The organism is Paracoccus sp. BR5-17, from assembly GCF_055693925.1.
On record NZ_JBVFUV010000003.1, the window covers coordinates 15,001 to 70,557 of the forward strand.

At 68.5% G+C, this 55,557-nt stretch carries 49 protein-coding genes and 6 pseudogenes (2 of these 55 cut by a window edge); 22 read left to right on the forward strand and 33 right to left on the reverse strand.

Features of this window, described 5'->3' with window-relative positions:
- The 3 genes and pseudogenes from rpsI to ACZ1HC_RS01195 form a co-directional block, all read right to left on the reverse strand.
- A pseudogene (rpsI, locus tag ACZ1HC_RS01185) lies at positions 1-88 on the reverse strand (30S ribosomal protein S9) (it extends 417 nt beyond the left edge of the window).
- 2 nt (positions 89-90) lie between these two features.
- Positions 91-555: a 50S ribosomal protein L13 gene (gene rplM / locus ACZ1HC_RS01190; RefSeq protein WP_472698391.1), complete on the reverse strand. Its 465-nt coding sequence runs from the start codon at positions 553-555 to the stop codon at positions 91-93.
- Positions 556-703: 148 nt separating this feature from the next.
- The gene (locus ACZ1HC_RS01195) at positions 704-1,129 is read right to left on the reverse strand and encodes a PaaI family thioesterase (protein ID WP_472698392.1); all 426 of its coding nucleotides are present in this window, start codon (positions 1,127-1,129) and stop codon (positions 704-706) included.
- A 60-nt stretch (positions 1,130-1,189) separates the two neighbouring features.
- Between ACZ1HC_RS01195 and ACZ1HC_RS01200 the strand changes: the two genes are divergently transcribed.
- Entirely contained in the window at positions 1,190-1,975 is a 786-nt protein-coding gene (locus ACZ1HC_RS01200; protein ID WP_472698393.1) for an enoyl-CoA hydratase, read from the forward strand.
- On the opposite strand, the gene murD is transcribed toward ACZ1HC_RS01200, so the two are convergent.
- The 9 genes and pseudogenes from murD to ACZ1HC_RS01245 form a co-directional block, all read right to left on the reverse strand.
- Positions 1,976-3,376 (reverse strand): UDP-N-acetylmuramoyl-L-alanine--D-glutamate ligase, encoded by a 1,401-nt coding sequence (gene murD, locus ACZ1HC_RS01205; RefSeq protein ID WP_472698394.1) that lies wholly within the window; start codon positions 3,374-3,376, stop codon positions 1,976-1,978.
- A gap of 112 nt (positions 3,377-3,488) precedes the next feature.
- Positions 3,489-4,571 (reverse strand): phospho-N-acetylmuramoyl-pentapeptide-transferase, encoded by a 1,083-nt coding sequence (gene mraY / locus ACZ1HC_RS01210; RefSeq protein WP_472698395.1) that lies wholly within the window; start codon positions 4,569-4,571, stop codon positions 3,489-3,491.
- A 3-nt stretch (positions 4,572-4,574) separates the two neighbouring features.
- Positions 4,575-5,957 carry a UDP-N-acetylmuramoyl-tripeptide--D-alanyl-D-alanine ligase gene (locus ACZ1HC_RS01215; RefSeq protein ID WP_472698396.1) on the reverse strand — a complete coding sequence of 461 codons (1,383 nt, stop codon included), beginning with the start codon at positions 5,955-5,957 and terminating at the stop codon, positions 4,575-4,577.
- Positions 5,954-7,453 (reverse strand): UDP-N-acetylmuramoyl-L-alanyl-D-glutamate--2,6-diaminopimelate ligase, encoded by a 1,500-nt coding sequence (locus ACZ1HC_RS01220; RefSeq protein ID WP_472698397.1) that lies wholly within the window; start codon positions 7,451-7,453, stop codon positions 5,954-5,956. The genes ACZ1HC_RS01215 and ACZ1HC_RS01220 overlap by 4 nt, the downstream gene beginning before the upstream one ends.
- Entirely contained in the window at positions 7,450-9,279 is a 1,830-nt protein-coding gene (locus tag ACZ1HC_RS01225) for a peptidoglycan D,D-transpeptidase FtsI family protein (RefSeq protein ID WP_472698398.1), read from the reverse strand. Before ACZ1HC_RS01225 ends, ACZ1HC_RS01220 begins: the two co-directional genes overlap by 4 nt.
- Before the next feature lie 5 nt (positions 9,280-9,284).
- A complete protein-coding gene (gene ftsL, locus ACZ1HC_RS01230) occupies positions 9,285-9,692 on the reverse strand; it encodes a cell division protein FtsL (RefSeq protein WP_472700746.1) in 408 nt (135 codons plus the stop codon).
- Positions 9,658-10,611: pseudogene (gene rsmH, locus ACZ1HC_RS01235) on the reverse strand (16S rRNA (cytosine(1402)-N(4))-methyltransferase RsmH); the annotation flags it as partial. The gene ftsL and the pseudogene rsmH, both read right to left, overlap by 35 nt.
- 3 nt (positions 10,612-10,614) lie before the next feature.
- On the reverse strand, positions 10,615-11,127 hold the full coding sequence (locus ACZ1HC_RS01240) for a division/cell wall cluster transcriptional repressor MraZ (RefSeq protein ID WP_472698399.1): 513 nt from the start codon (positions 11,125-11,127) through the stop codon (positions 10,615-10,617).
- Positions 11,128-11,743: 616 nt separating this feature from the next.
- Positions 11,744-12,835, reverse strand: a complete 1,092-nt coding sequence (locus tag ACZ1HC_RS01245; RefSeq protein WP_472698400.1) for an Mrp/NBP35 family ATP-binding protein — start codon at positions 12,833-12,835, stop codon at positions 11,744-11,746.
- Positions 12,836-13,161: 326 nt separating this feature from the next.
- Between ACZ1HC_RS01245 and ACZ1HC_RS01250 the strand changes: the two genes are divergently transcribed.
- The 6 genes and pseudogenes from ACZ1HC_RS01250 (at position 13,162) to ACZ1HC_RS01275 (ending at position 19,029) form a co-directional block, all read left to right on the forward strand.
- Complete coding sequence (locus ACZ1HC_RS01250) at positions 13,162-13,383, forward strand: DUF1127 domain-containing protein (RefSeq protein ID WP_472698401.1); 222 nt, start codon at positions 13,162-13,164, stop codon at positions 13,381-13,383.
- 608 nt (positions 13,384-13,991) lie between these two features.
- Positions 13,992-14,770 (forward strand): annotated as a pseudogene (gene rlmJ / locus ACZ1HC_RS01255) (23S rRNA (adenine(2030)-N(6))-methyltransferase RlmJ).
- A 63-nt stretch (positions 14,771-14,833) separates the two neighbouring features.
- Positions 14,834-15,127 (forward strand): septum formation initiator family protein, encoded by a 294-nt coding sequence (locus tag ACZ1HC_RS01260; protein ID WP_472698402.1) that lies wholly within the window; start codon positions 14,834-14,836, stop codon positions 15,125-15,127.
- 96 nt (positions 15,128-15,223) lie between these two features.
- Positions 15,224-16,273, forward strand: coding sequence for a pyruvate dehydrogenase (acetyl-transferring) E1 component subunit alpha (pdhA, locus tag ACZ1HC_RS01265; RefSeq protein WP_472698403.1), 1,050 nt, complete (start codon positions 15,224-15,226; stop codon positions 16,271-16,273).
- Between the two features lie 15 nt (positions 16,274-16,288).
- Positions 16,289-17,685: pseudogene (locus ACZ1HC_RS01270) on the forward strand (pyruvate dehydrogenase complex E1 component subunit beta).
- Between the two features lie 12 nt (positions 17,686-17,697).
- On the forward strand, positions 17,698-19,029 hold the full coding sequence (locus ACZ1HC_RS01275) for a pyruvate dehydrogenase complex dihydrolipoamide acetyltransferase (RefSeq protein WP_472698404.1): 1,332 nt from the start codon (positions 17,698-17,700) through the stop codon (positions 19,027-19,029).
- A gap of 114 nt (positions 19,030-19,143) precedes the next feature.
- Here ACZ1HC_RS01275 and ACZ1HC_RS01280 read toward each other — a convergent pair whose 3' ends face one another.
- The 7 genes and pseudogenes from ACZ1HC_RS01280 to ACZ1HC_RS01310 all read right to left on the reverse strand — a co-directional run bounded on the left by ACZ1HC_RS01280 (position 19,144) and on the right by ACZ1HC_RS01310 (position 27,303).
- On the reverse strand, positions 19,144-19,662 hold the full coding sequence (locus tag ACZ1HC_RS01280; RefSeq protein ID WP_472698405.1) for a type 1 glutamine amidotransferase domain-containing protein: 519 nt from the start codon (positions 19,660-19,662) through the stop codon (positions 19,144-19,146).
- 55 nt (positions 19,663-19,717) lie between these two features.
- A pseudogene (locus ACZ1HC_RS01285) lies at positions 19,718-22,770 on the reverse strand (efflux RND transporter permease subunit).
- Positions 22,767-23,942, reverse strand: a complete 1,176-nt coding sequence (locus ACZ1HC_RS01290) for an efflux RND transporter periplasmic adaptor subunit (protein ID WP_472698406.1) — start codon at positions 23,940-23,942, stop codon at positions 22,767-22,769. Before ACZ1HC_RS01290 ends, ACZ1HC_RS01285 begins: the two are co-directional and overlap by 4 nt.
- 83 nt (positions 23,943-24,025) lie before the next feature.
- Positions 24,026-24,796 (reverse strand): division plane positioning ATPase MipZ, encoded by a 771-nt coding sequence (locus tag ACZ1HC_RS01295; RefSeq protein ID WP_472698407.1) that lies wholly within the window; start codon positions 24,794-24,796, stop codon positions 24,026-24,028.
- 121 nt (positions 24,797-24,917) lie between these two features.
- Positions 24,918-25,802: a DMT family transporter gene (locus tag ACZ1HC_RS01300; RefSeq protein ID WP_472700747.1), complete on the reverse strand. Its 885-nt coding sequence runs from the start codon at positions 25,800-25,802 to the stop codon at positions 24,918-24,920.
- A 32-nt stretch (positions 25,803-25,834) separates the two neighbouring features.
- Positions 25,835-26,404, reverse strand: coding sequence for a peroxidase-related enzyme (locus ACZ1HC_RS01305; RefSeq protein WP_472698408.1), 570 nt, complete (start codon positions 26,402-26,404; stop codon positions 25,835-25,837).
- 53 nt (positions 26,405-26,457) lie between these two features.
- Entirely contained in the window at positions 26,458-27,303 is an 846-nt protein-coding gene (locus ACZ1HC_RS01310) for a LysR family transcriptional regulator (protein WP_472698409.1), read from the reverse strand.
- A 99-nt stretch (positions 27,304-27,402) separates the two neighbouring features.
- Here ACZ1HC_RS01310 and ACZ1HC_RS01315 point away from each other — a divergent pair, with 99 nt between their 5' ends.
- The 7 genes from ACZ1HC_RS01315 (at position 27,403) to rpmE (ending at position 32,399) form a co-directional block, all read left to right on the forward strand.
- Entirely contained in the window at positions 27,403-27,990 is a 588-nt protein-coding gene (locus tag ACZ1HC_RS01315; RefSeq protein WP_472698410.1) for an FMN-dependent NADH-azoreductase, read from the forward strand.
- A 177-nt stretch (positions 27,991-28,167) separates the two neighbouring features.
- Complete coding sequence (gene ffh / locus ACZ1HC_RS01320) at positions 28,168-29,664, forward strand: signal recognition particle protein (protein ID WP_472698411.1); 1,497 nt, start codon at positions 28,168-28,170, stop codon at positions 29,662-29,664.
- Positions 29,664-29,972: a chorismate mutase gene (locus ACZ1HC_RS01325; RefSeq protein ID WP_472698412.1), complete on the forward strand. Its 309-nt coding sequence runs from the start codon at positions 29,664-29,666 to the stop codon at positions 29,970-29,972. Before ffh ends, ACZ1HC_RS01325 begins: the two co-directional genes overlap by 1 nt.
- A 43-nt stretch (positions 29,973-30,015) precedes the next feature.
- On the forward strand, positions 30,016-30,372 hold the full coding sequence (gene rpsP, locus ACZ1HC_RS01330; RefSeq protein WP_207100987.1) for a 30S ribosomal protein S16: 357 nt from the start codon (positions 30,016-30,018) through the stop codon (positions 30,370-30,372).
- Positions 30,373-30,418: 46 nt separating this feature from the next.
- Entirely contained in the window at positions 30,419-31,786 is a 1,368-nt protein-coding gene (gene trmD / locus ACZ1HC_RS01335; protein ID WP_472698413.1) for a tRNA (guanosine(37)-N1)-methyltransferase TrmD, read from the forward strand.
- Positions 31,783-32,166, forward strand: coding sequence for a 50S ribosomal protein L19 (gene rplS, locus ACZ1HC_RS01340; RefSeq protein WP_472698414.1), 384 nt, complete (start codon positions 31,783-31,785; stop codon positions 32,164-32,166). The genes trmD and rplS overlap by 4 nt, the downstream gene beginning before the upstream one ends.
- Positions 32,167-32,177: 11 nt before the next feature.
- A complete protein-coding gene (rpmE, locus tag ACZ1HC_RS01345; RefSeq protein ID WP_472698415.1) occupies positions 32,178-32,399 on the forward strand; it encodes a 50S ribosomal protein L31 in 222 nt (73 codons plus the stop codon).
- Positions 32,400-32,543: 144 nt separating this feature from the next.
- Here rpmE and ACZ1HC_RS01350 read toward each other — a convergent pair whose 3' ends face one another.
- On the reverse strand, positions 32,544-34,502 hold the full coding sequence (locus ACZ1HC_RS01350) for a methylmalonyl-CoA mutase family protein (protein WP_472698416.1): 1,959 nt from the start codon (positions 34,500-34,502) through the stop codon (positions 32,544-32,546).
- 153 nt (positions 34,503-34,655) lie between these two features.
- Here ACZ1HC_RS01350 and ACZ1HC_RS01355 point away from each other — a divergent pair, with 153 nt between their 5' ends.
- Complete coding sequence (locus tag ACZ1HC_RS01355; protein WP_472698417.1) at positions 34,656-35,690, forward strand: acyltransferase family protein; 1,035 nt, start codon at positions 34,656-34,658, stop codon at positions 35,688-35,690.
- A 94-nt stretch (positions 35,691-35,784) separates the two neighbouring features.
- Positions 35,785-37,074: a crotonyl-CoA carboxylase/reductase gene (gene ccrA, locus ACZ1HC_RS01360; RefSeq protein ID WP_472698418.1), complete on the forward strand. Its 1,290-nt coding sequence runs from the start codon at positions 35,785-35,787 to the stop codon at positions 37,072-37,074.
- 6 nt (positions 37,075-37,080) lie between these two features.
- Here the strand turns inward: ccrA and ACZ1HC_RS01365 are convergent, their stop codons facing one another.
- Entirely contained in the window at positions 37,081-37,287 is a 207-nt protein-coding gene (locus ACZ1HC_RS01365) for a hypothetical protein (protein WP_472698419.1), read from the reverse strand.
- A gap of 89 nt (positions 37,288-37,376) precedes the next feature.
- Here ACZ1HC_RS01365 and ACZ1HC_RS01370 point away from each other — a divergent pair, with 89 nt between their 5' ends.
- Positions 37,377-38,903 (forward strand): ATP-dependent DNA helicase, encoded by a 1,527-nt coding sequence (locus ACZ1HC_RS01370; RefSeq protein ID WP_472698420.1) that lies wholly within the window; start codon positions 37,377-37,379, stop codon positions 38,901-38,903.
- A gap of 7 nt (positions 38,904-38,910) precedes the next feature.
- Here ACZ1HC_RS01370 and ACZ1HC_RS01375 read toward each other — a convergent pair whose 3' ends face one another.
- Together ACZ1HC_RS01375 and ACZ1HC_RS01380 are read right to left on the reverse strand one after the other, a co-directional pair.
- Complete coding sequence (locus tag ACZ1HC_RS01375; protein WP_472698421.1) at positions 38,911-39,699, reverse strand: EcsC family protein; 789 nt, start codon at positions 39,697-39,699, stop codon at positions 38,911-38,913.
- A 115-nt stretch (positions 39,700-39,814) separates the two neighbouring features.
- A pseudogene (locus ACZ1HC_RS01380) lies at positions 39,815-40,292 on the reverse strand (GNAT family N-acetyltransferase); the annotation flags it as partial.
- Positions 40,293-40,414: 122 nt separating this feature from the next.
- Between ACZ1HC_RS01380 and ACZ1HC_RS01385 the strand changes: the two are divergent.
- Together ACZ1HC_RS01385 and ACZ1HC_RS01390 are read left to right on the forward strand one after the other, a co-directional pair.
- Positions 40,415-41,017, forward strand: a complete 603-nt coding sequence (locus tag ACZ1HC_RS01385) for a flavin reductase family protein (RefSeq protein WP_472698422.1) — start codon at positions 40,415-40,417, stop codon at positions 41,015-41,017.
- The gene (locus ACZ1HC_RS01390; protein ID WP_472698423.1) at positions 41,014-41,547 is read left to right on the forward strand and encodes an adenine phosphoribosyltransferase; all 534 of its coding nucleotides are present in this window, start codon (positions 41,014-41,016) and stop codon (positions 41,545-41,547) included. Before ACZ1HC_RS01385 ends, ACZ1HC_RS01390 begins: the two co-directional genes overlap by 4 nt.
- Positions 41,548-41,550: 3 nt before the next feature.
- Here ACZ1HC_RS01390 and ACZ1HC_RS01395 read toward each other — a convergent pair whose 3' ends face one another.
- From ACZ1HC_RS01395 to coxB, 10 genes are all read right to left on the reverse strand, one after another.
- The gene (locus ACZ1HC_RS01395; RefSeq protein ID WP_472698424.1) at positions 41,551-42,948 is read right to left on the reverse strand and encodes an FAD-binding oxidoreductase; all 1,398 of its coding nucleotides are present in this window, start codon (positions 42,946-42,948) and stop codon (positions 41,551-41,553) included.
- A gap of 8 nt (positions 42,949-42,956) precedes the next feature.
- Positions 42,957-43,538: a GNAT family N-acetyltransferase gene (locus ACZ1HC_RS01400; protein WP_472698425.1), complete on the reverse strand. Its 582-nt coding sequence runs from the start codon at positions 43,536-43,538 to the stop codon at positions 42,957-42,959.
- Positions 43,538-44,746, reverse strand: a complete 1,209-nt coding sequence (locus ACZ1HC_RS01405; protein WP_472700748.1) for a M16 family metallopeptidase — start codon at positions 44,744-44,746, stop codon at positions 43,538-43,540. Before ACZ1HC_RS01405 ends, ACZ1HC_RS01400 begins: the two co-directional genes overlap by 1 nt.
- Positions 44,747-44,808: 62 nt before the next feature.
- Positions 44,809-46,185 carry a threonine synthase gene (thrC, locus tag ACZ1HC_RS01410; protein WP_472698426.1) on the reverse strand — a complete coding sequence of 459 codons (1,377 nt, stop codon included), beginning with the start codon at positions 46,183-46,185 and terminating at the stop codon, positions 44,809-44,811.
- A gap of 10 nt (positions 46,186-46,195) precedes the next feature.
- A complete protein-coding gene (locus ACZ1HC_RS01415) occupies positions 46,196-46,867 on the reverse strand; it encodes an SURF1 family protein (RefSeq protein ID WP_472698427.1) in 672 nt (223 codons plus the stop codon).
- A gap of 73 nt (positions 46,868-46,940) precedes the next feature.
- Positions 46,941-47,771 (reverse strand): cytochrome c oxidase subunit 3, encoded by an 831-nt coding sequence (locus tag ACZ1HC_RS01420; RefSeq protein ID WP_472698428.1) that lies wholly within the window; start codon positions 47,769-47,771, stop codon positions 46,941-46,943.
- Between the two features lie 29 nt (positions 47,772-47,800).
- Positions 47,801-48,364 carry a cytochrome c oxidase assembly protein gene (locus tag ACZ1HC_RS01425; protein WP_472698429.1) on the reverse strand — a complete coding sequence of 188 codons (564 nt, stop codon included), beginning with the start codon at positions 48,362-48,364 and terminating at the stop codon, positions 47,801-47,803.
- Between the two features lie 5 nt (positions 48,365-48,369).
- On the reverse strand, positions 48,370-48,561 hold the full coding sequence (locus ACZ1HC_RS01430) for a hypothetical protein (protein ID WP_472698430.1): 192 nt from the start codon (positions 48,559-48,561) through the stop codon (positions 48,370-48,372).
- Complete coding sequence (gene cyoE / locus ACZ1HC_RS01435) at positions 48,561-49,478, reverse strand: heme o synthase (RefSeq protein WP_472700749.1); 918 nt, start codon at positions 49,476-49,478, stop codon at positions 48,561-48,563. Before cyoE ends, ACZ1HC_RS01430 begins: the two co-directional genes overlap by 1 nt.
- Positions 49,479-49,516: 38 nt before the next feature.
- Entirely contained in the window at positions 49,517-50,404 is an 888-nt protein-coding gene (coxB, locus tag ACZ1HC_RS01440) for a cytochrome c oxidase subunit II (protein WP_472698431.1), read from the reverse strand.
- A gap of 193 nt (positions 50,405-50,597) precedes the next feature.
- On the opposite strand from coxB, the gene tldD reads away from it, so the two are divergent.
- From tldD to topA, 3 genes are all read left to right on the forward strand, one after another.
- Entirely contained in the window at positions 50,598-52,019 is a 1,422-nt protein-coding gene (gene tldD / locus ACZ1HC_RS01445) for a metalloprotease TldD (RefSeq protein ID WP_472698432.1), read from the forward strand.
- 67 nt (positions 52,020-52,086) lie between these two features.
- Complete coding sequence (gene dprA / locus ACZ1HC_RS01450) at positions 52,087-53,208, forward strand: DNA-processing protein DprA (protein WP_472698433.1); 1,122 nt, start codon at positions 52,087-52,089, stop codon at positions 53,206-53,208.
- A 94-nt stretch (positions 53,209-53,302) separates the two neighbouring features.
- Positions 53,303-55,557 carry the 5' portion of a type I DNA topoisomerase gene (topA, locus tag ACZ1HC_RS01455; RefSeq protein WP_472698434.1) on the forward strand. It continues 193 nt past the right edge of the window, so the window shows 2,255 of its 2,448 coding nt (coding positions 1-2,255); the start codon lies at positions 53,303-53,305; its stop codon lies off the right edge, out of view.

Below are 55,557 nucleotides of genomic sequence, written 5' to 3' on the forward strand. Positions count from 1 at the left end.
CCTCGCGGCGGACGGGGGCTTCCGCCACGGCGGCAGTGCCCGACACGACGGATTTCAGATCGTCGAGGCTCTTGATGTCTTCGGCCATGGTCACGCGCTCCGGGTGTTCTTGGGGTTCAGGACCTTGACGTCCAGAACTTCGGGCTGCTGCGCTTCGTGCGGGTGTTCGGCACCGGCATAGACGCGCAGGTGGGTCATCTGCTGCTTGCCCAGCTTGTTGCGGCTGATCATGCGCTCGACGGCCTTGATGACCACGCGTTCGGGATGGGCGCCTTCCAGCACCTGGCGCGCGGTGCGGTGCTTGATGCCGCCCGGATGGCCGGTGTGCCAGTAGTATTTCTTGTCGTCGCGCTTGCTGCCGGTCATCTGCACCTTGTCGGCGTTGATGATGATGACATTGTCACCCATGTCCATGTGCGGGGTGAAGGTCGGCTTGTGCTTGCCGCGCAGGCGATTGGCGACGATCGTGGCGAGGCGGCCCAGAACGACGCCCTCGGCGTCGATCAGGATCCACTTCTTCTCGATCTCCGCCGGTTTCGCGGTATAGGTTTTCATCTTTCGTCCCTTCAGGGTCGTGCAAATCCGAGGTGCGCGTGTATCGGCCATCCGGCACCGGCCGTCAAGCGACGAAAGAGACTGTTTTTCTTGTGAAATCAGCGGACTGCCAAATAGGTACCATGATACCACGCACTAAGCCGCTGTTTCAGGGCCGCTTTGGCGGAATCGCGTAGGTCATCGAGGTCCGTGCCACCGGCTCGGGCGTTCCTTCGGAAAAGACCAGCGCCTCGGCCACGGCAAGGCTGCGCCCCACCTTGAGCAGCCGGCATTCCGCCAGCAGATCGCGGCCCGCCGCAGGCTTGCGCAGGAAGTCCAGCGAGGCGCTGGTCGTCACCGCCATCTCGACCGGGCCGATGCGCGACAGCAGCGCGCAATAGACGGCGCAATCGGCCAGGGCGAAGATGGTGGGTCCGCTGACGGTCCCGCCGGGCCGCAGATGCCGTTCGTCCACCAGCCAGCGCACCGTCGTGACGTCCTGCGCGACGCCTTCCACCCGGCAGTTTTCCGCGATCTGCGGAAAGATCCTGGCCAGGAACGCGTTCAGCGCCGGCCCGTCCATCACGATATCCAAGCTTTCCCCCTTGGCGACCCCGGCGTAGAGTTGCCCCAAACCCGAAGGGAGATCAAGACGATGAACGACCTCGTCCTGCGGCAGGATCGCGACCATATCGCCCGGCTGGAACTGAACAGCCCCGAAAACTTCAACGCCCTATCCCCGGCGATGATCGCGGCGCTGACCGCGCAGTTCGACGACATCGCCGCGGACGCGGGCATCCGGGTGATCGTGCTTGCGGCCCGCGGCAAGGCCTTCTGTGCGGGCCACGACCTGCGCCAGATGCAGGGCGCGCGCGTGCAGGCGGATGGCGGCAAGGCCGCCTTCGACGATCTGTTCGGCAGTTGCGCGCGGATGATGCAGATGATCCAGGACCTGCCCCAGCCCGTCATCGCCGAAGTTCAGGGGATCGCCACGGCGGCCGGATGCCAGCTTGTCGCCTCGTGCGACATGGCGGTGGCGGCGACGGGCGCGCGGTTCGGCGTGAACGGCGTGAACATCGGCCTGTTCTGTTCCACCCCAATGGTTGCGCTGACGCGGGCGGTGCCGCCAAAGGCCGCCTTCGAGATGCTGGTGACCGGCGATTTCATCGACGCCGACCGCGCCCTGCAGCTTGGCCTGGTCAACCGGATCGCCCCGCCCGAGGCGCTGACGCACACCGCCATGAGCCTGGCGGCCACCGTCGCCGCCAAGCTGCCCCAAGCGATCCGGCTGGGCAAGCGGGCCTTCCACGACCAGATGCGCCTGGGCCTGGCCGAGGCTTACGACCAGGCCGGCGCCGCGATGTGCCAGAACATCCTGCTGCCCGAAACCGCCGAGGGCATGGCGGCCTTTTTGGAAAAGCGTCCGCCGAACTGGGCGTGATCAGCCGGCCAGGGCCTTCACGAGCGCGGTAAAGTGGTCGCCGCGCCGTTCGAAGTTGGGATACTGGTCGAAGCTGGCGGCGGCGGGGGCCAGCAGCACGGTCTCGCCCGGCTCGGCCTCGGCCGCGGCGCGGGCGACGGCGGCTTCCATCGTCTCGGCGATCTCGTAGGGGGTCTGGCCGATCTCGAGCGCGAAGTCGCGGGCCGAATGACCGATCAGATAGGCCTTGGTCACGCGGCCCAGATGCGGCGCCAGGGCGGCGATGCCGCCCTCCTTGCCCAGGCCGCCGGCGATCCAACGGATGCGGTCGAAGGCCTGCAGGGCCTTGGCCGCCGCATCGACATTGGTGGCCTTGGAATCGTTGACATAGCGGACGCCGCCGATTTCGGCGACGGTCTGGCTGCGATGCGGCAGGCCGGCAAAGCTGTGGAAGGCCTGTTCGATCTCGCGCGGGGCAAGGCCCACGGCGCGGCAGGCGGCATAGGCTGCGCAGGCGTTCTGGTGATTGTGCGCGCCGGGCAGCCCCTGAACGCTGCGCAGGTCGATGGACGCGGCCTGCCGGCCCTTGCGGTATTCGCACAGGAACCCCTTGCGGGCGAAAACCGACCAGGCCGATCCGTCCAGCTTCTGCCCGGAAGACACGCGGATCACCCGGTCGTCGGCCGGCCCCATCGACAGCTGGTTGGCCAGATACAGCCCCTCGGTTTCATCGACGCCGATTACCGCCCGGTCCGGCCCGCCTTCGGCGAACAGCCGGCGCTTGGCGGCGAAATAGCCCCCGGGACCGCCGTGGCGGTCCAGGTGGTCGGGCGACAGGTTGGTGAAGACCGCCACGTCGGGCGTCAGCGCGCGGGCGAGTTCGGTCTGGTAGCTGGACAGTTCCAGCACCACGACCTCTCCGTCGGTGGCGGGTTCCAGCGACAGCACGCCCGTGCCGATGTTGCCGCCCATCTGCGTCGGCCGGCCCGATTCGCGCAGGATATGGTGGATCAGCGCGGTGGTGGTGGACTTGCCGTTCGATCCGGTCACGGCAATCACGCGGGGCGCACGGTCGAAGCCTTCCCAATCCTCGGTCGCATAGCTGCGGAAGAACAGGCCGATGTCGTTGTCCACCGGAATCCCCAGGGCATAGGCCTTGGCGATCACGGGATGCGGCCTGGGGTAGAGATGCGGGATGCCGGGACTGGTGATGAGCGCGCTGATGCCCGCCCAGGCGTCGTCGCGGGTCAGGTCGGCAATCGTCAGACCATCGGCTGCCGCGGCGGCGCGCGTGTCGTTGCCGTCGTCCCAGGCAACAACCTTTGCGCCGCCAGCGGCCAGTGCGGCAGCCGTGGCCTTGCCCGAACGACCAAGCCCCAGGACGGCAATGGTCTGTCCCTCGACGCCTTGAACCGGGATCATGGATTGCTCCTGTCAAAGCCGGGGGCTTCGCGCCGGTTGCCTGTCGGTCGGCGGACCGATGGCGGACTCGCTAGGCAACCCCCCGGGAGATATTGGAAGTCCAAAGCAGGCATCAGCGCAGCTTGAGGGTTGCAAGCCCGATCAGCGCCAGGATCAGCGCGATGATCCAGAAGCGGATGACGATCTGTGCTTCGCCCCAGCCCTTCTTTTCGAAGTGGTGGTGGATCGGCGCCATCAGGAAGACGCGGCGGCCGGTGCGCTTGAAATAGGCGACCTGGATGATGACCGACAGCGCCTCGACCACGAACAGACCGCCGACGACGGCCAGCACGATCTCGTGCTTGGTGACGACCGCGATGGCCCCCAGCGCGCCGCCCAGGGCAAGGCTGCCGGTGTCGCCCATGAAGACCGCGGCTGGGGGCGCGTTATACCACAGGAAGCCCAGGCCCCCGCCGATCAGGGCGGCCACGAAGATCAGGATCTCGCCGGTTCCGGGGACGTGGTGGACGCCCAGGTAGTCGGTGAAGTCCACGCGCCCCACAGTATAGGCGATCACGCCCAGGGTGCCGGCGGCGATCATCACCGGCATGATCGCCAGCCCGTCAAGCCCGTCGGTCAGATTCACGGCGTTGGCCGATCCCACGATCACCAGCATCCCGAAGGGGATGAAGAAGAGCCACAGATCGATCAGCGCATCCTTGAAGACCGGCAGCGCCAGTTGCCCCGTCAGGTCTGCCGGATGCAGCCACATCGCCCAGGCCGAGGCGACGAAGGCCAGCCCAAGCCCGAGCGCCATGCGGATCCGTCCCGACACGCCCTTGGTGTTGTGCTTGCTGACCTTAGCGTAATCGTCGGCAAAGCCGATCGCGGCATAGCCCGCCGTGACCAGCAGCACGATCCAGACATAGCCGTTGTCCAGCCGCGCCCAGAGAAGCGTCGAAAAGAACAGCGCCGACAGGATCAGGATGCCCCCCATCGTCGGCGTGCCCGCCTTGACGAAATGGCCTTCCGGGCCGTCGTCGCGGATCGGCTGGCCCTTCTTCTGCACCCGGCGCAGAAAGTTGATCAGGGGACGCCCGAAGATGAAGCCGAAGATCAGGGCCGTGAAGAAGGCCGCGCCTGCCCGGAAGGTGATGTAGCGGAACAGGTTGAAGAGGTCGCCCCCTTCGGAAAGGCCGCTCAGCCAATAGAGCATCGGTTATTCTTTCGCTTGTAAGGCAGGCGTCTGCGCCCTGCGGCGCAAGGCGTCAACCACGGTCGCAATCTTCGAGGACTTGGATCCCTTGACCAGCACGATGTCGCCGGGTGCCACCAGGTCGGCCACACGGTCGGCCAGGTCCGTCGCGCTATCCGCCCAGAGGCCGCGTTTCCCGGCGGGCAGCGCGTCATGAAGATGGCGCATCCGGGGGCCGGCGCTGTGGACCAGATCCACCCGGGCCATCGCGGGGTCGTGGGCCATGGCCCGGTGCATGGCGATCTCGTCCTGGCCCAGTTCCAGCATGTCGCCCAGGATGGCGACGCGGCGGCCGCCCTCGAGCCCCGCCAGCGTGGCAAGACCGGCCGAAAGCGAGGTGGGGTTGGCGTTGTAGGCGTCGTCGATCAGGCGGATGCCGGCCAGATCCTCGACCGCGCCGCGCCCCTTCGGGGGCAGCCAGTCGCCCAGGCGGCGGGCGGCCTGCTTCAGGTCGGCGCCTGCGGCGGCCAGCGCGGCCAGCACCCCCACGGCATTCATGGCGAAATGCACGCCGGTGGTCTGCAGCGTGAAATCGACGGTCTCGCCGCCGATCCGGGCGCGGCAGGCCAGGGCGCCGCCCTGGGGACGGGCATGGACCAGCTTGGCTTGGCCGTCCCGGCCGAACCCCATCACCAGGGCGCCGGCCGCGTCCGCGCAATCGCGCAGGATCGGCGTGACCGGCAGATCCTCGGGGAGGATGGCGTGGCCCAGGGGCTCCAGCCCCTCGAAGATCGAACCCTTCTCGCGGGCGATGCCTTCGATGGCGCCAAAGGCTTCCAGGTGGGCTGCGGCGACGGTGGTGATCATGGCGACATGCGGACGGGCCAGGCGCGACAGCGGCGCGATCTCGCCCGGGTGGTTCATGCCGATCTCGACGATGGCGAAGTCGGTGTCTCGCGCCATCCGGGCCAGCGTCAGCGGCACGCCCCAGTGGTTGTTGTAGCTGGCCTCGGCGGCGTGGATCCGGCCTTGCCCCGCCAGCGCCGCCCGGGCCATGTCCTTGGTCGAGGTCTTGCCGACCGAGCCGGTGATGGCGATGACCTTGCCCGTCATGCGCCCCCGGCCGGCCCTGCCCAGCCCTTCCAGGGCGGCCAGAACGTCCGCCACCACCAGCAGCGGCGCGTCGGCCGCCACGCCCTCGGGGATGCGGCCGACCAGGGCCGCCGCCGCGCCCTTGTCCAGGGCCTGCGCGACGAAGTCGTGGCCATCGCGCGCGTCGGTGAGCGCCACAAACAGATCGCCCGGCCGGATCGTGCGGGTGTCGATGGAAACCCCCGTCGCCACCCAGTCCCCCTGCGCCCGGCCGCCCGTCGCGGCGGCGGCTTCTTCGGCTGTCCACAGGCTCATATCTTGCCGTCCAGTGCTGCGACGGCGACGGATGCCTGTTCGGCATCGTCGAAGGGATAGACATCGGCACCGATGATCTGGCCGGTCTCGTGGCCCTTGCCGCAGATCAGCAGCGCATCGCCCGGCAGCAGCGCATCGACGCCCCGCAGGATCGCCTCGGCCCGGTCGGCGACCTCGGTGGCATCGGGGCCGGCGCCCTCCATGACCGCGGCGCGGATGGCCGCCGGATCCTCGGTCCGGGGGTTGTCGTCGGTGACGATCACCACGTCGGCGAACTGGCGCGCGGCCTCGCCCATCAGCGGGCGCTTGCCGCGGTCGCGGTCGCCGCCGGCGCCGATCACGCAGACGATGCGGCCCAGGACATGCGGGCGCAGCGACTGCAGGGCGGCGACGACCGCGCCCGGCTTGTGGGCGTAATCGACAAAGACGGTCGCGCCGTTTTCGCGCTGCGCGACAAGTTGCATCCGCCCGCGCACGGTGCGCAGTTCGGGAAGCGCGCGCAGGGCGGTCTCGGCGGAATCGCCGCTGGCCAGCACAAGCCCCATCGCCGCCAGCACGTTTTCGGCCTGGAAACCGCCGATCAGCGGCAGGCGGACCAGATGCGGCTGGCCCATCAGCGAGAAGCGCAGATCCTGCCCGGTCGCATCATAGCGCTGTCCCAGGATCCGCAGCATGGCGTTGTCGCCCCGCCCGACGGTGGTGACAGCGAGCCCGCGATCGGTGGCGATGTCCAGCATCTGCCGGCCGCGTTCGCCATCGACGTTGATGACGGCGGCCGCGCCGTCTTCCAGGATGCGGTTGAACAGCAAGGCCTTGGCGGCGAAATAGTCGTCGAAGCCCGCATGATAGTCCAGGTGATCCTGGCTGAAGTTGGTGAAGGCGCCGGCCTCGACCCGAACCCCGTCCAGACGGCGCTGATCAAGGCCGTGGCTGGACGCCTCCATCGCCGCGTGACTGACCCCTGCCTGCGCCGCCTCGGCCAGGATGCGGTGCAGGGTCAGGGGGTCGGGCGTGGTGTGGGCCAGCTTGGCCTGATAATCCCCCTCGACGCCCATGGTGCCCAGGCTGACCGCCCGGTGGCCCAGATGCTGCCAGATCTGGCGGGTGAAGCTGGCGACGCTGGTCTTGCCGGACGTTCCGGTGACGGCCACCACGTGATCGGGCTGCGATTCGAACCACAGCGCCGCCGCCCCGGCCAGGGCGGCGCGCGCATCCTCGGCCACGACCACGGCGCCGTCCCAGCCGGACAGCGCCTCGGCCGCCATCTCGGCCCCTGCCCGGTCGGTCAGGACGGCCGCTGCCTGCATCCGCAAGGCATAGGGGATGAACTCGGCGCCGTGCAGAGCCGATCCGGGCAGGGCGGCGAACAGATGGCCGGGCTTCACGGTGCGGCTGTCCAGCGACAACCCGGTGATGGCCGGGTCGCGCCCGTCCCTGGCCCGCAGCCCCAGCCGCGACAGCGTCTTCGTGCCTTGCCCCACAGTCCTACCCGTCATTGATTTGCGACGACCTTTAGCTCAGCTGCCGGTTGCGATTCAACACGGGGCGCGAAGCGGGGCTCGAAGACCGGCAGGTTTCCGTCGGTGGCGGGTTCCAGCCCGACCAGGGGCGCAAGCCGGCGGATCATGGCGCCCGCGACCGGGGCGGCGGTGGTGCCCGCGGTGCGCGTCTCGCCCCCCGGCCCGGTGGCCGAGGGTTCGTCCAGCGCCACGATCAGCACGTATTTCGGCGCGCTTGCCGGAAAAACCGAGGCGAAGTTGGCCACCACCTTGTTGTCGTAATACCCGCCCGAGGGACGCGGCTTGTCGGCGGTGCCGGTCTTGCCGGCGACCTCGTAACCCTCGACCTCGGCCTGCTTGGCGGTGCCCCGGGTGACGACCTGGCGCAGCATCTCGACCGCGCGGGCGGCGGCGCGCTCGGACAGGATCTGCTCGCCCTCGGGGCGGGTGCGGCCGTGGATCAGGGTGGGCGTCACCTTCCTGCCGCCGTTGGCAATGGTCGCATAAGCGGCGGCCAGATGCAGCGGGCTTGCCGCAAGGCCGTGGCCAAAGGACACCGTGGCGGCGGTCACGGCGGGCCAGCGGCTGGGCACCAGCGGCTTGCCGGTCGGGGCCTCGACCATCTCGATGGGCAGCGGCTCGAAGAAGCCCAGCTTGCGCAGGAACTCCTTCTGCCGCTCCACGCCCAGCATCTGCGCGATCCTGACCGTGCCGACGTTCGACGATTTCACGATCACGTCCGTCACCGACAGCTGCGGGCCATAGTTCGAGAAGTCGCTGATCCGGTACTTGCCGATCCGCATCGGCGTGGTGGTGTTGATGCCGGTGTTGGGATTGACGATCTGCAGGTCGATCGCCTGCGCGACCGGGAAGATCTTGAAGGTCGATCCCAGTTCGTACTGCCCCTGCACCGCGCGGTTGAACAGCGGGCTGTCCGAGGGATCGCCCTTCAGCAGCGGGCGCGGCCGCTCGTTCGGGTCGAAGTCGGGCAGGCTGGCCATCGCCAGGATCTCGCCCGTCTTGATCTCCATCAGGATGCCGGTGGCGCCCTTGGCGCTCATCACCTCCATGCCCGATGCCAGCACCTGCTCCATCGCCGACTGCACCGACAGGTCGATGGACAGTTGCAGCGGCGCGCCTTCGTTTGCCGGATCGCGCAGCCATCCGTCGAAGGCCTTCTCGACGCCCGCGACGCCCAGGACCTCGGCGCTGTCCACGCCCTCGTTGCCGAAGCCCGACCCGCCCAGGATATGGCTGGCGATGTGGCCGTTGGGATAGACGCGCATCTCGCGCGGGCCGAACAGCAGGCCCGGCTCGCCGATGTCGTGGACGGCCTGCATCTGTTCGGGCGACATCTTGCGCTTGATCCACATGAACTTGCGGCTGCCGGTGAAGTCGCGCGTCAGCTCGGCCGCGTCCAGATCGGGGAAGATGCGCGCCAGTTCGTTCGCCGCGCCCACCGGATCGACCATCTGGTGGGGATGGGCGTAAAGCGAATGGGTCAGGAGGTTGGTGGCCAGCACCCGCCCGTGCCGGTCGGTGATGTCGGCGCGCTGCGAGACGATCTGCGCCGACATGACCGCGCTTTGCGGTTCGATCGGGTCGCTGGAGGCCAGGGTGCCCATGCGGACCCCCACCACGCCGAAGGCCAGCACGAAGCAGCTTGCCATCAGCGCCAGCCGTCCCTCGGCCCGGCGGCGGGCGCGGTCCTGGATCGCCTCGTGGCGCAGGCGGCGGGCCTCGGCCTCGATCTCGTCGGGGTTCTGGCCGCTTTCGCGGGCGCGGAGGATTCTGGCCAGGGGGCGCAGGGGGATGCGGATCATGACAATCACTCCACGGGGGCGGCGTCGGCGCCGGGTTCAGGTTCGCCTTGCGCTTCGGCTTCGGGCAGAGGCGGCGCGGGCGGCTTGGGATAGTCGATGTTGCCCAGGCCCACCACCTGCCCGGCCTCGCGCGGGATCAGCTGCAGGCGGTCGAAGTTCAGGTCCACCAGTTCGCGCAGCCGCTCGGGGCGGTTCAGATAGGCCCATTCGGCCCGCAGCACGCCCAGATCCTCGCGCAGGCCGGCGATCTCGCGCTGGATCTGCTTCATCTCGCTTAACGAGGCCTGGGTGCGGTAATTCTCGCGATAGGCCCAGAAAGCCAGCGCCATCACCAGGAGGGTGCAGGCCAGATAGGTCAGCGGGCGCATCAGCGGCCCCTTTCGGAAGGCTGGGCATGGCCAGCGCCTGGGCATCGACCGGACCGGCGGGGGCGTCGGTCCGAACCGCCACCCGCAGCAGCGCCGACCGGGCGCGGGGGTTGCGGGCTTCCTCGTCAGGATCGGGGCCGATGGCGCGGCGGAAGGGCATGGTGAAAGCCGGCGGCGCGCTGTCCTGCGCCGGCGCATAGCGGCTGCCCCCGCCCGCGCTGTTCGACCGCGCCTGCATGAAGCGCTTGACGATCCGATCCTCGAGCGAATGGAAGCTGACCACGGCCAGCCTGCCGCCCGGCTTCAGGGCGCGTTCGGCGGCGGACAGGCCCTCGACAAGCTGGCGGAACTCGTCGTTGACCCAGATGCGAATGGCCTGGAAGCTGCGGGTGGCGGGGTGGCTCTGGCCCGGCTTGGGGCGCGGCAGGCAGGACGCGACAACCTCGGCCAGTTCCGCCGTGCGGGTCAGGGGACGCGCGGCGACGATGGCCCGCGCGATGCGGCGGGCGGCGCGCTCCTCGCCGTAATGATAAAGGACATCGGCGATCACGGCTTCCTTTGCGGTGTTCAGCAGATCGGCGGCCGATGGGCCTGCCTGCTCCATCCGCATGTCCAGCGGCCCGTCGCGCAGGAACGAGAAGCCGCGGTCCGCCTGATCCAGCTGCATCGAACTGACCCCCAGATCCAGCACCACGCCGTCCAGCGGCTCTGCGGCCAGCGAATCGAGATCCGAGAAGGTGCCGGCCACCAGCCGCAGCCGGTCGCCGTATCCGGCCGCCCAGGACGCGGCCATCTGGAAGACCAGGGGATCGCGGTCCAGGCCGATCACCCGGTCCGCCCCCGCCGCCAGCAGCCCGCGCGCATAGCCGCCCGCGCCGAAGGTGCCGTCCAGCCAGGTGCCGGTGACGGGACCGACCGCCCGCAGCAGCGGATCGAGAAGCACCGGGACATGGGGATCCGCCATGCCTCAGCCCTCGTCCGCCTGGTCGAGGAAGGACCGCGGGTCGAACTCGGCTCCGTGCTGGGCGGTGAAGTCCTCGAGCGCCGCGACATCCTTGGGCCGCGAATCGGGGTGATAGACCTGGATGTAGTCGCCACGCGATTCGAAGATCGTCTCGGTGCCGTCGGACAGGCCCAGCTTCTCGCGCAGCTTCTGGGGCAGGACCAGCCGGCCTTCCCTGTCGATCTCCAGATCGGTGGACTGGCCGTTCATCAGCATTTCCAGCCAGCGGCGCTGCGGGCTGCCGCGCGTCAGCCTGTCGATCTGCTGGTCGATCTCCTCGATGGCCTCGATGGTGTAAAGTTCGATCCAGTTCCACCAGTCTGGGCCATAGACCGCCACAAGCTGCGTGCGTCCGGTATTGGCGGTGGCAAAGGCGGGATCGCCGGCGTCGAATACGCGGCGCAGCCGGGCGGGGACGGACATCCGGCCCTTGCCATCGACCTTGACGGATTCAGTGCCTCTGAATTTCCGCGCCACCTTGGCCCTGCCTCACTGCCCAGCCCTTCAGCCCGCCTGAAAGAGAAAGGGCGGACCGGGCTGCTGCCACTGCCCGATCCGCCGCCCTCGTTCCCACGGTCTCTCCCCGTTTTTCGGGGTCCGTCCTTGTCAGGCGACACCTGGGGGAGGTGCTGCTCGCGCCTGCGGACGGCCTTATTGGAAAACGGACGCCTGTATGAAAGCCTGCTTCGCCTTTGGGGTCTTGGTCGCCCCTTTACTGCCCGTCTTCGTGATCCGGTTGTGACATGGGAATTCATGGGAAGCAATGGAATTCTGCGTCCACTGATGAAGCCAAAACGCGAACGGCGGATTGCCGCACCGGCCGGCAGGGGGCCGGCGAATCACGTGATGCCCCAAGCTGTTGCGGCACACGCCCAGATTTTCCCCAAGATCTCGGGGATTAACTTTTGACGTCTGCACATCACGCGGCAGGGCCTGCCGGTGCGGCTGCCGCAGGCTGTTGCCGGTTATCCACAGGAAAAGTATCGCTAGCGCACAAGCCTCTCACGGGGCCTCACGACGGCGTGAAAGGCGCTGTGGGCAGCAAGCCCAGCAAAACCTGGCATTCCCGCGTTTTCCCAGCCGAGAGACGGAATCAGGCCAGACCCTGCGCCACCAGGCGATCTGCCAGCTGGCCGTAGGCCTGGGCCGTCACACCACCTCCAAGGGCAGCGGGTTCCCCCGAATCACCCCCAAGGCGAGTAGCCAGTTCCAGCGGCAACTCTCCCAGGAAGGGAAGACCCAGCGCCCGCGCCTCGGCCGCGACGCCACCGTGGCCGAACAGATGCGCCTCGTGCCCGCAGTTCGGGCAGACATAGCTGGACATGTTCTCGACCAGACCCAGGATCGGGGTCTTGAGCTTGTTGAACATGTCGATGGCGCGCCGTGCGTCCAGAAGCGCCACGTCCTGCGGCGTGGACACGATGATCGCCCCGTTGACCGAGGCCTTCTGGCACAGGCTCAGCTGCACGTCCCCGGTGCCTGGCGGCAGGTCGATCAGCAGCACGTCGAGTTCGCCCCAGTTGACCTGCTGCAGCATCTGCTGCATCGCGCCCATCAGCATCGGCCCGCGCCAGACGACCGCCTCGCCTTCCTTCAGCATCAGGCCGATGGACATGACCGTGACGCCGTGCGCGTGCAGCGGCTCGATGCGCTGGCCGTCGGGACTGGCGGGCCGCCCCGAGATGCCCATCATGCGCGGCTGCGAGGGGCCGTAGATGTCGGCGTCCAGCAGGCCCACGCGCCGGCCGGCGCGGGCCAGCGCCACGGCCAGGTTCGAGGTGACGGTGGACTTGCCCACCCCGCCCTTGCCCGAGCCGATGGCGATGATGCTGTTCACACCCGGGATCGGCTGCGGCCCGGCCTGCGGCGTCGGGTGCCGCCCGATCTGCAGGGACGGGGCCGCGCCCGAACTGCGGACCGGCTGGCCCTGGGGCCTGCCGGCCGGGGCGGTCATCACGATCTGCACCTTGTCCACGCCCGGCATCGCCTGAAGGCGGCGCTTGGCCTCGGCCTCGACCGGGGCAAGGCTGCGCGCCACGCCCGCATCCGCGACCTCGAGCACGAATCTGACGGTGTCCCCCTCGACCGTGAAAGCCCTGACGAGATCGGCATTTTCCAGCGTCCGGCCGTCCGGAAGGACGATGTCGGAGATTTCCCTTAGGGCAGCTTCACGGTTCACGGACATGTCAGGACCTGTATTGCAACTTTGCGCCAACATGGGTCACCGGGCCGGCGGCATCAACCACCTGATGCAAATCGCGGCAAAGGACGAGCTGCAGGCGCCATCCTGCATCATTTTGCGTCGCGGCGTAATCGCTAACGACGAACATTCGTCACAAATCCGACATGTTTTTCAAAGCGAAAGGCGGGGCCTGAACCGGCAGTCATGCGGATGCTGCATGGCAGCATTCCCGAAGGATCCATTGTGCATCCGCAGCATTACGGCCATCTTGGGTTCATCGAAAGGCGCCGGGCCATCCGGGCAGGGCGCAGACGCTGAAAGGACATATCATGGCTGCTATCGCTCATTCCCATAACGCCGCTGCCACGGGCATTGCCGGCCGTTTGTTGGCCGCGATCCAGCACATGCAGGAAAACCGCGCCCGCCGCGCCATCTATCGGCAGACGGTCCGCGAACTGAACGCGCTGACGAACCGCGATCTGGCGGATCTGGGCATCAACCGGGCGATGATCCCCCAGCTGGCCGAGGACGCGGCCTGGGGCGCCAAGTAAGGACAGGCTTTCCGTCCCCCTCCTCCCGGGACGGAACAGGCGGCATCCTCTCTCCTCCCATACGAGGATGCCGCCCGAAGACAGCGCCGGAACCCTTTCTCCTCCCTGGGGTTCCTGCGTCGGACGGCGGCCCCGGTCTCCTCCCTCAGGGGCCGCCGCACAAGACATAGCCGCCTCATTTGCGGCATCCGATACGGCGGGCCCTCTCCTCCTCCCCGGGTCCGTCCGTTGGCGGCAACGGCCTTTCCTCCCTCCCGGCCTTGCCGCACCCCATACGCGGCCCTCCCTCCTCCCCGGGCCAGCGTTGCGCGGCGGCGCCCCCTCCTCCTCCCTGGGCGCCGCCGCCTCTCTCATAGCCGCCCCGTCTGCGGCACCCGATACGGCGGACCCCCTCCTCCTCCCCGGGTCCGTCCGTTGGCGGCAACGGCCTCTCCTCCCTCCCGGCCTTGCCGCACCCCATACGCGGCCCTCCCTCCTCCCCGGGCCAGCGTTGTGCGGCGGCGCCCCCTCCTCCTCCCTGGGCGCCGCCGCTTTTTCATGGGCGCTCGGACCTGCGGTCGGCACCGGCCAGGGTTCCGCCGGGGCGGCGTTCGGGATAAGCGGGGACCATGCTCAGCTATCAGCACGCCTACCACGCGGGAAATCTGGCCGACCTGCACAAGCACGCGCTGCTGGCGCAGGCGCTGGCCTACCTGACCCGCAAGGACAAGCCGCTGTCCTATCTGGAAACCCATGCCGGGCGCGGGCTTTACCGGCTGGACAGCGCCGAGGCCGCCAAGACGGGCGAGGCGCGGCTTGGCGTCCAGCGGGCCGAAAGCCGGGGCTGGCTGCCGCCCGACCACCCGCTGCTGGCCGTCCTGGCGCAGATCCGGCGCAGCCACGGGCCCCAGGCGTATCCGGGATCGCCGCTGATCGCCGCGCATTTCCTGCGCCCGGGCGACAACGCGCATCTGGCCGAACTGCATCCCGCCGAATACGCGGCGCTGTCGGCGGTGGCGGGCTTTGCCACGCTGCACCGGCAGGACGGTTTCCAGATGGCGCAGGCCGTCTGCCCGCCGACGCCGCGGCGGGGCCTGATCCTGATCGACCCCAGCTACGAGGTGAAGGCGGATTACGCCGCGATCCCCCGCCAGATCGGGCTGATCGCGCGCAAGTGGAACGTGGGCGTGATCGCGCTGTGGTATCCGGTGCTGACCGACGGCCGCCACGCGCCGATGCTGGCCGCGCTGTCGCAAGCCCATCCCGATGCCCTGCGTTCGGAGGTGGGCTTCCCGCCCGCCCGTCCCGGCCACTCGATGATCGGGTCCGGCATGTGGATCCTCAACCCCCCTTCGGTCTGGCCGAGGAAGCCGCCCGGCTCGAGGCGATGTTCCGGCGGAACGCCTGATCCGGGATTTTCCTGCCCGTTCCCCTGTGGCATGATCTCGGCGAACAACCCGGACCGCCCGTCATGTCGCAGCGACTTTCCATCAGCGCCACCGTGCTTCTGGCCCTGGCCGTGGCCTTGGGCCTGTACTTCGCCTTCGCGGCGGTCCAGGGCCCGTCGGGCATCCTGCGCCGCATCCAGATCGAGGCCGAGACGGCCGAACTGGCGGCGGAACGCGACAAGCTGAGGGCCGAGGTGCAGGAGATGCAGAACCTGACCCGGCGGCTGTCGGACGAATATCTGGACCTGGATCTGCTGGACGAACGCGCCCGCGAGATCCTGGGGCTGATCCGCGCCGACGAGATGATCCTGCGCTGAGGACCCGCCCGTTCGCGGATTGCGGCCCCTAGGCTGTTGCGCTACGGATAGTTTAACGGTGAACTAGTCCGACCGCGCTTCGAGGAGGATCCCCGCATGGCCAGAAAGCCCGCCCCCGCAACCCAGACAGCGACCAGCGAGGCGCCGCCGAACGTGTCGCGCGACGATTTGCTGAAGTATTACCGCGACATGCTGCTGATCCGCCGCTTCGAGGAGAAGGCCGGCCAGCTTTACGGCATGGGTCTGATCGGCGGGTTCTGCCACCTGTATATCGGCCAGGAAGCCGTGGTGGTGGGCCTCGAGGCCGCCGCCAAGGAAGGCGACAAGCGCATCACCAGCTATCGCGACCACGGCCACATGCTGGCCTGCGGCATGTCCGCGCGCGGCGTCATGGCCGAACTGACCGGGCGCGAGGGGGGATATTCCAAGGGCAAGGGCGGCTCGATGCACATGTTCAGCCGCGAAAAGCATTTCTACGGCGGCCACGGCATCGTGGCGGCGCAGGTTCCGCTGGGCGCGGGCCTGGCCTTCGCCGACAAGTATCTGGGCACCGACAACGTGACCTTCGCCTATTTCGGGGACGGCGCCGCCAACCAGGGCCAGGTCTACGAGACCTACAACATGGCCGAACTCTGGGATCTGCCGGTGGTCTTCGTGATCGAGAACAACCAGTACGCGATGGGCACCTCGATGAAGCGGTCCACCCGGTCCACGACGCTCTACGGCCGCGGCGAGGCCTTCGGCATTCCCGGCGAACAGGTGGACGGCATGGACGTCCTGGCGGTGAAGGCCGCCGGCGAAAAGGCCGTGGCGCACTGCCGCGCCGGCGAAGGGCCCTACATCCTCGAGGTGATGACCTACCGCTATCGCGGCCATTCCATGTCCGACCCGGCCAAGTACCGCACCCGCGAGGAGGTGCAGAAGATGCGCGACGAACGCGACGCCATCGAACACGTCCGCGAGCTGCTGCTGCAGGGCAAGCACGCCTCCGAGGACGACCTGAAGGCCATCGACAAGGACATCAAGGACATCGTCAACGACGCGGCCGAGTTCGCCAAGGACAGCCCGGAACCCGCGCTGGAAGAACTGTGGACCGACATCTACGCCGAGGACCTGCCCCAGGGCAGCGCCGAAGAACACGCCTGAGGGAGGGTTGAACGAATGGCCACCGAAATCCTGATGCCCGCCCTGTCGCCGACCATGGAGGAAGGCACGCTGGCGAAATGGCTGAAGCAGGAAGGCGACGCCGTGAAAGCCGGCGACATCATCGCCGAGATCGAGACCGACAAGGCCACGATGGAGTTCGAGGCCGTCGACGAGGGCATCCTGGGCAAGATCCTGATCGCCGAGGGCTCGCAGGGCGTGAAGGTGAACACGCCCATCGCCGTCCTGGTCGAGGAAAGCGAGATCCGCCGAGGACGCGACGACGGCCAGGGCCGCGAAGGCGCCCGCGCAGGTCGCCGCGCCCTCGACCCGGGAAGGGCCGAACGAACGCGGCCAGCCGGGCGAGATCCGCCGTCGAGGCCGTCAGGACCCCCGAACCCGACCGCAGCCCCGACTGGCCGGACGGCACGAAGATGAAGACCATGACCGTGCGCGAAGCCCTGCGCGAGGCCATGGCCGAGGAAATGGCCCGCGACGAGACCGTGTTCCTGATGGGCGAGGAAGTCGGCGAATACCAGGGCGCCTACAAGATCAGCCAGGGCCTGCTGGACCGCTTCGGACCCCGCCGCGTCGTGGACACCCCGATCAGCGAGATCGGCTTCGCCGGCATCGGCACCGGCGCCGCGCTGGCCGGGCTGCGCCCCATCGTCGAATTCATGACCTTCAACTTCGCCATGCAGGCGATGGACCACATCATCAACTCGGCCGCCAAGACGCTGTACATGTCGGGCGGCCAGATGGGTTGCCCCATCGTCTTCCGCGGCCCCAACGGCGCCGCCGCCCGGGTGGCCGCCCAGCACAGCCAGGATTACGCGGCCTGGTATGCCTCGATCCCCGGCCTGAAGGTGGCGATGCCCTATTCCGCGGCAGACGCCAAGGGCCTGCTGAAGCAGGCGATCCGCGACCCGAACCCGGTGGTCTTCCTGGAAAACGAGATCCTCTATGGCCGGTCCTTCGAGGTGCCCGACCTGCCGGACTTCACCATCCCCTTCGGCAAGGCCCGCATCGCCCGCGCGGGCAGTGACGTGACCATCATCAGCTTCGGCATCGGCATGGCCCATTCCCTCGAAGCCGCCGACAAGCTGGCCCAGGAAGGCATCGAGGCCGAGGTCATCGACCTGCGCACCCTGCGCCCCATCGACTATGCGACGATCCTGACATCGGTGAAGAAGACCAACCGCGCGGTCACGGTCGAGGAGGGCTTTCCGATCGGCTCGATCGGCAACCACCTGTCCGCCTACATCATGGAGAACGCGTTCGACTACCTTGACGCCCCGGTGATCAACTGCACCGGCAAGGACGTGCCCATGCCCTATGCGGCCAACCTTGAAAAGCACGCGCTGATCACCGCCCCCGAGGTCGTGGAAGCGGTGAAAAAAGTCACCTACAGGTAAGGGGAACGCGTCATGCCGACAGAAATCCTGATGCCCGCGCTGTCCCCGACGATGGAGGAAGGGACGCTGGCCAAATGGCTGGTGAAGGAAGGCGACGAGGTGAAGTCCGGCGACATCATCGCCGAGATCGAGACCGACAAGGCCACGATGGAGTTCGAGGCCGTCGATGAAGGCCGGATCGGCAAGCTGCTGGTGACCGAGGGCAGCGCCGGGGTCAAGGTCAACACCCCCATCGCCGTCCTGCTGGAGGAAGGCGAGGATGCCTCGGCCGCGGCCACCCCGGCGCCCTCCAGGGCGGCCCCGGCGGCCGAGGAAAAGGCCGCCGCCGAAAAGGGCTATGGCGGCCCTGCCGGCGCCCCGGTCGCGGGTGACGCAGGACCCGCCAAGGCCGCCCCCGCCAGGGCGGAAGGCGATCGCGTCTTCGCCTCGCCCCTTGCCCGCCGCATCGCGGCCGAAAAGGGCATCGACCTGTCGGGCATCACCGGCACCGGCCCCCGCGGCCGGATCGTCAAGGCCGATGTCGAGGCCGCAAAGCCCGGGGCGGCCCGGCCCGCCGCCGCCGCCGCAGCAGCGGAAACCGCCCCTGCCGCCGCGCCTGCGGCGCAGGCCCCCAAGGCCCCCTCGGCCGATTCGATCCTCAAGATCTATGCCGACCGCGAGACGACCGAGGTTCCGCTGGACGGGATGCGCCGCACCATCGCCGCGCGCCTCTCCGAGGCCAAGCAGACCATCCCGCACTTCTACCTGCGCCGCTCGGCCAGGCTGGACGCGCTGATGGAGTTCCGCGCCATGCTGAACAGGCAGCTTGAATCGCGGGGCGTGAAGCTGTCGGTCAACGACTTCATCATCAAGGCCTGCGCCCTGGCCCTGCAGCAGGTGCCCGATGCCAACGCCGTCTGGGCGGGCGACCGGATCCTGAAGCTGAAGCCCTCGGACGTGGCCGTGGCCGTGGCGATCGCGAACGGCTTGTTCACGCCGGTCCTGAAGGACGCGCACCAGAAGACGCTCTCGGCGCTGTCGGCGGAAATGAAGGATCTCGCCAGCCGCGCCAAGTCCAGAAAGCTCGCCCCCCACGAATACCAGGGCGGCAGCTTCGCCATCAGCAACCTCGGCATGTTCGGGATCGAGAACTTCGACGCGGTCATCAACCCGCCACACGGCGCCATCCTGGCCGTTGGGGCGGGCATCCAGACCCCGGTGGTGGACAACGGCGAAGTGGTGATCCGCACCGTCATGTCCATGACCCTGTCGGTCGATCACCGGGTCATCGACGGCGCGCTTGGCGCGCAACTGCTGGAGGCCATCGTCACCCACCTGGAAAACCCGATGGGGATGCTGGCCTGAAACACGGGACCGGACAACCGGAAGGGGCGCCTCACCGCGCCCCTTCTTCTTTGTCCAAATACCCCGCGGGGGGTCCGGGGGACGCGAAGTCCCCCGGCGGCCGCGGGACGCAGATCAGCGCAACGCATCCTCGATGGCGCCGACGAAGGCATCCAGATCGCCGGGATTGCGGCTGGTGATGATCCCGCCGTCCACCACCACCGTCTCGTCCACGACCTCGGCGCCGGCGTTCCTCATGTCGGTGCGGATCGAATCATAGCTGGTCAGGCGCCTGCCCTTCGCCAGCCCCGCCTCGGCCAGAAGCCAAGGGGCATGGCAGATCGCCGCGATGGGCTTGCCGGCCTCGGCAAAGCTGCGGATCAGGCTGATCGCGGCCGGATCGGTGCGCAGGTTGTCGGGGTTGATGACGCCCCCGGGCAGCACCAGGATGTCGTAATCGCCCGCGCCCACATCGGCGATGGCCTTGCCGGCCTGGATCGTCTTGCCCCAGTCGTCCTTGTCCCATGCCGTGATGTCGCCTGCCTCCGGCGCCGCCACCTCGACCTGATGGCCGTTGTCCTTCAGCTTTTCCAGCGGCACGAACAGCTCGGACTGCTCGAACCCGTCCGACGCCATGATCAGAACCTTTGCCATGAATGGCCTCCTTTTCGCCTCAGCCCACCCAATGCCGGCCGCTGCGCGAAGTTCCTCATTCGGCCGGCTGGCGAGGCCGGTTCAGCCCGACCCACCGCGCAATCCAGCCGGTCAGCCGCCCCTGCCCGCCGTGGATCAGCGAAAACAGCGCCGGCACGAACAGCAGCGACAGGACGGTGGACAGCAGCAGCCCGCCGATCACGGCGATCGCCATCGGCGCGCGAAACTCGCCCCCTCCCCGGTCGCCAGGGCCGAGGGGATCATCCCCGCGCTCATGGCGATGGTGGTCATGACGATGGGGCGGGCGCGCTTGTGCACGGCGTCCAGGATCGCCTCGCGCTTGGCCACCCCCCGGTCGATGGCCGACAGCGCGAACTCGACCAGCATGATCGAGTTCTTGGTAACGATCCCCATCAGCATCAGAAAGCCGATCACCACCGCCATGCTGATGGAATGGCCGGTCGCGAACAGCGCCAGGATCGCCCCGCCGATGGCCAGGGGCAGCGACAGCAGGATCGACACCGGCGTGATGAAGTTGTGAAACAGCAGCACCAGCACGACATAGACCAGCAGCACCCCCGCGCCCATCGCCGTGCCGAAGGCGCCGAAGACCTCGCCCATGATCTCGGCATCGGCCGATGGCTGGATCAGCGTGCCCGGCGGCAGGTCGATCTGCGCCTGCAACGCCGTCACCTGCGCGCTGACAGGACCCAGCAGCTGCCCCTCGGCCAGGTTGGCGCTGACGGTGGTCTGGAACTGGCGGTCATAGCGGCCGATCTCGGTCGCCCCGGCCGACAGCGCGACATCGGCCACCGCCCCCAGCGGCACCTGCCCGGCCAGCGAATCGACCCGCAGGTTCTGGACCGTCGCCAGATCGGCGCGGGCTTCGGCGTTCAGGCGCACGACGATGGGGATCTGCTCGTCGCCCGCGTTGAACTTGGCCAGGTTCGCCTCGACATCGCCCAGCGTGGCCACCCGCAGCGTCGTCGCCATGTCGCTGGCCGAGACGCCCAGCTGCGCCGCCACGTCGGCGCGCGGCGTGATGCGGATTTCGGGCCGCTGCAGCCGCGCCGTGGTGGTCACGCTTTCCAGCGACTCCAGATCGGCCATCGCGCCGGCCAGACGTTCGGCGGCAAGCGCCGCGCCTTCCTCGGTGCTGCCCAGCACGTTGATCGTCAGGTCGTTCTGGCCGGCCTCGTTCTGGAAGTTCACGCGCATGTCGGGCGTGCCGGACAGGCGGGCCTTCAGCGCCTCCTCCAGCGCGAACTGCGACCGCTCGCGCGTGTCCTTCTTGCCATAGTTGATCATCGCCCGGGCCTGCGTCACGTCCGATCCGTCGCTGTAGACGAACACCGACTGCACCTCGGGCACCTCGGCGATCTGCGCGGACAGGCGGCGCGCGGCGCCTTCGGTTTCGCCGATGGTGGCCCCCGGGGGCAGTTCCACCTCGATCTGGCTGCGGCCGATGTCGGATTCGGGAATGAACTCGGTGGGCAGCAGCGTCGCGGAATAGATCGAGACGGCGAAGATCCCCAGCCCGGTCAGCAGCGTCAGGGCGCGGTGGCGCATGGTCCAGCCGACCAGGCGCATCAGCGCGCGCATCGTGAAGCCGTCGCGCCCTTCGCTGCCATGCACCGTGCCGCGCATCAGATAGGCCGCCATCATCGGCGTGATGATCCGCGCCACCAGCAGCGAGAACAGCACCGAGGCCGCCACCGTCAGCCCGAACTGCTTGAAGAACTGCCCCGGGATGCCGCCCATGAAGCTGACCGGCGCGAAGACCGCGACGATGGAGAAGCTGATCGCGATGACCGTCAGCCCGATCTCGGTCGCGGCTTCCTCGCTGGCCTCGTAGGGCGGGGCGCCCATGCCGATGTGGCGGACGATGTTCTCGATCTCGACGATGGCGTCGTCGACCAGGATGCCGGTCACCAGGGTGATGCCCAGCAGGCTGATGGCGTTCAGCGTGAAGCCCAGCCAGTCCATGACCAGAAAGGTCGGGATGATCGACAGCGGCAGGGCCACCGCGGCGACCAGCGTGGCCCGCCAGTTCCTGAGAAACAGGAACACCACCACCACCGCCAGCGCCGCCCCTTCGTACAGCGTGTGCATGGCGCTTTCATAGCTGGCCCGGGTATATGTGGTGGCGTCGTCGATCAGGCTGATGCGGATGTTCGGGTGGCGCTCGGCGATCTGCGCCAGCCGTTCCTTGGCGCCGTCGCCCGCCCCCAGATCCGACGCCCCGGTGGTGCGGTAGATGCCGAAGGCCACCACGGGCTGGCCGTCCAGCAGGGCGAAGCTGCGTTCCTCGGCCGGGCCGTCGATCACCTGGCCAAGCTGGTCCAGCCGGATCGTGCGCCCCCCGGCGATCGAGATGGGCGTCCCGGCCAGTTGCTCGACGCTGTCGGCCGCGCCCAGGGTGCGGATCGCGTATTCCCGCCCGGCCAGATCGCCCCGCCCGCCGCCCAGGTCGATGTTGCGGGCGCGAAGCTGGTTCGACACGTTCGCCGCCGTCAGCCCGTGGGCCAGCAGCCGGTCCGGGTCCAGTTCCACCTTGATCTCGCGCGCCGCGCCGCCGATGCGGCTGGTCTTGCCCACCCCGTCCACGGTCGAAAGCTCTCGTCCGATGACGTCGTCCACGAACTTCGACAGCGCCTCGATCGACTGGGTGGGGTCGCTGACCGCATAGGTCAGGATCGGCATTCCCGTCACGTCCAGCCGCTGCACCAGGGGTTCGTTGATGCTTTCGGGCAGTTGCTGGCGGACGTTGGACACGGCGTCCTTGACGTCGTTCACGGCACGGTCGCTGTTCGTCTCCAGCTCGAACTCGACCACGATCACGGCGGCGCCGTCGGTCGCGTTCGAGGTGATGTGGCGCACCCCGGTGACAGAGGCGATGCTGTCCTCGACCGGCTGGATGACCTGGCTGGTCAGTTCCGAAGGCGCGGCCCCGGGCTGGGCGATGGTCACCTGCACCAGGGGCAGGTCGACGTTGGGCATGGCCGTGACCGGCAGGCGGGCAAAGCTGTAAAGCCCGGCGATCAGCAGGACCAGAAACAGCGCGACCGGCGGGACGGGGTGGCGGATCGACAGCGTCGCGAAGTTCATGGCTGGTCTTCCTGCCCGGCGGGGACCGGGCGGACCCTGTCGCCGGTGCGGAAGAAGGCGCCGGACCGCGCGATGACCTGTTCGCCCGGGGCCACCCCCTCCAGGATCTCGCGCCGGCCATCCCACAGAAGCCCCGCCCGGACCGGGCGCGTCTGGACCATGCCCTCGTGGACGACCTGAACGCGCTCGCCCTGCTCATCGGCCAGGACGGCGGATGCGGGAACCGTCACGGCCTGCCGGCGGTCGGTGATGACCCATCCGCTGGCGAACTGCCCGATCCGGATTCCTTCGCCCCGGTCAAGCGTGATGCGCATGACCCCCAGCCGCGTCACCGGATCGACCGCCGCCGGGACCAGGCGCACCCGCCCCGTCACCATGCCCGCGCCCGCCACGCTGATCTCAGCCCGGTCGCCGACCTTCAGGCCGCCCAGCGCGGTCTCGATCACCTCGGCCGACATCTCGACGGCGCCATCGGCCAGAAGGACGAACATCGGCTCGCCGCCGCCCACGCCGGCAAGCGTGCCCAGTTCGGCGTCGCGGGCCACTACCACGCCATCCACGGGGGCCACGATCTCGGCCCGGTCCAGGTTCAGCCGGGCGATGCGAAGCGCGGCCTCGGCCTGGGCCAGGGCGGCCCGGGCCACCGCAAGGCCGTCGGCGGCGGATGCGGCCTGGGCGCGGGCATTGGCCTCGGCGGCGATGGCGTCGTCCAGCGCGGATTGCGGGGCCGTGCCCCCCTCGCGCAGCCGCTGCACCCGCGCCAGCACCGCCTGCGCCTGCGTAAGGGAAGCCTGCGCGCTGTCGATGGTGCTTTGCGCCTGGCCGATCCCGGCCTCGGCCCGCTGGTATTCGGCGCGGGCCTGCTCAAGCTGGGCGGCAAGGGTGTCGGTGGACAGGCGCGCCAGCACCTGGCCCTTGGTCACGCTGTCGCCGGGCTCGGCCAGGATCTGCGTCAGTTCCGGGCCCGACACATGCGCAAAGACCCGCACCAGCTGGCGCGCGACGATGCTGCCGGACACCGGGACGCGGGCCTGGACCTCGGTCCGGGCGGCCGGCGCGACGGTGACCGACGGCACCACGCGCGCCGGCGCCTCGGAGGCGGCAGCGGGTTCGTTGGCCGGGGCTGCCAGGGGCAGGACCGACGCGATAAGGAGAGCGGCGAGGAAGCGCATGGGTCCGCCAGGGTCTGCAAGGGCCTGCCCGCCAAGATAATCACGCAGGATGCCGGCAACAACGCGCGCGGCCGGGCGCGGGCCTAGAAATCGACCGAAACCCCCGGCAGGTTCAGTTCCGCGATCAGGTCGCGCAGTTCCTGGCGCGCGGCGATGTTGGACATCGACAGCTGTTCGGTGCCGATGTCCCTGAGGTCCAGCAGCGTCAGTCCGCGCGGAAACAGTTCGCGGAAGATGACCCGTTCGGAAAAACCCGGCGCCACGCGAAAGCCGATGCGGCGCGACAACTCCTCCAGCGCGCCGCCCACCTTGCGCTTGTTGTGCATCGCCTGGGTGCCCAGACGGTTGCGCAGCACCAGCCAGTCGATCGGCCCCGCCCCCGCCTGCCCGCGCATCTGCCGCGCCGACCAGACCATCTCGGCATAGATCGACGGCCCGAGGATCCCGCCCTCGGGCGAGAGGCGCGCCAGCAGGTCGAAGTCGATGAAGCTGTCGTTCATCGGCGTGATCAGCGTGTCCGCCAGCGCGTGCGCCATCTGGCTGAGCCGGGTATGCGACCCCGGGCAGTCCAGCAGGATGAAGTCGCAGGTCTTTTCCAGATCCCGCAGCGCCGGGGTCAGGGGATCGCCGCCTTCGCCCAGAACGCCGATCGCGGGCATGGGCAGGTCAAGCCCCTCGCGCGCGGCGAAATGGGCGCGATTTTCCAGATAGCGGCCGAAGCTGCGCTGACGCACGTCCAGATCCAGCCCGCCGACGCGGTGCCCCATCCGCGCAAGCGCCGTCGCCACGTGCATCGAGGTCGTGGACTTGCCCGAGCCGCCCTTTTCATTGCCCACAACGATGATATGCGCCACCCGCCGCCCCTTGCCGCCGCCCTGTCCGGGCGGACCCTAGCCAAGGGGCGATGCGAAAGAAAGCGCCGCCCGGCAAGGGCCGCCACGGCGAGGGCGGCAGGGACGCGTCTCGGGACGCCTGTCAGGACGCGGGGGCCGGCCGGCCGTGGGGCTCGTCGGATTTCAGCAGCAGCGCCAGCGCGGCCAGGATGGCCAGGATGCCCGGCAGAAGCATCGCGCCGGGCAGGCCGCGCCCCAGGGCGGCCTCGGACAGGATCACCCAGAGCGGCGTCAGATAGGTGTAGGCCATCACCTTGGCGGCGGGCAGCCGCATGGCCGCGAACTGCACCAGCAGCGTGGTCAGGGCACTGGCGAAGATCGAGACGTAGAAGATCGTGATCCAGACGATCGCCGGAAGCTGCCCCCAGGTGGTCGAGGTCAGCGCCCCCCAGCCCCAGGCCGCGGTCAGGATGCCGCCCGCCACCAGCGTCCCCAGGCTGGAGATTAGCGGCCCCTCGCCCCGGCTCAGCCTGCGCACAAGCGCCGCATAGAGCGCGTGCAGCGCGCAGCCGACGAAATAGATCGCCTCGCCGCGGCCGATCTCCAGCCGGACCAGCGCCGCGGGGTCGCCCCTGAAGATCACCCACAGCGCCCCTGCCCCGCCCAGGGTCAGCGCCAGCGCCAGATGCGCGGTCATCCGCTGGCGCAGCAGCAGCCAGCCGAAGCCCGCCGCCATGATCGGCGTCAGCGTGAAGACCGCGCTGGCCGACACCGCCGGGGCGGTCTTCAGCCCCTCGAACATCAGCACGAAATAGCCGGCGAAGGCTCCGCCCAGCAGAAGATAGCGCCAGGGCGCCGTCAGCAGGGCGCGCGGCCTGCCCCGGCCGGGCATCAGCGCCGCCATCCCGGCCAGGATCCCTGCGGCGATGACGAAGCGCGCCACGGTGATCGCCGCAGGGTCGATCAGGTTCGCGGCCCTGACGCCCAGGGAAAAGGATCCCGCCACCAGCGCCGAGAACAGCAGCATCGCGGCGTGGCCGCGCAGGGCCTCCGGCCGGCTCACCCCCGGCCCATCATGTAGAATTCGTCGTTGGCCCGGATATCCCCGGCATTGGCCAGACGGTTCGACATCCCGAAAAAGGCCGCGATGGCGCCGATGTCCCAGATTTCATCGGCGTCGAAGCCCGCCTCGCGCAGGGCCTGGTGATCCGCCTCGTCGATCCGGTCGGCGGCGACGGTGACCTTGTCGGCATAGGTCAGCATCGCGCGCTGCCGGTCGGTCAGATCGGCCTTGCGCCAGTTGATCGCCACCTGATCCGCGATCCGCGGGTTCTTGGCGCGGATGCGCAGGATCGCGCCATGCGCCACCACGCAATACTGGCAGTTGTTGATGCCGCTGACCGCGACGACGATCATTTCCCGTTCCGCCTTGGTCAGCCCCGTGTCCTTGTCCATCAGCGCCTGATGATGGGCGAAGAAGGCGCGGAACTCGGCCGGGCGATGGGCCAGGGCCAGAAAGACGTTCGGCACGAAGCCGGATTTCTCGGCGACCTCGGCGATGGCGTCCTGCATGTCCTGCGGCAGGGCAGACAGTTCGGGAACGGGAAAGCGGCTGATGGGGTGGGTCATGGGGGTTCCTCCTGCGGTCACAGTGGCGCAGGAACGGCACGGGGTGAAGGGGTTCAATCGCCCCGCAGCGCCGCGACCGCCGCCTGGATCTTCGGGCTGCGGTGCAGATCCACATGGGTGACCAGCCACAGGCGCGATTCCCATTCCGGCAGGGCCATCACCTCGACCAGACCTTCGGCCCGCGACAAGGGCAGCGGGCCGATGGCCAGGCCCGCGCGGATCACCGCCTCGCGCGCGGTCTCGTCGCTGGCGGTCAGCAGGATCTGGCCGGGATCGACCCTCCCCTGCAGCCAGCGCATCAGCGGCGCGTTGCGGTCCTGCGGGCCCATCAGGGCCAGCCGGTGGCCGGTGACATCCGTCACCTCGCCATGCGCGGCGATGTAGTCGGGCGCGGCATAGAGCGCGTGCCGCACGGTGCCGATCGGGCGAACGACGTAATCGGGTTCGGTGGGCTGGCCGCCGGCGCGGATCGCGACATGCGCCTCGCCCGCGTCCAGGCGGAACAGGCGCACGTCGGTGACATAGGCGATCCGCAGGCCGGGATGCCGGCGCATCAGGCGGATCAGCCGGGGCATGACCAGATCGGCCAGTTCCGGCAGCGAGGTCACGACCAGGTCGCCCTCGATCCGGTCGCATCCCCCGGTGAGCTGCGCGGCCAGTTGCGCAAAGCGTTCGTCGGCCTCGCCCGCGACCTTCAGCATCGCCTGCCCCGCCTCGGTCAGGGCATAGCCGCGCGGGTGGCGCTGGAACAGCTTGACGCCCAGTTGCGCTTCCAGCCCGTCGATCCGGCGGATGACGGTGGCATGGTGGACGCCCAGGCTTTCCGCCGCGGCGCTGACGGTGCCGTGGCGCGCCACGGCCAGCGCGATGCGCAGATCGTCCCAACTGTCGATATTCATGTGCATCCCCGCACAGACATTGCGCGCTTATGGCCATTTTCTCGGGCGGCTCCCAGCCCTAAATCATCACCAACGCACCATGCCTGAACGGATCATCCCATGAACATCCTGCATATCGACAGCGCCATCACCGGCGATGCCTCGGTGTCGCGCAAGCTGACCGCCGACATCGTGGCCAAGCTGACGGCCGCCCATCCCGATGCGGCCGTGACCTATCGCGACCTGAACCAGGGCGTGCCCGCCATCGACGCCGACTGGTTCGCCGCCGTCCGCATGGCCCCCGCGGACCCGACGCCCGAACAGCAGGCGATCATCGCCACCTCGGACGCCTACCTGGCCGAGGTTCAGGCCGCAGACGTGCTGGTGATCGGGCTGCCGGTCTACAACTTCAACCTGCCCGCGCAGCTGAAGAACTGGCTGGACCAGATCGCCCGGGCCGGAAAATCCTTCCGCTATACCGCCGAGGGGCCGGAAGGCCTGCTGAAAGGCAAGCGCGCCATCATCGCCTACAGCGCGGCCGGAACGCCGCTGGGCTCGGCGATGGACCACGCCTCGGGCTATATCCGGTTCATGCTGGGCTTCCTGGGCATCACCGATATCGAGTTCGTGGCCGCCGACCGCCTGGCGCTGGACCGCGAGGCGGGCCTGGCCCGCGCGCAGGAGGCGCTGGAAAACCTGGCCGCCTGATCCGCCGTGCGTAACAAGTGCGACGGCCCGCGTTGACTCGCGGGCCGTTTTTTCGTATCAGCCCCCGGATTCCCGGAAGGATTGGCCTTCCGGTCCCTTCCCTGCGTGGGGATCGCCCTCCGTCAGCGCGTCGCGCCCACGGGGGCATCACTGTTTTGGACCGAAGGAGGCCCGGCGATGTTCGAGAACCTTTCCGACCGTTTGGGCGGCGTCTTCGACCGGCTGACCAAGCAGGGCGCCCTGTCCGAGGACGACGTCGCCGCCGCCATGCGCGAGGTCCGCGTGGCCCTGCTGGAGGCCGATGTCTCGCTTCCCGTGGCGCGCAACTTCGTCAAGGCCGTCACGCAGAAGGCCACGGGATCGGCTGTCACCAAGTCGATCACCCCCGGCCAGCAGGTCGTCAAGATCGTCCATGACGAACTCATCAAGGTGCTGCAGGGCGACGACGCGCCCGAGGCGTTGCGCATCGACAATCCGCCGGCGCCGATCCTGATGGTCGGGTTGCAGGGGTCGGGCAAGACCACCACCACCGCCAAGCTGGCCTTGCGCCTGAAGGAACGCGAGAAGAAGCGCGTGCTGATGGCCTCGCTGGACACCAACCGCCCCGCGGCGATGGAACAGCTGGCGATCCTGGGCAGCCAGATCGGCGTCGATACGCTGCCCATCGTTCCGGGCCAGACCGCGACGCAGATCGCCCAGCGCGCCAGGCAGCAGGCCAGTCTGGGCGGGTATGACGTGGTGATGCTGGACACCGCGGGGCGCCTGCATATCGACCAGCAGCTGATGGACGAGGTTCAGGCCGTCCGCGACATCGCCCAGCCGCGCGAGACGCTGCTGGTGGTCGATGGCCTGACGGGCCAGGACGCGGTGAACGTCGCCACCGAATTCGACGGCAAGGTGGGCATCACCGGCGTGGTGCTGACGCGGATGGACGGCGACGGGCGGGGCGGCGCGGCGCTGTCGATGCGCGCCATCACCGGCAAGCCGATCCGTTTCGTGGGCCTTGGCGAACGGATGGACGCGCTGGAAACCTTCGACGCGCAGCGCGTCGCGGGGCGCATCCTCGGCATGGGCGACATCGTGGCCCTGGTCGAGAAGGCCCAGCAGGTGCTGGAGGTCGAGCAGGCCGAACGGATGATGAAGCGGTTCCAGAAGGGGCTGTTCAACATGAACGACCTCAAGGGCCAGCTTGAACAGATGCAGAAGATGGGGGGCATGCAGTCGATCATGGGCATGATGCCCGGCATGGCCAAGATGGCCAAGCAGGCCGAGGCCGCCGGCATGGACGACCGCGCCATCGCCCGGCAGATCGCGCTGATCAATTCGATGACCCGGAAGGAACGCGCCAATCCCGACATCCTGCAGGCCAGCCGCAAGAAGCGGATCGCGGCGGGCGCCGGGATGGAGGTGTCGGAACTCAACAAGCTTCTGAAGATGCAGAAGCAGATGGCCGACACGATGAAGAAGCTGGGCAAGATGGGCAAGGGCGGGATGCTGAAGCAGGCCATGCGCGCCATGACCGGCAAGGGCGGCGGGCTGCCTGACCTGGAGAACTTCGACCCCGCCAAGATGGCCGAGGCCCAGAAGATGCTGCAGGATCCGCGCGGCCTGGGCGGGCAGCTTGGCAAGGCCGGGCTTCCCGGGGGCCTGTCGGGGATCTTCGGGAAGAAATGATGATGGACGCCCCGGCCGACCCCGCCGCCCGCGCCGCGGCCCTTCTGCGCGATCACCGCGCCAGCATCGACCGGCTGGACGCGATCATCGTCTATACGCTGGCCGAACGCTTCAAGCACACCCAGTCCGTCGGCCGCCTCAAGGCCGAACACGACCTTCCGCCGTCCGACCCTGCCCGCGAAGCGCAGCAGATCGAGCGGCTGGAACGCCTCGCGCGCGAGGCCGACCTGGACCCCGACTTCGCGCGCAAATTCCTGAACTTCGTGATCGCCGAAGTGATCCGGCACCACGAGACCTTCCAATCCTGACGGCGGGATCCCCGCCAAACCCGCCATTACAAGGAGAAAAGCAATGGCAACGAAAATCCGTCTGGCCCGTGGCGGCAGCAAGAAGCGCCCGCACTACGCCATCGTCGTGTCCGATTCGCGGATGCCGCGCGACGGCCGCTTCCTGGAAAAGCTGGGCACCTACAACCCGCTGCTGGCCAAGGACAGCGAAGACCGCATCAAGCTGGACCTGGACCGCGCCAAGCACTGGCTGGACCAGGGCGCCCAGCCGACCGACCGCGTAGCCCGTTTCCTGGAAGCCGCCGGCGTCCGCGAAAAGGCCACCCGCGCCAACATGAAGAAGGCCGAGCCCGGCAAGAAAGCCACGGCCCGCGCCGCGGAAAAGGCCGCGAAGGCCGCCGCCCCGGCCGAGGCCGAGTGATCCGGGCGGGCGGGGGCGACCCCGCCCGATGTGCCGCGGGGGCCGCATGTCACAGGACCGCATCTGCGTGGGCGCGATCGCCGGGGCCTTCGGGGTCGGCGGCGAGGTGCGGCTGAAAAGCTTCTGCGCCGAGCCCGCCGACATCGCCACCTATGGTCCCCTGACGACCGAGGACTGCAGGCGCAGCTTCACCCTGCGGCTGACCCGCCCCGTCGCGGGCGGCCTGGGCGCGCGCCTGTCGGGCGTGGCGACCCGGGAAGAAGCCGAGGCGCTGAAGGGCACGACGCTCTGGGCGCCGCGATCCGCCCTGCCCTCGCTGCCCGACGACGAATTCTACCACGCCGACCTGATCGGGCTCGAGGTCGTGGATACCGGCGGGGCCGTGCTGGGCCGGGTCCGCGCGATCTTCGACCACGGCGCGGGCGATATTCTGGAAGTCGTGGGCGGCAAGGACGTGCTGCTGCTGCCCTTCACCCGCGCCGTCGTGCCGACGGTCGATCTGACCGCGCGCCGCATCGTCGCAGACCCCCTGCCAGCGATGAGTGACCAGCCCAAGTCCCACGGCCGGCTGTCCATCACCCCCAGCCTGCGCCCGCGCGAGTTGATGGCCGAACCGCAGGTGCAGGGCGCCTGGACCGCCAGCATCGTCACCCTGTTCCCCGAGGCCTTTCCTGGCATCCTGGGCCTGTCGCTGACGGGCAAGGCCTTGGCGCAAGGCTTGTGGAACCTGCGCACCATCCCGCTGCGCGACTTCGGCATCGGCCGGCACCGCAACGTCGATGACACGCCCGCGGGCGGCGGCGCGGGCATGGTGATCCGCGCCGACGTCATGGACGCGGCCCTGCGCGAGGCGCGGCAAGGCCCGCCGCGGCCGGTGATCTACATGTCCCCGCGCGGTGCGCCGCTGACGCAGCGCCGCGCCCGCGCGCTGGCGCAGGGCAACGGCGTCACGCTGATCTGCGGCCGCTTCGAGGGCGTGGACCAGCGCGTTCTGGACGCGCACGACGTCGAGGAGATCAGCATCGGCGATTATGTCCTGACCGGAGGAGAGATCGCCGCTCAGGTCTTGATTGACGCGACGGTTCGCCTTATACCGCGCGTGCTGGGGAATCACGACTCTCTGGCCGAGGAATCCTTTTCCATCGGCAACAGGGGGCTTCTGGAAGCCCCCCAGTTCACGAAGCCCGCCCAATGGGAAGGCCGCGCGATCCCCGAGGTTCTGCTGTCGGGCAATCACGCGGCCATTCAGCGTTGGCGGGCGACCGAGGCCGAAAGGCTGACCAAGCAACGCCGCCCCGACCTGTGGCGGGCATGGGCCGAACGGCCCGTGGACCCGGCAAAGGACCGACAGCTCTCGGGCGCATCAGACCAATCGCGGGGCCACCGCGAGCATGACAAGGAACCCAGGCGATGAACCTGATCGCAGAACTCGAAGCCGAGCAGATCGCCCAGCTCGGCAAGACCATCCCGGATTTCAAGGCCGGCGACACCCTGCGCGTCGGCTACAAGGTGACCGAGGGCACCCGGACGCGCGTGCAGATGTATGAAGGCGTCTGCATCTCCCGCAAGGGCGGCGCGAGCCTGGCCGCCAGCTTCACGGTGCGCAAGATCAGCTTCGGCGAGGGGGTGGAGCGGGTGTTCCCGCTGTATTCGACCAACATCGATTCGATCGAGGTCGTGCGCCGCGGCAAGGTCCGCCGCGCCAAGCTGTACTACCTGCGCGACCGTCGCGGCAAATCGGCCCGGATCGTGGAAAAGACCAATTACCGCGCGCTGTCCGACGCGAAAGCCTGAGGGTTCGACCGATGAAAAAAGACATCCATCCCGACTACCACACCATCGAGATCAAGATGACCGATGGCACCACCTATCAGACCCGCTCGACCTGGGGTGCGGAAGGCCAGACCATGACGCTGGACATCGACCCGACCGTGCACCCGGCCTGGACCGGCGGCTCGGCCAAGCTGATGGACACCGGCGGCCGCGTGTCGAAGTTCAAGAACAAATACGCCGGCCTGGGCTTCTGATCAGCCCTGCCGCTGGAATTGCAAAACGCCGCCCCTGACCGGGCGGCGTTTTTCGTTTCGCCCCGTCCTGGCTCATCTTCTGTGCCCAAATATCCCGCAGGGGGTCAGGGGGACGCGAAGTCCCCCGGCCATCGCGGGACGCACTCACGCCGCCTCGACGCTTGGCTCCACCAGCGCCACGATGTCCATCATGATCGTGTTCAGCTGGAAGTCCTTGGGCGTATAGACCCGCGCCACGCCCATTGCCCGCAGCCGGGCCGCGTCCTCATCGGGGATGATGCCGCCGACGACCACGGGCACATGGTCCAAGCCCGCCGCACGGATGCGCGCCATCAGATCCTCGACCAGCGGCAGGTGGCTGCCCGACAGGATCGACAGACCGACCACATGGGCGTCCTCCTGCCGCGCGCGGGCGACGATCTGTTCGGGCGTCAGGCGGATCCCTTCATAGGTGATGTCCATGCCGCAATCCCGGGCGCGGAAGGCGATCTGTTCCGCGCCATTGGAATGGCCGTCAAGGCCCGGCTTGCCCACCACGAACTTCAGCCGCCGCCCCAGGCGGGCGCTGACGGCATCGACTGCCTCGCGGATCTGCTCCAGCCCCTCGGTGCGGTTCGACGGACTGCTGGAAACCCCCGTGGGTCCGCGATATTCGCCGTGGACCTGGCGCATCACCCCCGCCCATTCGCCGGTCGTTGCCCCCGCCTTGGCCGCGGCGATCGAATGCGGCATGACGTTCTCGCCCCGCGCCGCCGCGTCCCGCAAGGCCCCCAGCGCCCGCTGCACCGCGCCCTCATCCCGCGCGTCCCGCCAGGCCTGCAGCCGCGCGATCTGGTCCTGTTCCACCGCCGGATCGACCACCATGATCCCGCCGTCGCCCGCCGTCAGGGGCGAGGGCTCTCCCTGCTGCCAGCGGTTCACGCCCACCACCACCGTCTCGTTCGTTTCGATGCGGCCCAGACGTTCCGCATTCGATTCGACCAGCCGCGCCTTCATGTAGTCGATGGCGGCGATGGCCCCGCCCATCTCGTCCAGCAGGCGCAGCTCGTCTCTCGCCCCCTGCTTCAGCTCCTCGACCTTGGCGGCGATGACCGGGTTGCCATCGAAGAGGTCGCCGTATTCCAGCAGGTCGGTCTCATAGGCCAGGATCTGCTGCATCCGCAGCGACCATTGCTGGTCCCAAGGGCGCGGCAGGCCCAGGGCCTCGTTCCAGGCGGGCAGTTGCACGGCGCGGGCGCGAGCGTTCCTGGACAGCGTGACGGCCAGCATCTCCAGCAGGATGCGATAGACGTTGTTTTCGGGCTGCTGTTCGGTCAGGCCCAGGCTGTTGACCTGCACGCCATAGCGGAAGCGGCGGTATTTCTCGTCCTCGATGCCGTAGCGCTCGCGCGTGATCTCGTCCCAAAGCTCGGTGAAGGCGCGCATCTTGCACATCTCGGTGACGAAGCGGATGCCCGCATTCACGAAGAAGCTGATGCGGCCGACCATTTCGGGGAAGGTCTGGGGCGGCACCTTGTTCCTCAGGTCGTCCAGCACGGCGATGGCGGTGGCCAGCGCATAGGCCAGTTCCTGCTGCGGCGTCGCCCCGGCTTCCTGGAGGTGATAGGAACAGACGTTCATCGGGTTCCACTTGGGCAGATGCTTGCGCGTATAGGCGGCCACGTCGGTAATCATCGCCAGCGACGGCTTCGGCGGGCAGATATAGGTCCCGCGCGACAGGTATTCCTTGATCAGGTCGTTCTGCACGGTGCCCTGCAACTTCGCGATGTCAGCGCCCTGCTCCTCGGCCACGGCGATGTACAGCGACAGCAGCCACGGTGCCGTGGCGTTGATGGTCATCGAGGTGTTCATCTGCTCCAGCGGGATCTGGTCGAACAGCGTCCGCATGTCGCCCAGATGGCAGATCGGTACCCCGACCTTGCCGACCTCGCCCCGCGCCAGAACATGATCGCTGTCGTATCCGGTCTGCGTCGGCAGATCGAAGGCGACCGAAAGGCCGGTCTGCCCCTTGGCAAGATTCGTGCGATAGAGCGCGTTCGACTTGGCGGCCGTCGAATGGCCCGCATAGGTGCGGAACAGCCAGGGTTTGTCACGGAGCGTCATTGCCGAACCTCGATCGTCTCGCAATAATATTTCGTCTCTGACCGGATATGATACGGAATGTGACCCTGTCAATGCTGCTCTGCAGAAACCTCGTTGACCTTCCCGGAAACTGCGCTGTTACTTGCGCCTTCAGTTTCCGGTGTCCCTTTCCCCATGTCCCTGCGCCCCGCCCTTACCCTGCAGCAACGCCCCGGCGCGATCGAGGGCCCGCGCGCCCTCGCGGTCGTCTTGCTGGTCATGTATCATGTGGTGGGCGCCGACCCCACCGGCGGCCTGCATCTGGCGGGGATGCACCCGGGGCGCCTGTCCATGGATTTCCTGGCGGATCTGCGGATGCCGCTTTTCGCCTTCATTTCGGGGCATGTCTACGCCTTGAAGCCGGTCGATCCCGCCCGGCTGCGGATGTTCCTGTCGGGGAAAATCAGGCGTCTGGCGGTTCCCGGCATCGTGGCCATCAGCGTCTTCATGGCCTTTTCCGGCCTGATGAACACCCGGTTCACGCCCGACCACGCCTGGTGGCTGAATTACGTCACGCCTTACGCGCATTACTGGTTCGTGCAGGCGATCCTGCTGATCTTCTTTCTGTTCGGCAGCTACGACATCCTGACCAGGGGCCGATACCTGCCCGTCATCTTCGCGGCGTCGCTGCTGTGGTACCTTGGAGGACCGCGGATTCCCACCGACTTCATGTCGGTCAACCAGGCGGTCTATCTGCTTCCCTATTTCCTGTTCGGCGTCATCATCGCCCGCCACCCCGACGCGGTCCTGAAGCACCGCGGGCCGATGATCCTGCTGGCCGGCGCTGCCCTTCTTGCAGCGACCTGGGTCAACCTGGACATTCTGCAAGAGACCGGCCAGTTCTCCGATGACCGGAGGGATCTTCAAAGCCTGGGCTTCGGAATGGCGGCAACAACGCTGTGCTACCTGCTGCTGCCGGAAATCAGGACCCGGGCCCTGGGGGCGTTTTCCTTCACCATCTACCTCTACCACGTCCTGGCGACCTCGGCGATGCGCCGGGCCCTGCTGGACCTGGGCATCCAGGACGTGGCGCTGCATGTGCTGCTGGGCACCGCGGCAGGCATCGCCCTGCCGATCCTTCTTCACGTGGCTGCGCAGCAGCATCCGCTGTCGCGGCGGTTGATCTTGGGTGAAACGGCGCGACCGCTAAGACATAAAATTACATTCTAGATGCCGACGCTGTTGTAATCTTGCGGGGCCGGGGTTAGTTCTGGGGCAAATCGGTGCTCTGATTCTGCACCGCAGCACAAACCAGGAGAAGCTGATGGCCCTCGACTCCCCGACCCCGATCGCCCCCTACGAGGCTCCGGTGAAGGACCTTTATGATATCGGAGAAATGCCGCCCCTGGGCCATGTGCCCGCGAAGATGCACGCCTGGGCGATCCGCCGCGAACGGCAGGGCGAACCCGACAAGGCGATGCAGCTTGAGGTCGTCGAGACCCCGACCATCGACAGCAACGAGGTGCTGGTCCTGGTGATGGCGGCGGGCGTCAACTACAACGGCATCTGGGCCGGGCTCGGCGTGCCGATCAGCATGTTCGACGTCCACAAGCATCCCTATCACATCGCCGGATCCGACGCCTCGGGGATCGTCTGGGCGGTGGGCGACAAGGTGCGGCGCTGGAAGGTCGGCGACGAGGTCGTGATCCACTGCAACCAGGACGACGGCGACGACGAGGAATGCAACGGCGGCGACCCGATGTATTCGCCCACGCAGCGCATCTGGGGCTACGAGACGCCGGACGGCAGCTTCGCGCAGTTCACCCGCGTCCAGTCCCAGCAGCTGATGCCCCGCCCCAAGCACCTGACCTGGGAGGAATCGGCCTGCTATACCCTGACGCTGGCCACCGCCTACCGGATGCTGTTCGGGCATGAACCGCACGAACTGAAGCCCGGCATGAACGTGCTGGTCTGGGGCGCCTCGGGCGGGCTTGGATCCTATGCGATCCAGCTCATCAACGCGGCAGGCGGCAACGCCATCGGCGTCATCAGCGAGGAAGACAAGCGCGACTTCGTCATGGGCTTGGGCGCCAAGGGCGTCATCAACCGCAAGGAGTTCAACTGCTGGGGCCAGCTTCCCGTCGTGAACACCCCCGAATACAAGGAGTGGTTCAACGAGGTCCGCAAGTTCGGCAAGGCCATCTGGGACATCACCGGCAAGGGCAACAACGTCGATATCGTCTTCGAACATCCGGGCGAGGCGACCTTCCCGGTCAGCACCTTCGTCTGCAAGAAGGGCGGCATGGTGGTGATCTGCGCCGGCACCACCGGCTTCAACTGCACCTTCGACGTGCGCTACCTGTGGATGCACCAGAAGCGCATCCAGGGCAGCCATTTCGCGCATCTGAAACAGGCCAGCGCCGCCAACAGGCTGATGCTGGAGCGCCGCCTCGATCCCTGCATGTCCGAGGTCTTCCCTTGGGCGGAAATCCCGCAGGCGCATGTCAAGATGATGAAGAACCAGCACAAGCCCGGCAACATGGCCGTGCTGGTGCAGGCGCCCACCAGCGGCCTGCGCACCTTCGAGGATGCGCTGGAAGCCCGCCGGGCCTGAGCCCGTTCAGATCCCCGTGCCGCCGGTTCCCGGCTGGCGGCACGTCCATTCGATCACGCGGTCGTCGGGGTGGCTGGCGACCCAGCGCGCCAGTTCGTTCTGGGCTTCCAGCATGCAGGTGAACAGGCCGTTTCGCTGTTCGAACAGCAGGCTGTGTTCGCTGCAATGCTGCGGATCGCCGTTCAGGCAGGTGATGAAGAACAGTTCGATCATCGTGCGTTCCTTTCGATGATCCTCCAGACACGCATGGGCGGCGAAAAAGTTGCATGGGCAATCGCCGCGGCCCGCGTTAGAGGGGGGCCATGACCGTCCCTGCCCCCACGCTATCCCCTGACCAGGCCGATGCCTGGGACGCGCTGGCCGATGCCTTCGGCGCGTCCGGCATCGACCTGACCGCGGGGGAACTGCATCCGCCGCAGCCCGGCAAGGGCCGGGTGATGGCCGTCATCGGCAAGGCCGGGTCAGGCAAGACGCTGCTGCTGTCCCAGATCACCCGGGCGCTGCGCGATGCCGGGGTCGAGATCGTCAGCGGGGATTACGAGGGGCGCCGCCGCAAGGACCGGCGCAGCGCCGCCATCCTGGCGCCCACGAACAAGGCGGCCTTCGTCTTGCGGATGCGCGGGGTGCCGGCGACGACCATCCACCGCATCCTCTACACCCCCGTCTATGACCCCGAATACGAAAAGCTGGCCGAATGGCTGACGGGCACGGGCGAGCGGCCTTCGGTCGAGGGGATGACGGACACCGCGCTGGACCGGGCGCGGGGCTTTTTCGACCAGCACGCCTCGATCCCCGGCGCGCTGGCGGCGGCGGGGCTGCGCGGGTCGGACTTCATCCGCGGCTGGAAGCGGCGCGAGGATGCCCTGGACGTGGGGCTGATCGACGAGGCCTCGATGCTGGACGAGAAGCAGTTCGAGGATCTGCGCGAGATCTTTCCCCTGCTGGTGCTGTTCGGCGACCCGGCCCAGCTTGCCCCCGTGGGCCAGTCGGGAGAGATGGTCTTCGACCGCCTCGCCCCCGCCCAGCGGCTGATCCTGCACCGCGTCCACCGTCAGGCCGGCGACAGCCCGATCCTGGATCTGGCTCATGCGCTGGGCGATGAAAGCCTGACCTTCGAGGCCTTCGAAGGCCTGATCCGCGCCGCCGCGCGCCGGGATGATCGGGTGGTCTGGGCCGAACGCGTCGAAAGCGACCTGATGGCCCGCAGCCCGGTGCTGGTCTGGCGCAACGCCACGCGCATCCGGCTGATCCACGCCTTCCGCGCCGCCTATGGCGCCCCCGGCGATGCGCTGCTGCCGGGCGAGCCGCTGATCTGCGACGGGCTGGAACTGCCCCTGAAGCACCGCAAGAAGCGCATCGACCTCGAGGCGCGGGGTCTCATCAAGGGGGCGCAGGTCGTCTATCTGGGACCGGGGCGCAAGCCCGGATTTTCCCGCCTGCACGTGATCGGCGCCGAGGAGCCGCGCCTCTCCGCCGCCAGCATCGTCAAGATCGAACTGCCCGACGAGGACGAGCCCTTCATCCCCTATGCCGCCCGGATGGGGGCGACCTTCCTGCATGGCGCGGCGGTGACCATCCACAAGGCCCAGGGCAGCCAGTGGCCCGATGTGCAGGTGTTCGGCCCCGACGTCAGCGCCGCCGCCTGGTCCAACCGGACCGAGGCCGGGATTCCCCTGTGGAAGCGGCTGGCCTATGTCGCCATCACCCGCGCGCAGGAACGGCTGCTATGGGTGACGAAGGCCCGGCTGGCCCGGCCGAACGAACCCCTGGGCATCGCCGATCTGGACGTCCCCACCGCCGATCTGGCCCTGGCCCCCGAGGAGGAGTGACCCCGGCCTAGCGGGCGTCCTTTCGGTGGTCCAGACGTTCGATGGCCAGGCGCAGCGCCTCGATCAGGGCCTCGCGCGGGATGCCGGTTTCCCGCGACAGGCGCATGATGCCGAAATGCACGCGCGCCAGTTCCTGATAATAGCGCGCGAAGGTATAGTTGATCGACGCGCCGACGACGGCCCCGAAGATCGGCGCGGCCTGTGCGGCCAGCTTCTGGCCCATCGACACCGACAGGCGCGGCGCCACCCGGCTGATGAGCCCCTGCACCGTCTGGCCGGTGACCGACATACGCGCCGCCAGCAGGCCAAGGTCGGTCGCGTCGTCCTCGGCCATCGGGCCGGCGGCGGCGAAGATGCGCAGGCATTCCATTCGCACCTCGTCGCTGTCCGGATCCAGGCCGTGTTCCACGGCGATGTCCAGCATGGCGCGCAGCAGAAGGGTGATGGTGAAGGGCAGCTCGACCATCGCCCCCACGAAACCGGCCATCCCGCCCGCCGCACCGCTGGCGGTCGAGGCCATGCGGTTGAACCAGTCGCCCCGGTCGCGCACCATCCTGCGCGAACTGCTGGCGGCCGAGAAGGCCCGGTTCAGGGCCGTCCGCGTGATCCGGTCCAGGCGGTTGCGCACGAAGCCGGGCAGCTTTTCGATCAGGCCCTCGGCGCTGTTTCCGACGACCGACATCAGATCCATCCCCAGCCCCCCCGCATCCAGATAGCGCCGCGCCAGGCGGTCGATCTGGACATGCACGGAGGGGTCATTGATCGGCGGAAGCACCAGTTGCGGATTGGTCGCCATCGTCATCCTCTTGCGAAAGGGTCTTGTCAGGGGCATCGACGGTCACGCAAGCCCGGTCGGCGCCAAGGCCGCGCGCCCGACGCGCCAGCGCCTCGACCGCGTCCGGCGCCGTCTCGCGCGTCACGTTCCCCGCCACTCCAACCCAGGCGCCGGGCCAGAGTTCCAGCCCCAGCACCCGATCCGGGTTGGTCGGCGGAGGCATCACCACCTTGTCCAGCCGGGTGAAGCCGAAGCGGCTGTAATAGGGCGCGTCGCCCACCAGCAGGACCCGCCCCCAGCCCAGGCTGCGCGCCCGCGACAGGCTGTCGCGCATCAGAAGTCCTCCCAGCCCCTCGCCCTGGGCTGTCGGGTGAACGGCGATCGGTCCCAGCAGCAGCACCGGCTTGCCCGCCACCCGCACCGGCCAGAAGCGGATCGCGGCCAGAAGGGTGCCCGACCCGTCGCGCAGCACCAGGCACAGGTCTGCCACCTTCGCCACCCCGTCCCGCAGGCGATAGGACGACAGCGCCGTTCGGCCGGGCGCAGAAGCACAGGTCGTAAAGCGCCTCGACCTCGGGTTCGTCGGCGGCGGTTTCGGGGCAGATCTCGTACATCGCGCCTCCTGTCGGTCCTGGCGCCCCTTAGCATGGGGTCGGGGTCGATGAAACATCCCGGGACCATTGCGGCGCGGGCGCGCTGATGGCAGGTTGTGCGCGCATGACGCAGGAGGCCCGCGATGTTCTACCGCCCCGAAAACGGCCACGGGCTGTCCCACAATCCGTTCAACGCCATCATCGCCCCCCGTCCGATCGGCTGGATTTCCACGCGCGGGTCGGCGGGCGACAACTTGGCGCCCTATTCCTTCTTCAACGCGGTGGCCTATGTGCCGCCGCAGGTGATGTTCGCCTCGACCAGCGCCAAGCCCGACCGCAAGGGCACCAAGGACAGCGTGGCGCAGATCATCGAATCGGGCGTCTTCTGCGTGAACATCGCCACGGGCGACCTGCGCGATCAGGTGAACGCGACCTCGGCCACCCTGCCCGCCGGGGTCAGCGAGTTCCAGGTCGCCGGGATCGAGTCCGCGGAATGCGCCACCATCGCCTGCCCGCGCGTGGCGGCTGCGGCCGCGGCGCTGGAATGCCGCATGACCCAGGTGATCCCGCTGGCCGGGCAGGCAAACTTCATCGTCCTGGGCGTGGTCACGGGGGTGCATATCCGCGATGACTGCGTGGTGGGGGGCCGCTTCGACCCGCGCGCGGCGGGCGGCTGGATCGCGCGGCTGGGCTATCACGACTATGCCGCCGTGACCGACCTGTTCGAGATGGTGCGCCCCGCATGAGCCTGAACGTCAAGGACTATATCCGCACCATCGTCGATTTCCCGCATGAGGGGATCATGTTCCGCGACGTGACCACGCTGTTCGCGGATGCGCGCGGCTTCCGCATCGCCATCGACCAGTTGCTGGCCCCCTATGCGGGCGCGCGGATCGACAAGGTGGTGGGGCTGGAAGCGCGCGGCTTCATCCTGGGCGGCGCCGTCGCGCATCAGTTGTCCACCGGGTTCGTGCCGATCCGCAAGAAGGGCAAGCTGCCCGGCACGGTGATTTCCCAGGCCTATCAGCTGGAATACGGCGAGGCCGTGGTCGAGGTCCATGACGACGCCCTGCGGCCGGGCGAACGGGTTCTGATCGTGGACGACCTGCTGGCCACGGGCGGCACGGCCGCTGCGGGAATATCGCTGTGCGAGAGGCTGGGCGCCAGGGTGGTGGGCTGCGCCTTCGTGATCGACCTGCCCGACCTGGGCGGCCGGCGGCTGCTGGAAGGGCTGGGGCACGAGGTCCATGCCCTATGCGCCTTCGATGGCGACTGAGGCCTAGCCCAGGATCACCCCCGGATTCATGATCCCGGCCGGATCCAGCGCGTCCTTGATCGCGCGCATCGCCGCCAGCCGGGCGGGGTCGCCCCATTCGGCCAGCTCCGCCGCCTTCAGCCGCCCGACGCCGTGTTCGGCGGAAAACGACCCGCCGCGGGCCACGACCATCTCGTGCACCGCACGCGACAGGCTGCGGCGGATGTCGTCATAGGCGTCGCGCGTTTTCCCCTGAACCGGGAACAGGTTGAAGTGCAGGTTGCCGTCGCCCAGATGGCCGAAACAGTTGATGCGCAGGTCCGCCATGCCCGCCAGCACGGCGCTGCAATCGCGGATGAAGCGGGCGATTTCTGACAGGGGCAGGCTGATGTCGTGGCTGGCGATGGCGCCGATGTGGCGGTTGGCCTCGGGGATCGTCTCGCGGATCGCCCACAAATCGGCGGCTTGCTGGCCCGACTGGGCGATCACGCCGTCGCTGGCCAGCCCGGCCTCGGCAGCGGCGGTGAACAGCCCCTCCAGCGCGTCATCCGCCGAAAGGCCCGCGGGCAGGCCCACCTCGATCAGCGCCAGCCAGTCGGGGCGGTCGGCGAAGGGCTGGCGCAGGTCGGGAAAGGCCTGGTCCAGAAAGCGCAGCCCCTGCCCCGAGATCAGTTCGAAGGCGGTCACGCCGCCCGCCATCCGCGCCTGCGCCAGGGCCAGCAGGCTCAGCGCGGCCTCGGGGGACGGGACCACCAGCATGGCGACGCCGATCTGCGGGGGAACCGGGGCCAGCACCAGGGACGCGGCGGTGATGATGCCCAGCGTGCCTTCCGCACCGATCAGCAGGTCGCGCAGGTCATAGCCGGTGTTGTCCTTTCGCAGCCGCTTCAGGTCGTGCATGACCTGGCCCTGCGGCAGCACCGCCTCGATCCCCAGGCAGAGGGCGCGGGCGTTACCGTAGCGCAGCACGTTGACGCCCCCCGCATTGGTGCCCAGCAGCCCGCCGATCTGCGCCGTCCCCTGCGAGGCCAGCGCCAGGGGAAACTGCCGGCCGACACCCGCGGCGGCATCGCGGATCTGCTGCAGGGTCGCGCCGGCTTCGGCCACGATCACGCCTTCCTCGGGATGGATGTCGCGGATGCGGGTCATCCGTTCCAGCGACAGCACCAGCGGCACCGCCCCCTCGGCCATCACCTGCCCGCCCACAAGGCCGGTGCCGCCGCCGCGGGGCACGACCGGAACCCGGGCCTCGGCGCAGGCCCGGATGATGGCCGCGACGTCCTCGACCGTCCGGGGCGCCGCAACCAGACCGGCGCGGCCCCTGTAGCGGCCGCGCGGTTCCTCGAGGTAGGCGGGCGCGATGTCGCGCAGCACGCCCTGGGGCAGCAGGCGGGCCAGGGCGTCGGTGGCGTCGTTCAGCATCATCCCCCCTATCGCGCGTCGGAACGGCCGCGCCGGTCGCCGCGCAGGTTGGCGTACAGCACGTGGTTGCGCCACCGCCCGTCGATCTGCAGATAGCTTTGCGCGACGCCTTCGTACTTGAAGCCGGACTTTTCCAGCACCGCGCGCGAGGCGGCGTTTTCCGGCAGGCAGGCCGCCTCGATCCGCGACAGATCCAGGGCGGTGAAGGCGTGGTGGACCAGAAGGCCGATCGCCTCGCTCATGTAGCCCTGCCGCGCGAAGGGCTGGCCGATCCAGTAGCCGATGGTGCCCGACTGCGCCGGGCCGCGGCGGATATTGTCCAGCGTGATCGCCCCCAGCAGCACCCCGTCCCGGCGCACCAGGAACAGGGGCAGCGCGGTGCCGGCGCGGCTGGCGCGCGCCGCCCAATAGACGCGGTTGACGAAGCTTTTGCGCGACAGGTGGTCGGGCGCCCAGAGCGGCTCCCAGGGGGACAGGAAGTCGCGGCTGGACTGGCGCAGACCGGTCCACGCATTGAAATCGCCGTGGGCCGGCAAGCGCAGCACGATCCGCTCGGTTTCCAACCTTACGGGTCGCGCGCGCAAGAACATCAGGCGGCAAGCCTCTCGGCCAAGGCGTCGCGGGCGGGCGCGGCCTTCACCGGGCCGTAAAGCGCCAGCGCCGGACGCGCGCGGCCGATCAGGCTTGCGGCATGGGCGCGCACCTCGGCCACGCTGACAGCGGCGATACGGTCGGCGACCTCGGCGGCGTCGGGCACCCGGCCCCAGATCGCAAGCGTCCGGGCCATGCGCTCGGCCTGGGCCGAGGGGCTTTCCAGCGACATCAGCAGGCTGGCGCGCAACTGTGCCTTGGCCCGCGCCACCTCGGCCTCGGACATGTCCTCGGCGGCGCGCTTGATCTCGTCGATGGTCAGGGTCGAGAGATCGGCCAGATCCTCGGCGCCGGTGCCCGCGTAGATGGTCAGCATCCCGGTGTCGTCGTGGAATCCCGACTGCGCGAAGATCGTGTAGCACAGGCCCCGCTCCTCGCGGATCTTCTGGAACAGGCGCGACGACATGCCGCCCCCCAGCGCCGAGGAAAAGATCTGCGCGGCATAGAAGTCGGGCGCAAGGTATCCGGGCCCTTCCAGCGCCAGGGCGAAATGCGCCTGTTCCAGCTTCTTGACCCGGCGGGTTTCCAGGCCCTGCCAGCGGGCGGCCTCTCGCGGGGCCTGGGCGATGGGTGCAAGATGGCCGAAGGCGCGTTCGGCCAGGCGCACGATGCGGTCGTGATCGACCGCGCCCGCCGCCGCGACGATCATCTGCCCGGGGCCATAGTTTTCGGCGACGAAGCCCGCCAGATCGGCGCGGCCGAAGCGGCTGACGCGGTCGGCGGGGCCCAGGATGGTACGGCCCATCGGCTGGTTCGGATAGGCGGCTTCCTGCAGCCAGTCGAAGATGATGTCGTCGGGCGTGTCCAGCGACTGCCCGATCTCCTGCAGGATCACGCCGCGCTCGACCTCGATCTCGCGTTCGTCGAAGACCGGGTTCAGCACGATGTCGGAAATCACGTCGAAGGCCAGATCGACGTCGTCCTCGAGCACGCGGACGTAATAGGCCGTCGCATCGCGCGAGGTATAGGCGTTGATGTAGCCGCCCACATCCTCGATCGCCTCGGCGATCTGCAGGGCGGTGCGGGTGGTGGTGCCCTTGAAGGCCATGTGTTCCAGGAAATGCGCGATGCCGTTCTGTTCGGACCGTTCGTTGCGCCCGCCGGCACTGACCCAGACGCCAAGCGCCGTGGAATGAAGCCCGGGCATCACGCGGGTGGCGATGCGCAGGCCGTTGGACAGGGTCGTGACCTGCAGGTGGGCGTCTTTGTTCACTGGGTTCTCCGCTCAAGGATCAGCGATTTAAGCGCCTGCACGTCGTTTTCAACCCGCGTCAGGCGTTCAGGCAGGTCGAACAGCGTCGCCATGTGCGGCGGCAGCGGCGGCCGAAGGCCGATGGCCCGTTCCACCGCATCGGGAAACTTGGCCGGATGGGCGGTGGCCAGCGTCACCATCGGCACCCCGGGTTCAAGGTGGCGGCGCGCCACGGCCACGCCCACCGCGCTGTGGGGGCACAGGATCTCGCCGGTCTCGTCGCGGATGGTGCGGATCATCGCCAGCGTCTCCTCCTCGGAAACGCGGCCCGACCGGTATTGCTCGCGCAGGGACTGCAGCGCGCCCTGGCTGATGGTGAAGCCGCCGGCTTTCAACTCCTCCATCAACTGGGCAACGGCCGACGCATCGCCGCCATAGGCCAGATACAGCGCGCGTTCGAAGTTCGAGCTGACCTGGATATCCATCGACGGGCTGATCGAGGGCTGGACCGTGCCGACCCGGTATTCGCCGGCGGTCAGCGCGCGGTGCAGGATGTCGTTCTGGTTGGTGGCCACGATCAGGCGGCGGATCGGCAGGCCCATCGCGCGGGCGACGGCGCCCGCGAAGATGTCGCCGAAATTGCCGGTGGGCACGGTGAAGTCCGTCTGCCGCATCCCCAGGCTGGCGGCGGCGGTGAAGTAATAGACGATCTGCGCCACCACCCGCGCCCAGTTGATGCTGTTGACGCCCGCAAGCCCCACCTGGTCGCGGAAGGCATGGTCGTTGAACAGGTCCTTCAGCCGCGCCTGGCAGTCGTCGAAATGGCCGGTGACGGCAAGCGCGTGGACATTGGCCGCGTCGGGCGTGGTCATCTGGCGGCGCTGCACCTCGGACACGCGGCCATGCGGGAACATGATGAAGACATCGACGTTGTCGATGCCCCGGAAGGCCTCGATGGCCGCAGAGCCGGTATCGCCCGAGGTCGCGCCGACGATGGTGATGCGCTGGCCGGACCGCTTCAAGGCGATCTCGAACAGCTGCGCGATCAGCTGCATCGCGAAGTCCTTGAAGGCCAGCGTCGGCCCGTGGAACAGTTCCAGCAGGTGATGGCCGGGCGCCAGCTGGCGCAGCGGCGCCTTGGCGGCATGGTCGATGCGGCCGTAGGCGCGGTCGATGGCGCCGCGCAGTTCGCCGTCGGAAAAGCTGTCGCCGGTGAAGGGGCGGACGACGCGGAAGGCGACCTCCTCGTAGGGCAGGCCGTCGAGGTCGTCCAGGCCCGAAAACGCCGGGATCGTCTCGGGCAGATACAACCCGCCGTCGCGGGCCAGACCCGACAGCATCGCCCCCTCGAAGTTCAGAGCCGGGGCCTTCCCCCGCGTCGAGACATAGCGCATCCGTCGTCCTTCAGTATGTCCGCCGCCTGATACGCCAGATCAGCGCGCCTGTCATCCCCGCCCAGGCCGCGGCGATCAGGAACCACTGGACCGCATAGGCCAGGTGGTTGTTGGGGATCCCCTCGACGGCGACCGGAAGGGGGGCGACGCCCTGGGTGTCGCCTTCGACGGCGCTGGCGACGACCAGCACGGGTTCGGTGTCCAGCACCCGGGCCATGGCCGGCACGTCGCGGGCGAACCAGATGTTCTCGTCCAGGTTTGGCTCGGGGGTGGCGCTGCCCTTTTCATCGGGCCAGTGCAGGTTGCCCTGCACGGTCAGCCGCACCGGGGGCCGTTCGACATGGCGCATCTCTTGCGGCACGAAGCCGCGGTCCAGCATGATCGCGCGCCCGTCATCGGTGATGAAGCGCGACACGATCTGGTATCCCGCGCCCTGGTTCGGGGTATGGGACAGCACGTCGATCTCGGCGCCGGTGGTGGTGCCGCTGACGGTCACGGGCAGGTACTTCATCGACGGATCGACCGCGGCGGGCAAGGGCACGGGTTCAGCCTGGATCCCGGCCTCGATCCGGTCCAGCAGATCCTCCTTCCACTCCAGCCGGCGCAACTGCCACAGGCCGAGCTGGATCAGGATCGCGCAGCCGACGATGCCGAGGATCAGGGGAAACAGGATGCGGCGCATGGAGGGACAGCCAGATGCAAAGAAAAACGCGCGGGGTCCGCCCCCGCGCGTCGTGGGTCGGGTCGGGCGGGGATCAGCTGCCCCAGACATAGACCACGGCGAACAGGAACAGCCAGACCACGTCCACGAAGTGCCAGTACCAGGCCGCCGCCTCGAAGCCGACGTGCTTTTCCTGGCTCATCTGGCCTCTCATCAGGCGGATCGCGCAGACCGCCAGGAAGATCGTCCCGATGATGACGTGGAAGCCGTGGAAGCCCGTCGCTAGGTAGAAGGCGCTGGCATAGGCGGTATCGGCCAGTCCGAAGGCCGCGTGGCTGTATTCATAGGCCTGCAGGATCGAGAAGAAGATCCCCAGGATCACCGCGACGATCAGCCCGTTGATGGTGGTCTTGCGGTCGTTCTCGTGGACAAGGGCGTGGTGCGCCCAGGTCACGGCGACGCCCGACAGCAGCAGGATCAGCGTGTTGATGAAGGGCAGGTGCCAGGGATCGAAGGTCGCGATGCCCTCGGGCGGCCAGACGCCGTCCCTGATCGGGCTTTCCGGGCCCATCGGGTACATCGCGTTCTTGATGAAGTTCCAGAACCAGGCGACGAAGAACATCGCCTCGGAGATGATGAACAGGATGAAGCCGTATTGCAGGCCGATCCGCACCACCGGGGTGTGGTCGCCCGACTGGCTTTCGCGCACAACGTCGGCCCACCAGCTGTACATCACGTAAAGCACGCCGACGAAGCCGATCAGGAACAGCCAGGGCCCGGTGACGGGGATGCCCAGCAGGTGGACATCGCCCGAATGCATCCAGCCAACCGCCCCGTACAGCATCAGGAAGGCCGAGATCGCTGCGATGAAGGGCCAGATCGACGGCTGGAGGATATGGTAATCGTGGTTCTTTGCGTGCGCCATGAGCTGTCCCCGTCGGCTCCTTGAGGTATTCAGTTGACGTTATCGGCCGGCGCGGCGTCAAGGGACGCCTGAACCGGCTCGGTCAGGTGGAAGGTATAGGACAGGGTGATGTCCCTGACCCAGCCCGCGTCGCGGTCGCCCACCAGTTCCGGATCCACGAAGAAGCTGACCGGCATCTCGATCCGCTCACCGGGCTGCAAAGTCTGTTCGGTAAAGCAGAAGCACTGGATCTTGCTGAAGTAATAGCCCGCGACTTCGGGCGCGACGTTGTAGCTGGCGGTGCCGGTGATCGGCACGTCCGAATTGTTGATCGCCTCGTAGAAGGCCAGCCCGGTCTCGCCGATGTTGATCTCCATGCTGGTCTGCATGGGCCGGAAGGTCCAGTCCATGTTCTTGTCCACATTGGCGTCGAACCGCACCCGGACCGTCTCATCAAGGATGGTGTCGGACGCCGCGGCCGCGACCTGGGTGGTGCCGCCAAAGCCGGTGACGCGGCAGAACCAGTCGTAGAAGGGCACCGCGGCCCAGGCCAGGGCGCCCATCGTCACGACCACGCCCACCAGCCAGGCCACGGTCTTTCTTTCGGGGGACATGCGGCTCATTGCCCTGCCTCGGGCGGAAGGACCGAGACGCGCGGCTGGTGGTCATAGGCCTCCATCAGGTCGCCTTGCTGGACCTTCACAACGGTCAGGCCGAAGACCAGCGCGACGAAGGCCACCAGGACCATCCCCAGCCCGACATTGCGGGACCGGCGTCTCTTGTGCAGTTCATGTTCGGTGTTCAGCGCCATCACCAGCCTCCTGCGATGTTCTGGACCAGCAGCGCCACGAAATGCAGGAACAGGTAATAGAGCGACAGCTTGAACACCCGCTTCTCGACGGCATAGCCATCGGCCAGGGCGTCGGCCTCGGTGCGGCGCAGGATCTGCCAGCCGCCGCGGATGAACAGCGCGTTCAGCACCACCGCCGCCGCAAGATAGATCGGCCCGCCGACCGAGGTCAGGCCCAGCCAGATCGCGAAGGGCGCCAGCACCAGCGTGTAGGAGAAGATGTGCCGCCGCGTCGCCGGACGGCCGTGGGTGACGGTCAGCATCGGCACCCGGGCCTCGTGATAGTCGGACTTCATGAACAGCGCCAGCGCCCAGAAATGCGGCGGCGTCCAGAAGAAGATCAGCGCGAACATCAGCAGCGATTCGATGCTGATGCCGCCGGTGGCGCAGGCCCAGCCGATCATCGGCGGAAAAGCCCCCGCCGCGCCGCCGATGACGATGTTCTGCGGCGTCCAGCGCTTCAGCCAGATCGTGTAGATCACCGCATAGAAGAAGATCGTGAAGGCCAGGAAGCCCGCCGCGAACCAGTTCGCCGCAAGCCCCAGCATCATCACCGAAAAGCCCGCCAGGATCAGCCCCAGCGACAGCGCCGCCCCGCCCTCGATCCGCCCGGCGGGGATCGGCCGGTTCCGGGTGCGCCGCATCACCGCGTCGATGTCCGCGTCGTACCACATGTTCAGCGCGCCCGAGGCCCCACCCCCCAGCGCGATGAACAGGACCGAGCAGAAGGCGATGAAGGGATGCACGTCCACCGGCGCGACCCACAGCCCCACGAAGGCGGTGAACACGACCAGCGACATCACCCGCGGCTTGAGCAGCGCGACGAAGTCGCGGAACTCGGCCTCGGGGGCGCCTTCATATGCGTGGATCTCGGTCATGTCGCCTTCGGTGGCCTTGTCGCTGGTCGGGCCGACGGTCAATCGGCCTTGGCCAGGGTCACGGTTTCATCGCGGGCAGCCGAGGCGGTCTGCTCGGCGCCCTCCAGCGTGCCGCCCTGTTCGGCGACCCACTGGGCATAGATTTCGGGGCTGACCGCCTTCACGACGATCGGCATGTAGGCGTGGTTGATGCCGCACAGCTCGCTGCACTGGCCGAAATAGACGCCTTCCTGTTCGACGTTGAACCAGGCCTGGGCGATCCGCCCCGGAACCGCGTCCTGCTTGACGGCGAAGGCCGGGATGGTCCAGCTGTGGATCACGTCGTTGGCGGTCACCTGCAGCAGCACCGTCTGGCCGACGGGCACGACCACGGCGGTGTCGGTGGCCAGCAGATACTCGTCCTCGGAATAGCCGTGATCGGCCAGTTCTTCCTTGGCCAGCATGATCGAATCGAAGCTGATGCCGTTTTCGGGGTATTCGTAGGACCAGTACCACTGGTTCCCGGTGGCCTTGATGACGATATCGGGATCGGGCGGCATTTCCTGGCTGCGGAACAGCACCGGCAGCGAGAAGGCCCCGATGCTGAGCAGGATCAGCACCGGCCCCAGGGTCCAGGCGACCTCCAGCGGGGTGTTGTGGGTGAAGCGCGCCGGAACCGGGTTCGCGCGCCTGTTGAAGCGCAGGATCGCATAGGCCAGCAGCCCGCACACCAGCAGCGTCACGCCGGTGATGATGAGCAGGACGAAATGATCCAGCGACTGCTGGTCGCGCGCCAGTTCCGTCGCCGCGGGCTGGAAGTTCACGCCGCGTGGCTCGGGCTTGCCGATCACGGGCAGTTCGCCCAGCACGTCCTGCGCAAAGGCCGACCCGGCTATCATTCCCGCCGCCGCAAGCGCCGAAGCTGCCGCGACTGTCCGGCGAATCATCGCTATTGCCATCATCCCATCCCGTTATCCTGGCGCGGCCGCGCGACCGCAGGTCGCCCAAGGGCGGCCCTTTTCCTTTAACACTGTCCGTTCTATGACCATATCTCGTCCCAACGGGCAAGGGATACATCAGCCTGCCCAAGCAAATTACCGGCGTCTGGCCGTGCGGGCCGCGCCAGAAAGTTGACCCGCCATGAGCAGAATCCCCTTCGACCCCTTCTCGACCCATCTGGACCGCGACCGCGCCCTGTCGATCCTGCGCAAGGCCACCGCGGGCGCCGAGGATGGCGAACTGTTCCTGGAACATTCGGTCTCGGAATCGCTGGTCTTCGACGACGGGCGGCTGCGCAATTCGGGCTATACCGCCGAACAGGGCTTCGGCCTGCGCGCCGTGCGCGGCGAGGTCACGGGATATGCCCATTCGACCGAGATTTCCGAGCCCGCCCTGCGCCGCGCCGCGCAAACCGCGCGCCTGGCCGTGGGACAGGGCGGCGGCACCCTGGCGCCCGCGGCGCCGATGCGGGTCCAGCCGCTGTACGGCGCGGCCGATCCCGCCGCGGGCATCCCCTTCGCCCGCAGGATCGAGCTTTTGCGGCAGATCGACGACTATGCCCGGTCGCGCGATCCCCGCGTGGTGCAGGTGACGGTCGCGCTCGGCTCCTCGCTGCAGCAGGTGGCGATCCTGCGGCCCGAGGGCGGGCTGGTCACGGACATCCGCCCGATGGCGCGGCTGAACGTCAGCGTGATCGTGGAAAACAACGACCGCCGCGAATCCGGCGGGCATGGCGGCGGCGGGCGCATTCCGCTGGCGGGGCTGATGGACCCGTCCCACTGGCAGCCCGCCGTGGACGAGGCGCTGCGCATCGCCCTGGTCAACCTGCGATCCGTCCCCGCCCCGGCGGGGGTGATGGACGTGGTGCTGGGCCCCGGCTGGCCCGGCATCCTTCTGCACGAGGCGGTGGGCCACGGGCTGGAAGGCGACTTCAACCGCAAGAAGGCCAGCGCCTTCGCCGGGCTGATGGGACAACGTGTCGCAGCCCCGGGCGTCACGGTCGTCGATGACGGCACCATCCCCGACCGGCGCGGCAGCATCGGCGTGGACGACGAAGGCACGCCCCCCGCCCGGAACGTGCTGATCGAGGACGGGATCCTGGTGGGCTATATGCAGGATCGCCAGAACGCCCGACTGATGGGCGTGGCGCCGACGGGCAACGGGCGCCGCCAGAGCTTCGCCCACGCGCCCATGCCCCGGATGACCAACACCTACATGCCCGGCGGCGACGCCGATCCGGCGGCGATCCTGGCGGATCTGCGCGACGGCATCTATGCCGTGGGCTTCGGCGGCGGCCAAGTGGACATCACCAACGGCAAGTTCGTGTTCTCCTGCACCGAGGCCTACCGCGTGAAGAACGGCGTCCTGGGCGATCCGATCCGCGGCGCCACGCTGATCGGCGACGGGGCCACGGCGCTGCAGCAGGTGCGCGCCATCGGCAACGACATGGCGCTGGATCCCGGCATCGGCAATTGCGGCAAGCAGGGCCAGTGGGTGCCGGTCGGCGTCGGCCAGCCCACGCTGCTGATCGGCGGGCTGACGGTCGGCGGCTCGGCTGCGTGACGGACCGCTAACCAGTTGTTAACGCCTTTCCGGCTAGCCTGATTCCCGGACAAAGGGCGGAGGCAGCATGGATACCGGGCATCTTCCTCTGGGCGGGCGCGGCGCGGTGGACGACGATCTGACCGTCCTGCGCCTGATCCGGTCGCGCCGGGTCGGGCCGGCGACCTATCACCGCCTGATCGCCGAACATGGCAGCGCCCGGGCGGCGCTGGAGGCCCTGCCCGCCATCGCCGCGGCGGCCGGGATTTCGGATTACGCGGCCTGCCCCGAAGGGGTGGCGGCCGCCGAACTGGCGGCAGGACGCAAGGTCGGGGCGCGTCTGATCCGCTGCGATTCGCCGCTTTACCCATCGGCGCTGCGCGACATCGACGGGGCGCCCCCGATCCTGTGGGTGCGCGGCGATCCGGCCTGGCTGTCACGCAGTCCGGTGGCGGTGATCGGCGCGCGCAACGCATCCTCGCTGGGGCTGCGGATGGCGCGCGGCATGGCCACCGGCCTGGGCGAGGCCGGGCATACCGTCGTGGCGGGCCTGGCGCGCGGCATCGACACCGCCGCCCACAACGCCGCCCTGCCCACCGGCACCGTCGCCGTGATGGCCGGGGGCGTCGACGTGATCTATCCGGCCGAAAACGTGATCCTTGCCGCCCAGATCGCCGAAAAGGGCGCGCTGGTGTCCGAACAGCCGCCCGGCACCGAACCGCAGGCGCGGCATTTCCCGACCCGCAACCGCATCGTCTCGGGCCTGTCGCTGGGCGTGGTGGTGATCGAGGCCGCGCACCGGTCCGGCACCCTGATCACCGCCAAGAACGCGCTGGACCAGGGGCGCGAGGTCATGGCCGTGCCCGGCCATCCGATGGATGCGCGGGCGGGCGGCTGCAACCAGCTGATCCGGGACGGCGCGCTTCTGGTGCGCAATTCGGCCGATGTCTGCGCAGCGCTGGGAGAGGGGCTGGACGCCCAGGCCGGGGCCGACGCGGCGCCTGCCCCGGTCGCAGCCCGCCCCCTGCCCCCCGAGCCCGGCGACATCGAGGCGCGGATCCTGTCGCGCCTGGGTCCCTCGCCCTCGGACGAGAACGACGTGATCCGCGACCTGGGCCTGCCCGCATCCTCGGCAAGCGCCGCCATCCTGTCCCTGGAACTGCAGGGCCGGCTGCTGCGCGTGCCGGGCGGGCGACTGGCGCTTTGCTGAGGACGGCACAGCCGGCGGATGACCGCGCCCGGTTGACACTGGCAGGGACCGCACCCATGTTGCCGCCCCATTGCAAGGTCCCCCTGAGGTAAGAATGCCCGTCGTCGTCGTGGAATCCCCGGCCAAGGCCAAGACCATCGAGAAATACCTTGGCGGCGACTATCGCGTGCTGGCCAGCTTCGGCCATGTGCGCGACCTGCCTCCGAAGGATGGCAGCGTCGATCCCGACGCCGATTTCGCCATGAAATGGGAGGTCGCGGCCGACAGCCGCAAGCATCTCAAGGCGATCAAGGACGCGCTGAAGGACGACCAGACCCTGATCCTGGCCACCGACCCCGACCGCGAGGGCGAGGCGATCTCGTGGCACCTGCTCGAGGCGCTGTCGCCGGCGCTGAAGAAGGGCGCGGCGGTCAACCGCGTGACCTTCAACGCGATCACCAAGACCGCCGTGACCGAGGCGATGGCCAACCCCCGCCAGATCGACCAGCCGCTGGTGGATGCCTATCTGGCCCGCCGCGCGCTGGACTATCTGGTGGGCTTCAAGCTGTCGCCGGTCCTGTGGCGCAAGCTGCCCGGCGCCAGGTCGGCGGGCCGGGTGCAGTCGGTCTGCCTGCGCCTGATCGTGGACCGCGAGATGGAGATCGAGGCCTTCAGGCCCCGCGAATACTGGTCGGTCCACGCGCGCCTGGCGACGCCGGGCGGGGCGGAATACGACGCGCAGCTGGTCTCGCTGGGCGGATCGAAGCTGGACCGCTTCGATCTGCCCGACGCGGGGAAGGCGGCGATGGCCGTCAGCGCCCTTTCCAGCCGCACGCTGCAGGTGACGGGTGTCGCCGCCAAGCCCGCGACCCGCAACCCCTGGCCGCCCTTCATGACCTCGACCCTGCAGCAGGAGGCGTCGCGCAAGCTGGGCATGGGCGCCAAGGCCTGCATGTCGACGGCGCAGCGCCTGTACGAGGCGGGGCTCATCACCTACATGCGGACGGACGGCATCGACATGGCGCCCGAGGCCGTGCACGCCGCGCGCGATGCGATCAGGGCCCGGTTCGGCGACGACTACGTTCCGAAAAGCCCGCGCATGTACAAGAACAAGGCCAAGAACGCGCAGGAAGCCCACGAATGCATCCGCCCGACTGACATGATGCTGTCGCCCGACAGGCTGAAGGTCACGGCGGACGACCAGCGCCGGCTTTACGACCTGATCTGGAAGCGCACCATCGCCAGCCAGATGGAGGCCGCGCGGCTGGAGCGCACGACCGTGGACATCGCCAGCCCGGACGGCCAGGTGGGCCTGCGCGCCACCGGCCAGGTGATGCTGTTCGACGGCTTCCTGCGCGTCTATGACCAGGGCCGCGACGATGACGACGGCGAGGACAGCGCCCGCCTGCCCGCGATCCGGCAGGGCGAGTCGGCGACGCTGGTCGCCCGGGCCTTCGACGCGGAACTGGCCAAGGCCCGCGAGAAGGCCGACCCCGTGCCCGCCGCCCCGGCAGGCCAGCGCGCCGCCCCGGGCCTGTTGCTGAACGACAGCGCCGCCGTCGTCGCCCGCCAGCACTTCACCCAGCCCCCGCCCCGCTACACCGAGGCGACGCTGGTCAAGCGGATGGAGGAGCTGGGCATCGGCCGTCCCTCGACCTATGCCAGCATCGTGACCACGATCCAGGACCGCGAATATGTCCGCAAGGACAAGAACCGCCTGATCCCCGAGGACAAAGGCCGGCTGGTCACGATCTTCCTGACGAAGTACTTCCCCCGCTACGTCAGCTATGATTTCACCGCCGATCTGGAAAACGAACTGGACGAGATCAGCGCCGGCGACCTGCTGTGGCGCGAGGTTCTGGGCCGCTTCTGGAAGGACTTCTCGAAGGCGCTCGAGGGCACGTCCGAACTGCGCATCACCGAAGTTCTGGAGGCCATCGACGAGGCGCTTGCCCCGCATCTCTATCCGCCGCGCGCCGATGGCGGCGACCCGCGCCAATGCCCGGTCTGCGGCAAGGGGCGGCTGAATCTCAAGACCGCGCGGTCGGGCGGCGCCTTCATCGGCTGTTCCAACTATCCCGAATGCCGCTATACGCGCCCGATTTCCGCCCCCGACGGCGAGGACGCCGGCACCGGCGAGCGCATCCTGGGCGAGGATGACGGCGTGCCGATCAGCCTCAGGACCGGGCGCTTCGGCCCCTATGTCCAGCGCGGCGAGGCAAGCGAGGACAACCCCAAGCCGCCCCGCGCCTCGATCCCCAAGGGCTGGGATCCGGCGACGCTGGATCTGGAACGGGCGCTGCAACTGCTGTCGCTGCCCCGTCCGATCGGCCCCCATCCCGAGGACGGCGAGTTGATCGAGGCCGGCAT

Bases quoted from the DNA above. Each gene is read 5' to 3' on its own strand.
- thrC (WP_472698426.1), bottom strand. From the start codon at position 46,185: ATGCGCTATGTCTCGACGCGGGGGAAGGCCCCGGCTCTGAACTTCGAG.
- ACZ1HC_RS01280 (WP_472698405.1), bottom strand. From the start codon at position 19,662: ATGGCAAAGGTTCTGATCATGGCGTCGGACGGGTTCGAGCAGTCCGAG.
- pdhA (WP_472698403.1), top strand. From the start codon at position 15,224: ATGGCCAGAAAGCCCGCCCCCGCAACCCAGACAGCGACCAGCGAGGCG.
- ACZ1HC_RS01245 (WP_472698400.1), bottom strand. From the start codon at position 12,835: ATGTCCGTGAACCGTGAAGCTGCCCTAAGGGAAATCTCCGACATCGTC.
- murD (WP_472698394.1), bottom strand. From the start codon at position 3,376: ATGATCCCGGTTCAAGGCGTCGAGGGACAGACCATTGCCGTCCTGGGG.
- mraY (WP_472698395.1), bottom strand. From the start codon at position 4,571: ATGCTCTATTGGCTGAGCGGCCTTTCCGAAGGGGGCGACCTCTTCAAC.
- ACZ1HC_RS01430 (WP_472698430.1), bottom strand. From the start codon at position 48,561: ATGGCGCTGAACACCGAACATGAACTGCACAAGAGACGCCGGTCCCGC.
- ACZ1HC_RS01260 (WP_472698402.1), top strand. From the start codon at position 14,834: ATGTCGCAGCGACTTTCCATCAGCGCCACCGTGCTTCTGGCCCTGGCC.
- ACZ1HC_RS01305 (WP_472698408.1), bottom strand. From the start codon at position 26,404: ATGACCCACCCCATCAGCCGCTTTCCCGTTCCCGAACTGTCTGCCCTG.
- ACZ1HC_RS01415 (WP_472698427.1), bottom strand. From the start codon at position 46,867: ATGCGCCGCATCCTGTTTCCCCTGATCCTCGGCATCGTCGGCTGCGCG.
- cyoE (WP_472700749.1), bottom strand. From the start codon at position 49,478: ATGACCGAGATCCACGCATATGAAGGCGCCCCCGAGGCCGAGTTCCGC.
- ACZ1HC_RS01395 (WP_472698424.1), bottom strand. From the start codon at position 42,948: ATGCTGAACGACGCCACCGACGCCCTGGCCCGCCTGCTGCCCCAGGGC.
- ACZ1HC_RS01425 (WP_472698429.1), bottom strand. From the start codon at position 48,364: ATGTCCCCCGAAAGAAAGACCGTGGCCTGGCTGGTGGGCGTGGTCGTG.
- ACZ1HC_RS01325 (WP_472698412.1), top strand. From the start codon at position 29,664: ATGATGGACGCCCCGGCCGACCCCGCCGCCCGCGCCGCGGCCCTTCTG.
- rplM (WP_472698391.1), bottom strand. From the start codon at position 555: ATGAAAACCTATACCGCGAAACCGGCGGAGATCGAGAAGAAGTGGATC.
- ACZ1HC_RS01400 (WP_472698425.1), bottom strand. From the start codon at position 43,538: ATGTTCTTGCGCGCGCGACCCGTAAGGTTGGAAACCGAGCGGATCGTG.
- ACZ1HC_RS01390 (WP_472698423.1), top strand. From the start codon at position 41,014: ATGAGCCTGAACGTCAAGGACTATATCCGCACCATCGTCGATTTCCCG.
- ACZ1HC_RS01350 (WP_472698416.1), bottom strand. From the start codon at position 34,502: ATGACGCTCCGTGACAAACCCTGGCTGTTCCGCACCTATGCGGGCCAT.
- ACZ1HC_RS01250 (WP_472698401.1), top strand. From the start codon at position 13,162: ATGGCTGCTATCGCTCATTCCCATAACGCCGCTGCCACGGGCATTGCC.
- ACZ1HC_RS01310 (WP_472698409.1), bottom strand. From the start codon at position 27,303: ATGAATATCGACAGTTGGGACGATCTGCGCATCGCGCTGGCCGTGGCG.
- ACZ1HC_RS01405 (WP_472700748.1), bottom strand. From the start codon at position 44,746: ATGCCCGGGCTTCATTCCACGGCGCTTGGCGTCTGGGTCAGTGCCGGC.
- rpsP (WP_207100987.1), top strand. From the start codon at position 30,016: ATGGCAACGAAAATCCGTCTGGCCCGTGGCGGCAGCAAGAAGCGCCCG.
- ACZ1HC_RS01275 (WP_472698404.1), top strand. From the start codon at position 17,698: ATGCCGACAGAAATCCTGATGCCCGCGCTGTCCCCGACGATGGAGGAA.
- ACZ1HC_RS01290 (WP_472698406.1), bottom strand. From the start codon at position 23,942: ATGCGCTTCCTCGCCGCTCTCCTTATCGCGTCGGTCCTGCCCCTGGCA.
- ACZ1HC_RS01215 (WP_472698396.1), bottom strand. From the start codon at position 5,957: ATGAGCCTGTGGACAGCCGAAGAAGCCGCCGCCGCGACGGGCGGCCGG.
- ACZ1HC_RS01225 (WP_472698398.1), bottom strand. From the start codon at position 9,279: ATGATCCGCATCCCCCTGCGCCCCCTGGCCAGAATCCTCCGCGCCCGC.
- ACZ1HC_RS01300 (WP_472700747.1), bottom strand. From the start codon at position 25,802: ATGCTGCTGTTCTCGGCGCTGGTGGCGGGATCCTTTTCCCTGGGCGTC.
- ACZ1HC_RS01200 (WP_472698393.1), top strand. From the start codon at position 1,190: ATGAACGACCTCGTCCTGCGGCAGGATCGCGACCATATCGCCCGGCTG.
- ffh (WP_472698411.1), top strand. From the start codon at position 28,168: ATGTTCGAGAACCTTTCCGACCGTTTGGGCGGCGTCTTCGACCGGCTG.
- ACZ1HC_RS01365 (WP_472698419.1), bottom strand. From the start codon at position 37,287: ATGATCGAACTGTTCTTCATCACCTGCCTGAACGGCGATCCGCAGCAT.
- trmD (WP_472698413.1), top strand. From the start codon at position 30,419: ATGTCACAGGACCGCATCTGCGTGGGCGCGATCGCCGGGGCCTTCGGG.
- rplS (WP_472698414.1), top strand. From the start codon at position 31,783: ATGAACCTGATCGCAGAACTCGAAGCCGAGCAGATCGCCCAGCTCGGC.
- ACZ1HC_RS01385 (WP_472698422.1), top strand. From the start codon at position 40,415: ATGTTCTACCGCCCCGAAAACGGCCACGGGCTGTCCCACAATCCGTTC.
- ACZ1HC_RS01370 (WP_472698420.1), top strand. From the start codon at position 37,377: ATGACCGTCCCTGCCCCCACGCTATCCCCTGACCAGGCCGATGCCTGG.
- coxB (WP_472698431.1), bottom strand. From the start codon at position 50,404: ATGATTCGCCGGACAGTCGCGGCAGCTTCGGCGCTTGCGGCGGCGGGA.
- ACZ1HC_RS01420 (WP_472698428.1), bottom strand. From the start codon at position 47,771: ATGGCGCACGCAAAGAACCACGATTACCATATCCTCCAGCCGTCGATC.
- ACZ1HC_RS01220 (WP_472698397.1), bottom strand. From the start codon at position 7,453: ATGACGGGTAGGACTGTGGGGCAAGGCACGAAGACGCTGTCGCGGCTG.
- ftsL (WP_472700746.1), bottom strand. From the start codon at position 9,692: ATGCCCAGGCGCTGGCCATGCCCAGCCTTCCGAAAGGGGCCGCTGATG.
- rpmE (WP_472698415.1), top strand. From the start codon at position 32,178: ATGAAAAAAGACATCCATCCCGACTACCACACCATCGAGATCAAGATG.
- ACZ1HC_RS01375 (WP_472698421.1), bottom strand. From the start codon at position 39,699: ATGGCGACCAATCCGCAACTGGTGCTTCCGCCGATCAATGACCCCTCC.
- ACZ1HC_RS01355 (WP_472698417.1), top strand. From the start codon at position 34,656: ATGTCCCTGCGCCCCGCCCTTACCCTGCAGCAACGCCCCGGCGCGATC.
- ACZ1HC_RS01315 (WP_472698410.1), top strand. From the start codon at position 27,403: ATGAACATCCTGCATATCGACAGCGCCATCACCGGCGATGCCTCGGTG.
- tldD (WP_472698432.1), top strand. From the start codon at position 50,598: ATGAGCAGAATCCCCTTCGACCCCTTCTCGACCCATCTGGACCGCGAC.
- dprA (WP_472698433.1), top strand. From the start codon at position 52,087: ATGGATACCGGGCATCTTCCTCTGGGCGGGCGCGGCGCGGTGGACGAC.
- ccrA (WP_472698418.1), top strand. From the start codon at position 35,785: ATGGCCCTCGACTCCCCGACCCCGATCGCCCCCTACGAGGCTCCGGTG.